This is a genomic window from Lentzea miocenica, assembly GCF_033949945.1.
GTDB classification, from domain to species: domain Bacteria; phylum Actinomycetota; class Actinomycetes; order Mycobacteriales; family Pseudonocardiaceae; genus Lentzea; species Lentzea miocenica.
Map to the genome: position 1 here is coordinate 57,672 of NZ_JAXAVW010000034.1, position 57,671 is coordinate 115,342.

The 57,671-nt window shown below is 70.0% G+C and carries 20 protein-coding genes (2 of these 20 cut by a window edge); 10 read left to right on the forward strand and 10 right to left on the reverse strand.

Features of this window, described 5'->3' with window-relative positions; genetic code table 11:
- The 5 genes from SK803_RS34695 to SK803_RS34715 all read right to left on the reverse strand — a co-directional run.
- Nucleotides 1-672: the 5' portion of an ABC transporter ATP-binding protein gene (locus tag SK803_RS34695; RefSeq protein WP_319970412.1), read on the reverse strand. 1,113 nt of this gene lie to the left of the window's left edge; 672 of the gene's 1,785 nt are visible here — the first part of the coding sequence; the start codon lies at nucleotides 670-672; its stop codon lies off the left edge, out of view.
- Entirely contained in the window at nucleotides 665-2,512 is a 1,848-nt protein-coding gene (locus tag SK803_RS34700) for an ABC transporter ATP-binding protein (protein ID WP_319970413.1), read from the reverse strand. Before SK803_RS34700 ends, SK803_RS34695 begins: the two co-directional genes overlap by 8 nt.
- Before the next feature lie 14 nt (nucleotides 2,513-2,526).
- On the reverse strand, nucleotides 2,527-3,537 hold the full coding sequence (gntD, locus tag SK803_RS34705; RefSeq protein ID WP_319970414.1) for a guanitoxin biosynthesis L-enduracididine beta-hydroxylase GntD: 1,011 nt from the start codon (nucleotides 3,535-3,537) through the stop codon (nucleotides 2,527-2,529).
- A 12-nt stretch (nucleotides 3,538-3,549) separates the two neighbouring features.
- Nucleotides 3,550-15,486 carry a non-ribosomal peptide synthetase gene (locus tag SK803_RS34710; RefSeq protein ID WP_319970440.1) on the reverse strand — a complete coding sequence of 3,979 codons (11,937 nt, stop codon included), beginning with the start codon at nucleotides 15,484-15,486 and terminating at the stop codon, nucleotides 3,550-3,552.
- A 229-nt stretch (nucleotides 15,487-15,715) separates the two neighbouring features.
- A complete protein-coding gene (locus tag SK803_RS34715; protein WP_319970415.1) occupies nucleotides 15,716-42,211 on the reverse strand; it encodes a non-ribosomal peptide synthase/polyketide synthase in 26,496 nt (8,831 codons plus the stop codon).
- 724 nt (nucleotides 42,212-42,935) lie between these two features.
- Between SK803_RS34715 and SK803_RS34720 the strand changes: the two genes are divergently transcribed.
- Nucleotides 42,936-44,441 carry an ArnT family glycosyltransferase gene (locus tag SK803_RS34720; RefSeq protein ID WP_319970416.1) on the forward strand — a complete coding sequence of 502 codons (1,506 nt, stop codon included), beginning with the start codon at nucleotides 42,936-42,938 and terminating at the stop codon, nucleotides 44,439-44,441.
- Between the two features lie 93 nt (nucleotides 44,442-44,534).
- Here the strand turns inward: SK803_RS34720 and SK803_RS34725 are convergent, their stop codons facing one another.
- Nucleotides 44,535-45,122: a M15 family metallopeptidase gene (locus tag SK803_RS34725; RefSeq protein WP_319970417.1), complete on the reverse strand. Its 588-nt coding sequence runs from the start codon at nucleotides 45,120-45,122 to the stop codon at nucleotides 44,535-44,537.
- A 188-nt stretch (nucleotides 45,123-45,310) separates the two neighbouring features.
- Between SK803_RS34725 and SK803_RS34730 the strand changes: the two genes are divergently transcribed.
- Complete coding sequence (locus SK803_RS34730; protein ID WP_319970418.1) at nucleotides 45,311-47,137, forward strand: sigma-70 family RNA polymerase sigma factor; 1,827 nt, start codon at nucleotides 45,311-45,313, stop codon at nucleotides 47,135-47,137.
- 1 nt (nucleotide 47,138) lies between these two features.
- On the opposite strand, the gene SK803_RS34735 is transcribed toward SK803_RS34730, so the two are convergent.
- The gene (locus tag SK803_RS34735) at nucleotides 47,139-48,020 is read right to left on the reverse strand and encodes a LysR substrate-binding domain-containing protein (RefSeq protein WP_319970419.1); all 882 of its coding nucleotides are present in this window, start codon (nucleotides 48,018-48,020) and stop codon (nucleotides 47,139-47,141) included.
- Nucleotides 48,021-48,098: 78 nt separating this feature from the next.
- Between SK803_RS34735 and SK803_RS34740 the strand changes: the two genes are divergently transcribed.
- The 5 genes from SK803_RS34740 to SK803_RS34760 are packed head-to-tail and all read left to right on the forward strand — an operon-like array spanning nucleotide 48,099 to nucleotide 52,355.
- Nucleotides 48,099-49,307 (forward strand): acetyl-CoA C-acetyltransferase, encoded by a 1,209-nt coding sequence (locus SK803_RS34740; protein ID WP_319970420.1) that lies wholly within the window; start codon nucleotides 48,099-48,101, stop codon nucleotides 49,305-49,307.
- A complete protein-coding gene (pcaD, locus tag SK803_RS34745) occupies nucleotides 49,307-50,071 on the forward strand; it encodes a 3-oxoadipate enol-lactonase (protein ID WP_319970421.1) in 765 nt (254 codons plus the stop codon). The genes SK803_RS34740 and pcaD overlap by 1 nt, the downstream gene beginning before the upstream one ends.
- Nucleotides 50,068-50,844: a CoA transferase subunit A gene (locus SK803_RS34750; protein ID WP_319970422.1), complete on the forward strand. Its 777-nt coding sequence runs from the start codon at nucleotides 50,068-50,070 to the stop codon at nucleotides 50,842-50,844. Before pcaD ends, SK803_RS34750 begins: the two co-directional genes overlap by 4 nt.
- Nucleotide 50,845: 1 nt before the next feature.
- Entirely contained in the window at nucleotides 50,846-51,493 is a 648-nt protein-coding gene (locus tag SK803_RS34755; RefSeq protein WP_319970423.1) for a CoA transferase subunit B, read from the forward strand.
- 46 nt (nucleotides 51,494-51,539) lie between these two features.
- Nucleotides 51,540-52,355 carry a lipoyl protein ligase domain-containing protein gene (locus SK803_RS34760; protein ID WP_319970424.1) on the forward strand — a complete coding sequence of 272 codons (816 nt, stop codon included), beginning with the start codon at nucleotides 51,540-51,542 and terminating at the stop codon, nucleotides 52,353-52,355.
- An 86-nt stretch (nucleotides 52,356-52,441) separates the two neighbouring features.
- Here the strand turns inward: SK803_RS34760 and SK803_RS34765 are convergent, their stop codons facing one another.
- Together SK803_RS34765 and SK803_RS34770 are read right to left on the reverse strand one after the other, a co-directional pair.
- On the reverse strand, nucleotides 52,442-53,086 hold the full coding sequence (locus SK803_RS34765) for a response regulator transcription factor (RefSeq protein ID WP_319970425.1): 645 nt from the start codon (nucleotides 53,084-53,086) through the stop codon (nucleotides 52,442-52,444).
- Nucleotides 53,083-54,237, reverse strand: coding sequence for a sensor histidine kinase (locus SK803_RS34770; protein ID WP_319970426.1), 1,155 nt, complete (start codon nucleotides 54,235-54,237; stop codon nucleotides 53,083-53,085). Before SK803_RS34770 ends, SK803_RS34765 begins: the two co-directional genes overlap by 4 nt.
- A 161-nt stretch (nucleotides 54,238-54,398) precedes the next feature.
- On the opposite strand from SK803_RS34770, the gene SK803_RS34775 reads away from it, so the two are divergent.
- Together SK803_RS34775 and SK803_RS34780 are read left to right on the forward strand one after the other, a co-directional pair.
- A complete protein-coding gene (locus tag SK803_RS34775; RefSeq protein WP_319970427.1) occupies nucleotides 54,399-54,830 on the forward strand; it encodes a hypothetical protein in 432 nt (143 codons plus the stop codon).
- Between the two features lie 5 nt (nucleotides 54,831-54,835).
- Complete coding sequence (locus SK803_RS34780; protein ID WP_319970428.1) at nucleotides 54,836-56,257, forward strand: phytoene desaturase family protein; 1,422 nt, start codon at nucleotides 54,836-54,838, stop codon at nucleotides 56,255-56,257.
- 196 nt (nucleotides 56,258-56,453) lie between these two features.
- On the opposite strand, the gene SK803_RS34785 is transcribed toward SK803_RS34780, so the two are convergent.
- Nucleotides 56,454-57,008 carry a CGNR zinc finger domain-containing protein gene (locus SK803_RS34785; RefSeq protein WP_319970429.1) on the reverse strand — a complete coding sequence of 185 codons (555 nt, stop codon included), beginning with the start codon at nucleotides 57,006-57,008 and terminating at the stop codon, nucleotides 56,454-56,456.
- A gap of 83 nt (nucleotides 57,009-57,091) precedes the next feature.
- On the opposite strand from SK803_RS34785, the gene SK803_RS34790 reads away from it, so the two are divergent.
- Nucleotides 57,092-57,671 carry the 5' portion of an EamA family transporter gene (locus SK803_RS34790; RefSeq protein ID WP_319970430.1) on the forward strand. Its footprint extends 365 nt past the window's final position, so only the first 580 of its 945 coding nucleotides appear in the window; its start codon is at nucleotides 57,092-57,094; its stop codon lies beyond the right edge, outside the window.

Sequence of the window (57,671 nt, forward strand, 5' to 3'; positions counted from 1 at the left end):
GCGGATCAGCTCGCGGGTGAGGCCGAAGACGCGCAGTTCCTTGCCGGCACCGGCGGTCGTGCCGATGTCGAACAGGTGGCGGCGCAGCCGTTCGGGTTCGCCGGTGTCCTCCTGGGCGTCGGCGGCGAGGTCGTTGGCCCGGCTGGTGATCCACAGCGAGATGAACGCCAGCAGTGCCAACGAGATCAGCGCCGGGTGGACGTCGGCGAGCAGCAGCGCCGTGGCGCCGAAGCCGACGAACGCGCTGATCAGTCCGGCCGTGGCGTTGGTCATCTCGGCGAGGCTCTCGCGCTCCTCGCGCAACAGCTGGATCTGGTCGAGGTACTTGGGGTGCTCGTGCGGGGCGAGGCTGTCGATCCCGCCGAGCAGCCGCATGAGCGTCCGGTCGGACAACGCCTGGGTGCGTTCGAGGACCGCGAACACGCAGTGGGCGTTGTAGTACTGGCCGACGACGAGGAGCCCGGTGGCGGCGGCGATGCCGAGCCCCGCGGTGAGTGCGAGGTTCAGATCGCCCACACGGGCGGCGTCGACGAGAACTCCGGCGCTGTAGGCGATCAGGGGGCCGGTGAGTGCGAGCGCGATCTCGGTGAGGATCTGGAACACCGCGTACCAACGCGCCGCGCGGAACCCGAAGCTGATGGTGGTGACGAAGGCCCGCCAGGTGTCACGCATCGCTGCCCTCCGCGGGCTGGAAACGCTCCGCCTGCAGGCGGAACAGGTGGGCGTAGCGGCCGTCGAGGTCCATCAGCTCGTCGTGGCCACCGGCCTCGATGACACGGCCGTCGGACACGACCACGATCCGGTCGGCGCGCCGCACGGTGGAGAAGCGGTGCGAGATGAGGATCGTGGTGAGCCCCTTGGTCAAGTCCAGGAACCGTTCGTACAGCTCGGCTTCCGCGCGCACGTCCAGTGCCGCCGCCGGCTCGTCGAGCACGAGGACCTTGGCTCCCGCCTCGACGGCGAACATCGCGCGGGCCAGTGCGACGCGCTGCCACTGCCCGCCCGACAGATCGACGCCGTCGGTGTAGGCCTGCGACAGGACGGTGTCCCAGCCGTTCGGCAACGACTCGATCAGGTCGCCGATCCCGGCCCGTTCGGCGGCGCGGCGCAGCATGTCCTCGTCGCCCGCGTGCTCGGGAGCGCCGAGGCCGATGTTGTCGCGCACCGGCAGGTGGTAGCGGGTGAAGTCCTGGAACAGCACGGCCACCCGCCTGCGCCACGCCTCGGGATCGAGCGAGGCGAGGTCGGCGCCGTCGACGGTGATCTTGCCGCCGACGGGCTCGTAGAACCCGGCGAGCAACTTCACCAGCGAGGTCTTGCCCGCGCCGTTGTCACCGACGATCGCCAGCGACTGCCCGGCGGGGATGACGAGATCCAGTCCGGTCAGGACTTCCCGCTCCGAACCCGGATATCGGAACGCCACGCCCTCGTAGCGGATCTCCTGCGCGGGGACGTCCGCGCCGACCGGAAGGCCGGACTCCGGAGGTGAGCTGTCCGCGAGGCGCTTCTCCAGGGAGAGCACCTTGGGCACGGTGACGGCGGCGTGCGACAGGTACAGGTGCTCGTCGCCGACGGCGTACTCGTTCGCGTTGGCCAGGGCCTCCACGAACACGGCCAGAGCGGCAAGCGTCAGGTCGCCCTGCACCGCGGCATAAGCCAGCAAGCCGTAGGACAGCACGTTGATCACCAGGATCGCGGACGCGGAGCCGAGCACCATGCCGGGCCGGGGACGGCGGGCCCGGCGGATCGGGCCGACACCGGCCTGCCACAACGTGTCGAACCGCGTGACGAGCCAGTCGAGGATCCCCCAGAGCCTGACTTCCTTGGCAGACGGTGGATCCAGCGCCAGGTCCCGGACGTACTCGGCCTGGCGCAGCTGCGCGCTCTGCCCGAACCCCTCCTCGCCGACCCGCAGGTAGTCCCGCTGCATCCGGTAGACGATGATCGGCCAGACCACCAGCCACAGCAGGCCGAGCCACCAGTGGAACCAGGTGAGCACGGCCGCCGAGCCGATGGCGCGCAGCCACGACGTGAGCACTTCCGGCAGGGCCTCGACGGTCTGGCCCGGCCGGTGCGCGCTCATGCCGAGACCCCGCACGATGCGGACCTCGTCGATCACGTCGGGTGCCTCGAGGTGCGCGATGCCCCTTGGCCGGGCCAGCGCGCCGAGCACGACCTCCTGCAGGTACCGGTCGACGTCGCGGCCGAGCGTCGACACGGCGGCCCGCAGCAGCGGGGACGTCAGTCGCTCGACCAGGATCGCGATCGCGACGACGACCAGCAGCGTGCCCACCCGGCCGGCGGCGGCCGAGTCCGCGCCGTCGCGCGCGGCGCCGGGAATGGCGCCGATGAGCAGACCGGTGAGGACGGCGATGCCGATGGGCAGCACAGCGCTCACCGCCACCCCGCCCGCCAGGAGCGCCGTGCGCGGCCGGCTGACCCGCGGCAGGACTCTGAGGACGGCGAGGATGCCCTTGGCGGTGGGCGGGAGGCTGTGGAGCGGGTTGGGCATGGGTTCCGTATCCGTCAGATGAGACGTGCGGTCGCCGAGGCGCGCCGCTCGTGGGACTTCCGCAGGTCCGTGGTGATGCTGACCCGCTTGAGCCAGCGGTCGGTGCCGTCGTAGCGGGCCTGGAACGCCTGCCGTCCGTGCGCGAGGCGGTGGTTGTTGATGACGAGGATGTCGCCCGGCTCCAGTGCGACGTCCAAACAGGACGCTTCCAGGAGTTCGTTGACCGCGTTCATGGCCTCGCGCGCGGCGGGATCGCGAGGGGTCTCCATGAAGTACGGGTCGAGACGCATGTACGGGTGCTTGCGCGACCCGTAGAGCACGGCGACGCGGTTGTCGTCGGCCTTCATCTCGTCGATCTCGGAGAACTCGGCGTCGACGCCCTTGGTGACGTTGTGCTTCGCCAGGTGCGAGTCGTCCGGCCGGATCAGGAAGTTCGGCTCGTGCAGGAGCTCGAGGTGCTCGGCGTCGAGCGACGTCAGATCCGGCTCCGAGACGATCGTGGCGATCTTGTCGGGGTTGCGCAGGCACTCCAGCAGCAGGTAGTCCGCGCGCCACGGGTGGAACGCGTCCTCGGTGTGCAGCGTGAGCGTGTCGGTGCTGCCGATCCCCATCTGCTCGGTCTCGAAACCCTTGATGGGGAAGATGTCGTGCACCAGCCGGGCGTCCTGCTGGGTCTTCCAGCCGAACGGCTCACCGAGCAGCGAACCGTGCAGCAGGATCAGGATCTCTTCGGCGAACTCGGGCGTCGGCGTCGGCCGGCCGCGCCAGTGCTGCGGCGTCGGGCCGATGCGCGCGTCGTCGAGGGCGTGACCGCGGATCACGCAGTAGCCCAGCTGGTCCTCGAGCGCGAAGTCGCGCAGGAAACGGCGCTGGCCCACGGGTAACTCGGCGGCGAGCAGCGGCAGGTCGCGCAGCAGCTGCTCGTCCTCCGGACCCGTGTACTCCTTGGCGATGCGCAGTGTCAGGTTCTCTACCTCAGCGGCCTCTTCAGCCGACAGGTGGTAGATCCTTTTGGGCGTGGACAAGGATTGCTCCCCTCAATTCCTGTTCAGGTCTTCGATCAGGCACTCCACGGCCCGCCGGAAGCGGGTGGCGACCCGCCGCACGGTCTCGGTCCGGTGGAGGTTCGTGCTGTGGTGCCACTCGACGAGGAGCTCTCCCTCGCCGGTGCGCTCGATCTCCAGGTGCAGCGCGTACGGGCGCAAGCCCCCACTTGTGCTGTCGCCGCACAGATCACCCGGTAGTTCGTCGACGATGAGGCCTGCCTCGTCGTCGCTCACGGCGTCTAGTGCCGCGGCCGCCAGCCTTTGCCCCGTATTTCGGTGGTCAGATGGCCGCATCGGGGCCTGCTGAGCGCCGGAAGACGCGGCGAAGGCTGACGGCCGCGGCGCTGGCTCACCCGTGAAGTTGACGTTGATCTGCCGGTCGGGCGCTGCGCGCAGGCGGCGCACCTCCGGGTCGTCGGCTGCGAGGTGACGCAGTGCGCCGTAGCCGACCCCGTTGCGTGGCACGGAGTTCAGGCTTTCGCTTGCCGCGGCGATGACCCCGGCGCCGTCGCTCAGGTCGTCGTGCTGGAGCACCACCGGGTAGACCGAGGTGAACCAGCCGACCGTGCGGGACAGGTCGGTGCCCGGCGCCAGGCTTTCCCGGCCGTGGTGTTCGAGGTCGACGACGACCGTGCCGGTGCCCGCCCACTCCCCCAGCGTCTGGTGCAGCGCGGCCAGGATCAGCTCGACGACCTGGGCGACAGGCAGTCCCCCGGTGCCGACGGCGACCTCGACGACGGCGGCGGAGTCCTCGGTGTTGGCACCGGTGGCGTCGACCGGCAGCGTGAAGGGCGTCTCGGCCCTGTCGAGCCAGTACGGCAGCTCGTCGCGGACCTCGGCGCCGTCCGCGAAGGCCACGACGGACTCGGCCCACTGCCGGAAGGACGTGGTCTTCGGCGCCAGCGGTTCGCCGCGATAGGCCGCGTCGAGGTCCTCCAGCAGGATGTTCCACGACACGCCGTCGACGACCAGGTGGTGCACGACGAGCCCGAGCCACGCGGGTTCGTCGCCGCGCTCGAAGAGGACCGCGGCCAGGAGCGGACCGTCGGCGAGGTCCAGCGAGCGTTGCAGCGCGTCCATGTGCTCCTGGACATCGCCTTGCACGACCGTGAACGCGGCCGCCTCGCCCGGCTCGACGACGTGCTGGTGCCAGCCGTCGGGTCCGTGCCGCAGGCGGGTGCGCAGGGCGTCGTGGTGGGTCACCAGGGTGTCGAGCGCCGCGGCGAGCTTCTCCGCGTCGACGTCCGGTGCCAGTTCGAAGAGCCCCGACCAGTTCCAGTGGTTCCGGTCGTCGATGGTGGCGTTGGTGAACCACCGCTGGATGGGCGTCAGCGGCACCGGTCCGGTGACCGGGCCCTCTTCGGCGACCACGGGAGCGGTGGTCACGGCGGCCAGCTCTGCGATCGTCTGGTGGGTGAACAGGTCGGCCACCGCGAGGCCGAGGCCCGCGGCACGAGCGCGTGCCACCACCTGGAGGACGGCGATCGAGTCGCCGCCCAGGTCGAAGAAGTTGTCGTGCAGACCGACACGATCGGCGCGCAACAGCTTCGCCCAGATCGCGGCCAGCGCCTGTTCCGCGCCGGTGCGCGGGGCGACGTACGCGTCCGTCTCGGGTGCCGCCGGTTCGGGCAGGGCGCGGCGGTCGAGCTTGCCGTTGGACGTCAGCGGAAGCGCGTCGAGGGCGACGAACGCCGATGGCACCAGGTAGTCCGGCAGCCGCTCGCGCAGGAACGCGCGCAGCTCGCCGGGGTCGGCATCGGTGACGACATAAGCGACAAGGCGCTTTCCCGTTCCCGACGCCGTGGCCACGACGGCGGCGGCCCGCACGTTCTCGTGGCTCGCCAGCAGTGCCTCGACCTCGCCGGGCTCGACCCGGAAGCCCCGGATCTTGACCTGGTCGTCGGCTCGGCCGAGGAACTCCAGCGTGCCGTCGGCCCGCCAGCGTGCGCGGTCACCGGTGCGGTACAGGCGTTCCCCGTTTCCGGTGGGATCGGGGACGAACCGTTCGGCGGTGAGGTCCGCACGGCCGACATAGCCGCGGGCAACGCCGGGTCCGCCGACGAACAGCTCGCCCGCCACACCTGGTGGCAGCACCTGCAACCACTGGTCGAGCACGTACGCCCGCATCCCCGCGAACGGCCTGCCGATCGGCACCTGCGCGCCGATGGCGTCGAGCGGGTGAATGGTGCACGTCATGGTGGTCTCGGTGGGCCCGTAGGCGTTCACGATTCGCAGGTCCGGCCGGCGTTCGCGGGCGGTGCGGGCGTGCTGGGCCTGCAGGGCGTCGCCGCCCACGACCAGCAGCCGCAGGCCGTCGAGCACGTCCGGCGAGGTCTCGACCAGCTGGTGGAACAGGCCGGTGGTGAGCAGCGACGCCGTGATGTCGTTCTCGCGCAGGAACTTCCCGACGTCCATCCGTTCGGCCAGGTCCGCTGGGCCGACCACGAGGGTGGCTCCGTTGAGCAACGCCAGCCAGATCTCGAAGGCGCCGGTGTCGAAGCCGATGCCCGCGAGGTGCGACACGACGTCACCGGGCTCGACGCGCACAGCGGGATCGGTGCACACCCTGGCCACGCCCTCGTGGGTCAGCGACACACCCTTGGGCACACCCGTCGAGCCCGACGTGAACAGCACGTACAGCTCGCTGCCCGGACCACCGGCTACGGGCAGAGGACCTCGGCCTTCGATCTCAGGCAGTTCGAGGAGGCGCACGGCGGGAGCGCCGAGGGTGGTGGATGACGGGACATCCGCAGCGGGCGACAACGTGTCCGCGTCGGGCACGCCGGGAATGTCGAGGGGCCACCCGCCCGCCGTGACGACGAGCCCGATCTCCGCCGCGTCGATCATCTGGGCGAGGCGAGCCGTGCCCTGGGCGGGATCCAGCGGGACGTAGCTGCCGCCCGCGCCGATCACCCCGAGCATGGCGATGATCAGCTCGGGGCCGCGGTCCAGATGCAGCCCGACACGGGTGCCCGTCCCGACACCGTTGCCGCGCAGCCACTCCGCGACCCCCGAGGCTCGGCGATCGAGCTGGGCGTAGGTGAGTTCGGTGCCGCCGCGCAGCGCCGGCTGGTCCGGGTGGGCCGCGACCTGGTGTCCGAACAGCGCCGCGAGGTGAGCCGACGGCATCTCGCGAGCCTCGGACGAACTCCACGCGAGCACCTCGGCACGCTGACCGGCGTCCAGCAGTGCGATGTCCCGCACGGGTGTGCCGGGCGTGGCGGCGACGGTGGTGAGAATCCGTTCGAGCTGGTCCAGCAACGCCTCGACGGTGGCGTCGTCGAACGCACCGGCGGAGTACTCGCACAGCAGGGCGAGCTGACCGTCGACGTCGACGACGAGCTTCAGCGGATAACGGCCCTGTTCCAGCAACGCGGGTGAGTCGAACTCGTCCGCGTCGTCGCCGTCGTCGAACCCGCCGGGCAGGTTCTGGACCGCGACGATGCTCTCGAACAGCCTCGGCACACCGGCCACCCGCTGGATCTCGACCAACGGCGAGTGCTCGAACCGTTGCACGGCGACCTGACCGTCCTGGACGGTCCGCAGCCACCGGTCGAACGGCGTGCGGTCGCCGGGGACCTTGACCCGCACGGGCAACGTGTTGATGAACAGGCCGACGATCGACTCGACGCCGGGCAGCTCCGCCGGGCGCCCCGACACGGTGAGCCCGAAGACGACGTCGTCCTCACCGCTGTGCGACGCCAGCAACAACGCCCACGCCGCCTGCACGACGGCGCTGATCGTGACGCGCTCACGCCGTGCCAGCCCCTCCAACGCGAGGGCGACCTCCTCGGGCAGCTCACGGTGCCGCCGGCCCTGCTCCCAGTGCAACCGGGTGGTGCGGTCGGCCGGCAGGGCCGTGGGCGAGGTGAAGCCGTCGAGGTACTCACGCCAGAAGTCGTCAGCGGCAGGCTGGTCCTGGAGCCAGGCGATGTAGTCGCGGTACGGGCGCACCGGCGGCAGGGACTTGCGCTGGTAGGCCGCGATCACCTCGTCCCAGACGAGCGGGATGCTCCAGCCGTCGAGGTAGAGGTGGTGGAACGTGAACACGACCCACTGGCGGTCGCCCCGGTCCGCCACGTACACCCGCAGCAACGGCGCGACGGTGACGTCGAACCCGCGCCGCTGGTCGGCGTCGAGCAGTTCGTCGAGCGCGGCGCCAGGATCGGCCACGGTCGTCCAGTCGAGCACCTCGAACGGCACGTCGACCTCGCCGATCACGACCTGCAACGGCTCGTCGACGCCCTCCCACACGAACGCGCTGCGCAACGCGGGATGGCGCCCCACGACGATGTTCCAGGCTTCCCGCAGGGCAGCCACGTCGAGCGGCCCGCGCAACTCACGCACGTCCTGCGCCCAGTACACCGCGGTGTCCGCGGGCGCCTCCAGGACGTGGAAGAGCATGCCCTGCTGCATGGGCGACAACGGATAGGCGTCGACCACGCCCGGAATACGTGCCCGGAGCGGTTCCAGGTCTGCCAACGGCTTCGCGACGACGGTGGAGCCGGCCGCCACACCTGTGTGAGCAGCGACCTGCTGGACGGTCTGGTGCTTGAACAGGTCCGCGATGCTCAGCTCCAGGCCCGCATCCCGGGCCCTGGCCACGATCTGGAGGCTGACGATCGAGTCGCCGCCCAGTTCGAAGTAGTTGTCGTGGACGCCGACACGTTCGACGCCGAGCACCTCGGACCACACTGCGGCGAGCGCGCGCTCCACGTCCGTGCCGGGCGCCTCGTAACTCGTGGAGTCCGGCGCGTCCGGCAACGGCAGCGCGCGCTTGTCGAGCTTTCCGTTGGTGTTCAACGGCAACTCGTCCAGCAGCATGATCGCCGACGGCACCAGGAACTCCGGCAGACGCTCGCCGAGGAAGCGGCGAAGGTCCGCCGGATCGGCGGTGCTGACGACGTAGGCGACAAGACGCTTGCCCTGCTGCAACTCACGAACGACCACAGCGGCGTTGGCAACGTCCGGGTGACCGACGAGCACGTGCTCGACCTCGCCCGGCTCGACCCGGAACCCGCGGATCTTGACCTGGTCATCGGTCCGGCCGACGAAATCAGCCACGCCGTCCGCACCCCACCGCACCAGGTCGCCAGTGCGGTACATCCGGGCGCCCGGCACGTACGGGTCCGGCACAAACCGTTCCGCAGCCAGGTCAGCGCGGCCCGCGTAGCCACGCGCCAAGCCGATGCCCGCGATGTACAGCTCTCCTGGCACGCCGACCGGTGTCGGCTGGAGCCAGCGGTCCAGCACGTAGAAGCGCAGTCCCCGCAAGGCAGTGCCGATGGGCACGGTGGACGGACCGAGCCGTCCGGTGTGCATGTCGTGGAACGACGCGTACACCGTGCTTTCCGTCGGCCCGTACATGTTGTAGATGCCCACGGCCGGGTTGGCGTCGAGCACCTTGCGGGCCTGGACGGGTGACATTCCCTCGCCACCGGCCAGGACCAGCCGATGCCCCGAGAACACACCGGGATCGGTGTCCGCCAGCTGGTGGAACAGGCCGGTGGTCATGAACGACAACGTGACGCCCTGCTCGGTGAAGAGCTTGGCAACGTCCAGTCGCTCAGCGAGATCCGCGGAAGCGACCACGAGGGTGGCTCCGGTGAGCAACGCCGTCCAGATCTCCCACGTCGACGCGTCGAACGACACCGCCGCCATGTGCGCCACGACATCTCCGGGCCGGGCGGCCACCGCGGGGTCGAGCACGATCCGCACGACGCCTGCCTCGGTGACCTCGACGCCCTTGGGCACGCCGGTCGAGCCGGACGTGAACATCGTGTAGACCAGACGCCCTGGCATGGCAACGAGTTCCGGCCACTCAACGGAACCGTTGAGCAACTCCGCAAGTTCGATCACGCCGAGATGCGGCGCCTCCAGGGCGTAGTCACCGCGGGACACGACCAGCTCGACCCCGGCAGCCGACTGCACATCGCGCAGCCGGCCGTGCGGGAGCGCGGGATCAAGCGGCACATACGTTCCACCCGCCTGCACCACACCCAGGATCGCGACCACGAGGTCGGCCGACCGCTCGAACCACAACCCGACCCGAGTCTCGTCCCGGACGCCGGCCGCACGCAGGCCGGACGCGACCCTCGCCACTCGCTCGCCCAGCTCGGAGTAGGTGAATTCGTGGCCGCCGTCACGGATCGCCACCTGGTCGCCGAACTCGTCGACAGCGAGGCGGAACCGCTCCGCCAACCCGACGAAGGGCTCGTCCACGACAGGACCCATGCCCCACCCGGTCACCGGCGCCGGCGTCACCTCGCGCACGACGGCGGCAGGCCGGCGAGCGACAGCGGTGAGCACCTCGGCGAGCTGGCCGAGCAGCCGCTCCACAGTGGACACGTCGAAGGCGCCGGTCGAGAAGTTGGCCTCGACCTTCAGCGTCGCCTCGAGGTCGACGGCGAGGATCATCGGGTAGTGCATCTGCTCGACCGAGTCGGTCGAGGCGAACAACTCGTCGGGGTCTTCCTCACCCTCCTCGGGCATCGCGCCCTGCGGGTAGTTGCCGAACACGAGCATGCTGTCGAACAGGCCGCCCGTGGTGACGCGCTGGATGTCGGCGAGCGGCGTGTGCTCGTGCCGCTGCACCGCGACCTGGTTCTCCTGCAGTTCGCCGAGCCAGTCGGCGAACGTCCGTTCCCAGGCCACCCGCACCCGCACGGGCAGGGTGTTGATGAACAGGCCGACGATCGACTCCACGCCGGGCAGGTCGGCCGGGCGGCCGGAGACGGTCAGGCCGAACACGACGTCGTCCTCGCCCGAGTAGGCGGACAACAGCACCGCCCATGCCGCCTGCACGACGGTCGACAGGGTGACCCGCCGGTCGCGCGCCAGCGAGACGAGTGCCGCCGTGACGTCGCGGGGCAGGGCCAGTTCGAGCCGGCCCTGGGCCCAGTGCTCGCGCACCGCGCGGTCCACCGGCAGCGGCGTCGGCGAGTCGAACCCGGCCAGGTACTCGCGCCAGAACGACTCGGCCTCGCCACGATCACGCTGGCCCAGCCACGCGATGAAGTCCCGGTAGGGCCGCACCGGCGGCAGGGACTCACCCCGGTAGGCGGCGGTGACCTCGTCCCACAGCAGCGGGATGCTCCAGCCGTCGGCGTAGAGGTGGTGGAACGCCAGCAGGATCCAGTGGCGGTCGCGTCCACGAGCGACGTGGACGCGCAGCAACGGCGGGCTGGTGAGATCGCAACCACGAGCGCGGTCCGACGCCAGCAGGTCGTCGATGGCAACCTCGGGATCAACGACGGAAGTCCAGTCGTGCACCTCGAACGGCACGGCGACGTCACCGACGACGACCTGGAGCGGCTCGCGCACGCCGTCCCACACAAAACCGGTGCGCAACGCGGGATGCCGGTCGAGAACGAGCTGCCAGGCCGCACGCAGGGCGTCGACGTCGAGCTCACCGGTCAGTTCGCGGACGTCCTGGGTCCAGTAGACACCGCTGTCCGGCGACTCGACGGCGTGGAAGAGCATGCCTTGTTGCAACGGCGACAGCGGGTAGGCGTCGGCCAGTCCGGGCGTACGCGCGACCAGACTGTCCAATGAGGACTGGCTGAGCGACGCCAGTGGAACGTCGGACGGCGTGAGGCCGTGCGCGCCCGACCGGCAGTGGTCGACGATCTCGGCCAGCGCCTGCACATAAGCCGCGGCGAGCCGTTCGACCGTCGAACGCTGGTGGAGGTTGGTGCTGTACTGCCACTCCACGGCCAGCGTCCCGTCAGCGGCCTGGGCCACCTCGACGCCGAGCACATGCGAGCGCAGTCCGCCATCGCCCTCGGCGGGACCGCACAGGTCCTCGGAGAGCTCCCGGGCGAACAGGCCGACGGCCTCGTCCTCGACGGCGTCGACACCACCGAGGTAGTTGAAGACGACCGGGCGTTCCGGGGCGTTGCGGAGCTGTTCGTCCCGCTCTCGCAGCACGGTGTAGCCGACACCGCGGCGTGGCACGGCACGCAGCTGTTCCTTGACCGCCTTGATGACGCCGGCGATGTCACCGAGGTCGGCGTGGTGCAGCCCGACGGGGTGGATGGCGGTGAACCAGCCGACGGTGCGGCTGAGGTCGATGCCGTCGGAGATCGGTTCGCGGCCGTGGCTCTCCAGGTCGATGGCGGCGGCGCTGGTGCCGGTCCACCGTCCGAGCACCTGGAGCAGTGCGGCGAGGAGCAGTTCGTGGCCCTGGGTGCGGTAGGCGCGGTGCGCCAGGGTCAGCAGCGCCGAGGTGTGTTCCGCGTCGAGGGCGACGCGCACGGACTCGGTCGAGTCCTCGGTGTTGGGGCCGTTGAGCTCGGTGGGCACGGCCGTAGCCGTCCGCACGACCTCGCGCCACCAGGGCAGCTCGTCCCGCGGGTCGAACGCCTCCAGCGCGGCGGCCCACTCCTGGTACGAGGTGGTCTTCGGCGCGAGGACACCGGCGGCGTACGCGGTGTCGAGGTCCTCCAGCAGGACGTTCCAGGAGACCGCGTCCACGACGTAGTGGTGCACGGTGAGTCCGAACCACGCGGGCCGGTCACCGCGGTCGACGTACACGGCACGCAGCAACGGCCCGTCCGCGAGGCTCAACGACGTCTGCGCGGTGGTCATGGCCGCGGTGACGGCCTCGTCCAGCGCGGGGCCGTCGAGGTCCGTCTTCAGCACCGTCACCAGATCGGCGGTCTCGGCCGGCGCGTTCTCCTGGGTGTCGCCGTGCACCCGCAGCCTCAGGGCGTCGTGGTGGGCGACGACGGTGCCGAGCGCGGTCCGCATCGTGCTCGCGTCGGTTCCCGGTGCCAGCTCGAACACGCCCGACCAGTTGAAGTGGTCGGGTTGGGGCAGGTTCTCCCGGAGGAACCAGCGCTGGATCGGCGTGAAGGCCACCGGTCCGCTGACCGTGCCCTGGTCGACCGTGCTGGGCGCGGCCGGGGCGACGTGGGAGGCGAGCTCGTGGACGGTCTGGTGCGTGAAGAGATCGGCGATCTCCAGCCGCAGTCCTGCGGCGCGGGAGCGCGCGACGATCTGAAGGCTGACGATCGAGTCGCCGCCCAGTTCGAAGAAGTTGTCGTGCACGCCGATCCGCTCGACGCCGAGCACCTGCGACCACACCGCGGCCAGCGTGTGCTCGGCCTCCGTGGCAGGCGGCTCGTACGCGGTCGTGGTCTCGGGGGCACCGGGGTCGGGCAGCGCTCGCTTGTCGAGCTTTCCGTTGGTGTTAAACGGCAACTCGTCGAGCTGCACGATCGCCGACGGCACCAGGAACTCCGGCAGGCGTTCGCCGAGGAAGCGGCGGAGCTCTGCCGTGTCGGCGGTGCTCACGACGTAAGCGATCAAGCGCTTGTCGTTCACGATCACGGCGGCGTTGGCGACGTCCGGATGGCCGACGAGCACGTGCTCGACCTCGCCCGGCTCCACCCGGAACCCGCGAATCTTGACCTGGTCGTCAGTCCTGCCGACGAAGTCGACCGCGCCGTCCGCACCCCACCGCACCAGGTCACCGGTGCGGTACATCCGGGCACCAGGAACGTACGGGTCGGCGACGAACCGTTCCGCCGCCAGGTCAGCCCGGCCCGCGTAACCACGGGCCAAGCCGGTACCGCCGATGTACAGCTCCCCCGGCACCCCGACGGGCGTCGGCTGGAGCCAGCGGTCCAGCACGTAGAAACGCAAGCCCCGCAACGCGGTGCCGATAGGAACCGACGAAGGACCGAGTCGCCCGGTGTGCATGTCGTGGAACGACGCGTACACAGTGGACTCGGTCGGGCCGTACATGTTGTAGATCGCCACGGCGGGGTTGGCGTCGAGCACCTTGCGGGCTTGGAGGGGCGACATCGCCTCGCCGCCGGCCAGCACCAGCCGATGCCCGGCGAACACAGCAGGATCGGTGTCGGCCAGCTGGTGGAACAAACCGGTGGTCATGAACGACAACGTCACGCCGTACTCGGCGTAGAGCTTGGCAACGTCCAGTCGCTCAGCCAAATTCGCGGGCGCCACGGCAAGGGTGGCGCCACTCAGCAACGCCGTCCAGATCTCCCACGTCGACGCGTCGAACGACACGGCGGCCATGTGCGCGACCACGTCACCGGGCTGCGCGGCCACGGCGGGGTCGAGCACGACGCGCACGACACCTTCTTCGGTGACCTCCACGCCCTTGGGCACACCGGTCGAGCCCGACGTGAACATCGTGTAGACCAGACGTTCGGGCATGGCAACGAGTTCAGGCCACTCGGCGGGCGCGGTCAGCAACTCCGCGAACTCGACGACCCGCGGGCCGTCCAGGGCGTAGTCGCCACGGGACACGACCAGCTCGACCCCGGCGGCCGCCTGTACATCGCGAAGGCGGCCGTGCGGCAACGCGGGATCAAGCGGCACATAAGTTCCACCCGCCTGCACCACAGCCATGATCGCGACCACGAGGTCGGCCGACCGCTCGAACCACAACCCGACCCGAGTCTCGTCCCGGACACCGGCCGCACGCAGCCCGGACGCGACACGCGCCGCCCGTTCGCCCAGCTCGGCATAGGTCAGCTCGTGACCACCGCCGCGGATCGCCACCTGGTCGGCGAAGTTCTGCACAGCCAGGCGGAACCGCTCCGCCAACCCCACATGAGCCTCGTCCACCACGGCACCGGCACCCCACCCGGTCGCCGGCGTCGGCGTCACCTCGCGCACGAGCCGGTCAGGACCGGCGACCGCACTGGCCAGCACCGCCTGCAGCTGGTCGAGCAGCCGGTCGACCGTGGCCTCGTCGAACGCCCCGGTGGAGAACTCGGCCTCGATCTTGAGCGTGTCCTCCAGGTCGATCGCGAACGCGATCGGGTAGTTGACCTGCTCGATGGAGTCCAGCGCGCCGAAGCGGTCCTCGTCGTCGCTTTCCTCTTCCTCCTCGGTCATCAGGGCCTGCGGGTAGTTGCCGAACACCACGATGCTGTCGAAGACGCCGCTGCCCCGCGGCAGGTCCGACCACCGCTTGATGTCCGACAGCGCGGTGAACTCGTAGCGCTGCACCGCGACCTGGTTCTCCTGCAGTTCACCCAGCCAGTCGGCGAACGTGCGGTCCCACGACACCCGCACGCGCACGGGCAGCGTGTTGATGAAGACGCCCACCATCGACTCGACGCCGGGCAGGTCGGCAGGACGCCCGGACACGGTGAGGCCGTAGACGACCTCGTCGTCGCCCGAGTAGGCGGACAGCAGAAGCGCCCACGCCGCTTGGATCACCGTCGACGGCGTGACGCGCCTGCGCCGGGCGAGGTCCATGATCCCGGTGGTCAAATCCTCCGGCAGCTCGGCGCGGCGGCGTCCCTGGGCCCAGTGGTCGCGGACCGAGCGGTCGACGGGCAACGCCGTCGGTGCGTCGAGCCCGGCCAGGTAGTCGCGCCAGAACGACTCGGCCTCGGCGCGGTCGCGCTTGCCCAGCCAGGCGATGAAGTCCCGGTACGGCCGCACGGGTTCGAGGTCGGCCGTCGTGCCGCGGCACAGGGCGTCGTAGGTGGCGCCGACCTCTTCCAGCACGACGGGCACGCTCCAGCCGTCGCACAGCCCCGAGTACAGGGCCCACACCATGCGGTGGTGGCCGGTGCCGTCGGTGATGAGGTGCACGCGCATGAGCGGTGGCTTGGTGAGGTCGAAGCCCTGGGCGCGGTCGCGGGCGAGCAGCTCGCCGAGCGCGGCCTGCTGGTCCGTCACGGCGGTCCAGTCGTGCACCTCGAAGGGCACCTGGACGTCGCTCATGACGACCTGCAGCGGCTCGGGCACGCCCTCCCACACGAAGCCGGTGCGCAGCACGGCGTGGCGGGCGACCACCTGCTCCCAGGCGCGTCGCATGGCGTCGAGGTCGAGCACTCCGTCGAATTCGTAGAGGCCCTGCGCCCAGTAGACACCCTTGTCCGATTGCGCCTCCAGGACATGGAAAAGCATGCCCTGCTGCACAGGCGCCAACGGATACATGTCTTCGATCACAAATCCCCGCCCCTCTCCCTGGCAGAATTTTTACACAACGGTCATCCGCAGGGACAAGGAATAAACGAAACTGTCATAGAACATTCGCATGAGGATCATTCGCAATGATCATCACCAATAAAAAGGGCATGGCGAAATAGAGCGTGCCAACTTCGTGCAATTCACTGGGCCAGATGCGGAAACCCGGTGCGCTACTTGCCCCCCTTGTTCCGCCCGATCACCCGCCCATCTGCTTGAGCACCGCGGCAAGACTCGCTTGATCGATGTTGGCCAGCGGGAAGTCGGACGGAGTGACCCCGCCAGCACCCGACTGGCAGTGCTCGACCAGCTCGCGCAACACGGTCACGTAGCGCGCCGCCAGCCGTTCGACCGTCGCCTTCCCGTGCACATTGGTGCTGAAGTACCACTCGACCAGCAGGCGGCCGTCCGCGGTTTGCTCGGCTTCGACCTGCAAAAGGTGCGATCGGTTCCCCTGTTCGTTCTCCGTCGGGCCGCACAGGTCAGCGGACAGTTCCTTGCGGATCAGCCCGACCGCCTCGTCACCCGCCGCGTCGAACGCACCTAGATAGTTGAACAACACAGTTCGCGCGGGTGCGTTGACCAAACGGTCGTCGCGTTCCAGATAACGGAGAATCCCGTACCCGACACCGCGGCGCGGCACGGTGCGCAGCTGTTCCTTGACCGCCTTGATCAGCTCTCCGCTGTCGTGGAGGCGGTGGTGACGCAGGCGCACCGGGAAGATCGACGTGAACCACCCGACGGTGCGGGACAGGTCGACGCCGTCGGCGATGGCCTCGCGGCCGTGGCTCTCGAGGTCGATCGTCACGTCGCCGGTGCCCGCCCACTCGCCCAAGGTCTTGAGCAGGGCGGCCAGCAACAGGTCGTTGATCTGGGTGCGGTAGGCCTTGTGGGCCTCGCCCAGCAGCACCTCGGTCGACTTCGCGTCGAGCCACGTGCGCACGGTGTCGGCCGACGCCTCGGTGTTGGCACCGCGGCCGTCGACGGGCAACGCCGTGACCCGTTCGGTCTGCGCGGCCCAGTGGTCGAGTTCGACTGCTGGGTTGTCGTTGTGCAGCACCTCGGCCCACTGCCGGAACGACGTCGTCTTCGGCCCGAGCGGTCCCCCGCGGTAGGCCGTGTCGAGGTCTTCCAGCAGCACGTTCCACGCCACGCCGTCCATGACGAAGTGGTGCGCGGTGAGACCCAGCCAGGCAGGGGCGGCGCCGCGGTCGAAGTACAACGCGGCCACGAGCGGACCGTCCGCCAGGCGCAACGACGTCTGAGCCTCGGTCATGTGCGCGATGACCTCGTCGTCGTCGCGGGCGGTGACGACCCGCAGGACCGGCTTCAGCTCACCGTCGTTGTCCTGCACCCAGGTGTCCCCGTCCTGGCGGAACCTGATGCGCAGGGCGTCGTGGTGGGCGACGACGGCGTCGAGTGCCCGCGCGAGCCGGTCCGGGTCGATGCCGGACGCCAGCTCGAACACGCCCGACCAGTTCCAGTGGTCGCGGTCGGGGATGTCCTGCTCCACGAACCAGTGCTGGATCGGCGTGAGCGGGACGGGACCGGTGACGACACCCTGTTCGGCCAGCACGGCCTTGGGGGTGTCGCGCACGACGGGTGCGAGTTCGGCGATGGTCTGGTGGGCGAACACGTCCGCCACGTCCACGCCCCATCCCGCGGCGCGGACGCGAGCGACGATCTGCAGGCTCAGGATCGAGTCGCCGCCCAGCTCGAAGAAGTTGTCGTGCACGCCGACGCGTTCGAGACCCAGCACCTGCGACCACACGGCCGCCAGCGTGTCCTCAATGGACGTCCGAGGTGCTTCGAAAACCTCGGCCGTCGTCTCGGGCTCCGGGTCGGGCAGGCCCTTGCGGTCGACCTTGCCGTTCGGCGTGAGCGGCAGCTTCTCCAAGGCCACGAACACCGACGGCACGAGGTAGTCCGGCACTCGTTCGCGCAACCAGGTCCGCAGGACCTTCGTGCTGAACTCGCCTTCCGCGACAACGTAGGCGATGAGGCGCTTGCCGCCGTGCGGGCCGCCATCCCGAGCGACCACAACGACATCACGCACGCCGGGGTGGTCGCCGATGACGATCTCGACCTCGCCGGGTTCGACCCGGTATCCACGGATCTTGACCTGCTCGTCGACCCTGCCGAGGAACTCGATGGTCCCGTCCGCACGCCACCGCGCCCGGTCGCCCGTGCGGTACAACCGGCCACCGGCCGCACCGAAGACGTCCGGCACGAACCGTTCCGCAGTCAGGTCGGGCCGGTTCACGTAACCACGTGCCACACCCGGACCACCGACGAGCAGCTCGCCAGGGACACCGACGGGCGCCGGCCGCATCGCGTCGTCGACGATGACGGCGCGGGCGCCGGCGAGCGGCGTGCCGATGGGTACCACGGCCTGCGGGTGATCGTCCGCGACCGGGTGGAAGATCGAGTCGATCGCCGCCTCGGTCACACCGAACACGTTGCCCGGCACCGCGTTCGGCGCTACCTCGGCCACCGCGGTCTTCAAAGCATCGTGCGTCCACATGTCCGTGCCCGAGATCACCAGCCGCAGCGACTTGATCGACCCGGCAGTTCGGCAATGCGCTGCCAGATCGCGCAGGAGCATGCCCGGCACGATCTCGGCGATCGCCACGCCGTCATCAGAAAGCGTGCGGTGCAACGACTCCACGGACACGTGTTCGTCGTGCGGCAGGAACACAACGCTCTGCCCGAACGCCAACGCCCGAGTCATGTCCCCGATGGACACGTCGAAACCTGGGCCGGACATCGACAACACCGGCCCAGGCCCGCCCAGCTCGGCGAGCCCGTCGCGCCATCCCGCCACGTACGACGACAGCGCGCCATGGGTCACGGCCACACCCTTCGGCCGCCCGGTCGAACCCGACGTGTAGGCGATGTACGCCAACGCGTTCGGGTCGATCCGCATGGGCGACGGGTCACGAACCGTGTCGTCCAGCACGAGCACGTCGCCGCTGAACGCGGCCAGCTCGCCCGCGAGTGCCTCGGTCGTGACCGCGGCGACCGCACCGGCATCGGCCAGCAGGAACGCCAGGCGTTCGGCAGGAAGTCCCGGGTTGATCGGCACGTACACGCCACCGGAGCGCAGCACACCCTGGAAGGCCACCGCCAGTTCGATCCCGCGCGGCACCAGCACCGCCACCGGTGACTCCACCGTCACACCGGCCAGGTGGAGGCGTGCCGCCAAGCCGGAGGAACGAGCCTCCAGTTCGGCGAACGTCACACGCTGATCGCCGCACTTCGCGGCCACTGCCGCGGTGTGCGCCCAGCCGTGGATCAGCTCGGGCACCGGCGGTTCGACCACCGGCGCCGGGGTCTCGCCCTGCGCCACCAGCTCGGCGGCCTGTTCCGGACGCTGCAACGGCAGGTCGGCGACAGCGAGTTCCGGCTCGTGCGCGACAGCGGTGAGCACGACGACCAGCTGGTCGAGAACGCGTTCGACGGTGGCGGTGTCGAACGCCGCCGTGGAGAACTCGGCCTCGATCTTGAGCGTGTCCTCCAGGTCGACCGCGAAGGTGAGCGGGTAGTTGCCCTGCTCCACCGACTCGACGGCGTCGGCCCAGTCCTCGCCGGTGTCGGCGGGTGCCTCCTCCTGCGGGTAGTTGCCGAACACGACGATGCTGTCGAACAACCCGCGGCCGTGCGGCACGGCGGACCACCGCTGCACGTCGACCAGCGGGGTGAACTCGAACCGTTGCAGCTGGACCTGGTTGTCCCGCAGCTCGTGCAACCACGCGGCGAACGGCACGCCCACCGGCACCGCGGCTCGGACCGGCAGCGTGTTGATGAACAACCCGACCATCGACTCGACCCCGGTCAGTTCGGCCGGACGACCCGACACCGTCAGGCCGAACACCACGTCGTCCTCGCCCGAACTCGCGGAGAGGACCTTGGCCCACGCCGCCTGCACGACCGTCGACAACGTGACCCGCTCACGCCGGGCCAGCTCCACGAGCCTGCTCGTGACGTCCTCGTCGAGGTTCGTGCGCCGCCGTTCCTGGGAGTAGTGGCTCGCGGCCAGGCGGTCCACCGGCAGTGCCGTGGGTGCCTCGAAGCCGTCCAGGTAGGTGCGCCAGAACCCTTCGGTGGCAGCGAGATCGCGCTGGTCGAGCCAGGCGATGTAGTCGCGGTACGGCCGCGCCGGCGGCAGCGACTGCCGTTGGTAGGCGACGGACACCTCGTCCATCACGACCGGCAGGCTCCACCCGTCGCACAGCCCCTGGTACAGGCCCCACACCAGCCAGTTCTGCCCGTTGCCGCGATCGACGAGGTACAGGCGCGTCAACGGCGGCCGGGCCAGGTCGAACCCGAGCGCACGGTCCTCCGCCAGCAGGTCCTGCAACCGAACCTGTTGTGCCGCCTCGTCAAGACTCGACCAGTCCTGCTGCTCAAGCGGCACATCGACGTCGGCCAGCACGATCTGCACGGGCTCGCTGACGCCCTCCCACACGAACCCGCTCCGGAGCGCGGCGTGCCGGGCGATCACCTGACGCCAGGCACCGGCCAGCCGGTCGGCGTCGATCGGACCGGCCAGGTCGTAGACGCCCTGACCCCAGTAGAGCCCGTCCCCTTCCTGCGGGGCACCGACGACACCGAACAACATGCCCGACTGCACCGGCGCCAGCCGGTAAACGTCCACAAGCGACGGACAGCGCCCCGCCAGCCCGTCGACCTCGTCCTGGGTGAGGGAGGCCAACGGGAAGTCCGACGGCGTGAACCCACCAGCGGTCGACCGGCAATGCTCGACGAGTTCGCGCAACGCCTCGACATACCGAGCCGCAACCCGTTCGACCGTGGCGGTGTCGTGGTTGTTGGTGGAGTGGAACCACTCGATCGACAACCGGCCGTCAGCGGTCTGTTGCACCTCAAGCTGCACCAGGTGTGAGCGGGTTCCGCCTTCGCCCTCAGTCGGCCCCGCCAGGTCGCCGTCCAGCTCACGGCGGATCAGCCCGGCCGAGTCGCCGGCGCCGTCGTACGCCCCGAGGTAGTTGAACAACACCGGCCGATCCGGCGCGCCGGGGAGATCGTCCCGCAGCAGGCCGTAGCCCACGCCACGGCGCGGCACCTCCCGCAGCTGTTCCTTCACCGACTTGATCGCCGCCGCCGGATCACGTTCGTTGCTCAGCCGGACCGGGAAGATCGACGTGAACCACCCGACGGTGCGCGACAGGTCCGCGCCCTCACGGCCGTGGCTCTCCATGTCGATGGTGACGTGGTCACTACCGGCCCACTCCCCCAGCGCCCGCGCCAACGCCGCCAGCAGCAGGTCGTTGCCTTGCGTGCGGTACGCCCTGTGCGCGTCGCCGAGCAGCGTCGCGGTCGTGTCCGCATCCAGCCACGACTGCACGATCGCCTCGGACGCATCCGTGTTCGGGCCGTTGCCGTCGGCCGGAAGCGTGACCACATCCGCGGTTGCCGCAACCCAATGCTCACGTTCAGCGCTGGCGTCGTCGTCCTGCAGCTGCAACGCCCACTGCTGGAACGACGTCGTCTTAGGCGCGAGCTTTCCGCCGTTGTAGGCGGTGTCGAGGTCCTCCAGCAACACGTTCCACGACACCCCGTCCATCACCAGGTGATGCACGGTCAAACCAAGCCACGCCGGCTCATCACCGCGATCGAAGAACACGGCAGCAAGGAGCGGACCATCAGCCAAACACAACGACCTCTGCGCCGCGGTCATCTCCGCAACCACGTCCCCCGTGGCAACGCGCAAGAACCCACCACCGTCAACCGGCGCGTTGTACTGACTGTCCGGTGTGAACCGGATCCGCAGCGCGTCGTGATGCGCCACAACGACATCCAGTGCCCGGCTCATTCGGCCCGGATCCGCACCCGGCGCCAGCTCGAACACGCCCGACCAGTTCCAGTGGTCCCGGTCCGGGATGTCCTGCGCCAGGAACCACCGCTGAATCGGCGTCAGCGGAACCGGCCCGGTGACGACACTCTGCTCGGCCAGCGTCGCCGCCGGAGCGTCCCGCACCACCGACGCCAACTCTGCCACCGACTGATGGGCGAACACGTCGGCCACGTCGACGCCGAGTCCGGCGGCGCGAGCCCGAGCCACGATCTGCAAGCTCAGGATCGAGTCGCCACCGAGTTCGAAGAAGTTGTCGTGCACCCCAACGCGTTCGACACCCAGCACACCACCCCACACCGCCGCGAGAATCTCCTCGGCGGCAGTCCGGGGCGCGACATGAGCCTCACCGACCGTTTCGGGCTCCGGGTCGGGCAGACATCGCCGGTCGACCTTCCCGTTCGGCGTCAGCGGCAGCCGTTCCAGCGCCACGAACACGGACGGCACCAGGTAATCCGGCACCCGCTCGCGCAACCACGCCCGCAGGACCGTCGAGCTGAACTCGCCTTCCGCAACGACGTACGCGACGAGCCGCTTGCCGCCGTGCGGCCCGCCATCCCGAGCCACCACAACGACATCACGCACGCCGGGGTGGTCACCGATGACGACCTCGACCTCACCGGGCTCCACCCGATAACCACGGATCTTGACCTGCTCGTCGACACGACCCAGGAACTCGATGGTCCCGTCCGCACGCCACCGCGCCCGGTCACCGGTGCGATACAACCGACCACCGGCGGAGCCGAAGACGTCGGGCACGAACCGTTCAGCGGTGAGGTCCGGACGTCCCACATAACCTTGGGCCACACCGGAACCACCGACCAGCAACTCACCCGGCACACCCACCGGCACCGGCCGCAACGACCCGTCCACCACGAACGCCTGCGCACCCACGAGCGGGGTACCGATCGGCACCACGGCGGCAGGATGATCCTCGCCCACCGGGTGGAAGATCGAGTCGATCGCCGCCTCGGTCACACCGAACACGTTGCCCGGCACCGCGTTCGGCGCCACCTCAGCCACCGCAGACGTCAACGCATCATGCGTCCACATGTCCGTACCCGAGATCACCAGACGCAGACTCTCCACCGGCCCGGCAGAGCGGCAGTGCGCCGCCAGGTCACGCAGAAGCATGCCCGGCACGATCTCCGCGATCGCCACGTCATGCGTGCGCAGCGTGTGGTGCAACGACTCCACCGACACGTGCTCGTCGTGCGGCAGGAACACCACGCGTTGGCCAAACGCCAGAGCACGCGTCATGTCCCCAATCGACACGTCGAACCCAGGACCCGACATCGACAACACCGGACCAGGCCCGCCCAGTTCAGCGAGCCCGTCGCGCCATCCCGCCACGTATGACGAGAGCGCGCCATGGGTCACGGCCACACCCTTCGGCCGCCCGGTCGAGCCCGACGTGTAGGCGACGTACGCCAACGCACTGGGGTCGATGCGCACCGGCACGGCGTCGAGAACCGTGTCGTCCAGCACCAGGACCTCGACAAACCCAGCCAACTCGGCAACCAGCGCCGCCGTCGTGACGGCAACTGTCGCACCGACGTCAGCCAGCAGGAACGCGAGACGTTCGGCGGGCAGACCGGGGTTGATCGGCACGTACACGCCACCAGCGCGCAACACACCCTGGAAAGCGACAGCCAGCTCGATCCCGCGCGGCACCAGCACCGCGACCGGCGATCCCACCGTCACACCGGCCTGCTGAAGCCGAGCAGCCAGGGAGTCGGCGCGGACACCCAACTCCGCGAACGTGAGCCGCTCGTCGCCGCAGATCACCGCAACCTCGGACGAGGACCACCCGGCGATCAGATCAGGCACCGGCCGCTCCACCGCCGGCAGGACAGTGCTGCCCCACGCCACGATCTCGGCGGCCTGGGCCGGGCGGTGCAGCGGAAGGTCCTGGACCGCGAGGTCCGGCCGCTCGGCCACCGCGGTCAGCACGACCACCAACTGGTCGAGGATCCGTTCGACCGTGACCGCGTCGAACGCCGCCGTCGAGAACTCGGCCTCGATCTTGAGCGTGGCCTCCAGGTCGACCGCGAAGGTCAGCGGGTAGTTGCCCTGCTCCACCGACTCGGTGGCCTGCAACCAGTCCTCACCCAGGTCTTCCGGCAGTTCCTCCTGCGGATAGTTGCCGAACACCACGATGCTGTCGAACAACGCACGGCCATGCGGCACGGCCGACCACCGCTGCACGTCGACCAGCGGCGTCCACTCGAACCGTTGCACCGCGACCTGGTTGTCCCGCAACGAGTGCAGCCACGACGTGAACGGCACGTCCGCGGGCACCACGGTCCGCACCGGCAGCGTGTTGATGAACAACCCGACCATCGACTCCACGCCGGCCAACTCAGCCGGACGACCCGAGACGGTCAGGCCGAACACCACGTCGTCCTCACCCGAGGTCTCCGCGAGCACCTTGGCCCACGCGGCCTGCACGACCGTCGACAACGTCACGCGCTCACGCCGAGCCAACTCCACCAGCTTGGCCGTCACGTCGTCGTCGAGGTGAGTGCGCCGACGGTCCTGCTCGTAGTGGCTCGCTGCCAACCGATCCACCGGCAACGGCGTCGGTGCCTCGAACCCGTCCAGGTTCCCTCGCCAGAACTCCTCTGACTCGGCCGGGTCACGCCCGTCCAGCCACGCGATGAAGTCCCGATAGGGCCGGATGGGTTCGAGGGCGCTGCCTTGGTAGGCTGCGGACACCTCGTCCATCACCACGGGCAGACTCCACCCGTCGCACAAACCCTGGTACAGCCCCCAAATCAGCCAGTTGCGCCCGTTGCCCCGATCGATGACGTACAGGCGCGTCAACGGCGGCCGGGCCAGGTCGAACCCGAGCGCACGATCCTCCGCCAGCAACTCCCGCAGCCGAACCTGTTGCGCGGCATCGTCAAGACCCGACCAGTCCCGCTGCTCAAGTGGCACGTCGACGTCACCGAGCACGATCTGAACCGGCTCGGACACGCCCTCCCACACGAAGCCACTGCGCAGGGACGCGTGCCGGGCGATCACCGCACGCCACGCCGCCGCGAACCGTTCCGCGTCGATCGGGCCCGCCAGGTCGTAGACGCTCTGCGCCCAGTAGAGGCCGTCGACAGGAGAACCCACGACGCCGAACAACATGCCCGACTGCACCGGCGACAACCGATAGACGTCCGCCAACGGATAGCACACCGCAAGCCCGTCGACCTCGCCCTGCGTCAACGACGCCAGCGGGAAGTCCGACGGCGTCGAACCGGAAGCCCCGGACTGGCAATGCGCCACCAACTCGCGCAACACCTCGACGTACCGAGCCGCAACCCGTTCGACCGTGACGGTGTCGTGGCGGTTGGTGGAGTGGAACCACTCGATGGACAGCCGACCGTCGGCAGCCTGTTGCACCTCCAGCTGCAACAGGTGCGACCGCGTCCCGCCCTCGCCTTCGCTCGGACCGGCAAGGTCACCGTCCAGCTCGCGACGGATCAACCCTGCCGAGTCACCGGCGTCGTCGTACGCCCCGAGGTAGTTGAACAACACCGGCCTGTCCTGCGCAGCGGCGAGATCGTCTCGCAGCAGGCCGTAGCCCACTCCACGGCGCGGAACTGCCCGCAGCTCCTCCTTCACCGCCTTGATCGCCGCACCGGGATCGTCGTGGTGACTCAACCGCACCGGATAGATCGACGTGAACCACCCGACCGTGCGCGACAGGTCCGCACCTTCACGGCCGTGGCTCTCCAAGTCGATGGTGACGTGATCACTACCGGCCCACTCCCCCAACGTCCGGGCCAGAGCGGTCAGCAGCAGATCGTGGCCCTGCGTGCGGTATGCCTTGTGCACCTCGCCGAGCAACGCCGCAGTCGTCCCGGCGTCCAGCCACGACTGCACGACGGCCTCGGACGCAGCGGAGTTCTGGCCATCGCCATCGGCCGGAAGCGCAGCCACATCGGCGGTCGCCGCGACCCAATGCTCACGTTCGCCACTGGCATCGTCGTCCTGCAGCTGCAACGCCCACTGCTGGAACGACGTCGTCTTCGGCGCGAGCGACCCGCCTTCGTAGACCGTGGCCAGATCCTCCAGCAACACGTTCCACGACACGCCATCCATCACCAGGTGATGCACGGTCAAACCAAGCCACGCAGACTCATCACCACGATCAAAGAACACGGCAGCAAGAAGTGGGCCATCGGCCAGCCGCAACGACTTCTGCGCCGCCGTCATCTCCGCGACCACGTCGCCCGAGGCGATGCGAAGGAATCCGCCACTCTCGACCGGCGCGTTGTACTGACCGTCCGGCGTGAACCGGATCCGCAGCGCATCGTGGTGAGCGACAAGGGCATCGAGTGCCCGGCTCAGCCGATCAGGGTCCGTGCCGGGCGCCAGTTCGAACATGCCCGACCAGTTCCAGTGGTCCCGGTCCGGGATGTCCTGCGCCAGGAACCACCGCTGGATCGGCGTGAACGGCACCGGCCCGGTGACCACACCCTGCTCCGCCAACGCGACCGCAGGCGCGCCCCGCACAGCGAGAGCGAGTTCGGCGACGGTCTGGTGGGCGAACACGTCCGCCACCTCGACACCCAGACCTGCCTCGCGAACACGCGCCACGATCCGCAAGCTCAGGATCGAGTCGCCACCGAGCTCGAAGAAGTTGTCGTGCACGCCAACACGTTCGACGCCCAGCACCTGCGACCAGACCGCCGCCAGCGTCTCCTCGGCCGACGTTCGAGGTGCCTCGTAGGCTTCCGCGGTCTCCGGTTCGGGGTCGGGCAGTCCGCGCCGGTCGACCTTTCCGTTCGGCGTCAGCGGCAGCCGGTCCAGCGCGACGAACACCGACGGCACCAGGTAGTCCGGCACGCGGTCGCGCAACCACGCCCGCAGGACCGAACCGCTGAACTCGCCCTCCGCAACAACGTACGCAATCAGCCGCTTACCGCCATGAGGCCCGCCATCACGCGCCACCACAACGACATCACGCACATCCGGGTGGTCACCGATGACGACCTCAACCTCACCAGGCTCAACCCGATGACCACGGATCTTCACCTGTTCATCGACCCGGCCCAGGAACTCGATCGTGCCGTCCGCACGCCACCGCGCCCGGTCACCGGTGCGATACAACCGACCACCGGCCGAGCCGAACACGTCGGGCACGAACCGTTCCGCGGTCAGGTCCGGCCGGCCCACATAGCCCTGGGCCACACCCGAACCACCGACCAGCAGCTCACCGGGAACACCCACCGGCGCCGGCCGCATCGCGGAATCGACGACGACGGCACGAGCGCCAGCCAGTGGAGTACCGATCGGCACGACCGCGGCCGGATGATCGTCACCGACCGGGTGGAAGATCGAGTCGATCGCCGCCTCGGTCACACCGAACACGTTGCCCGGCACCGCGTTCGGCGCCACCTCGGCCACCGCAGACGTCAACGCGTCATGCGTCCACATGTCCGTACCCGAGATCACCAGACGCAGACTCTCCACCGGACCCGCGACACGGCTGTACGCCGCCAAGTCACGCAACAACATGCCGGGAACGATCTCCGCGACCTCGACCTCGTGATCGACCAAGGTCTCGTGCAACGACTCCACGGTCACGTGCTCGTCGTGCGGCAGGAACACCACACGCTGGCCGAACGCCAGAGCACGCGTCATGTCCCCGATCGAAACGTCGAAACCGGGACCCGACATCGACAGGACCGTGCCCGGACCGCCCAACGCGGCCAGCCCGTCACGCCACCCGGCCACGTACGACGACAACGCGGCATGGGTCACCGCAACGCCCTTCGGCCGGCCGGTCGATCCGGACGTGTACGCGATGTAAGCCAAGGCTGCGGGGTCGACCGGCGGCAACGGCTCTCCGGAAACCTCGGACACGTCGTTCACCAGCAGCACTTCACCGGTGAACCCCGGCAGAGCCGACGTCGTCACCACGGCGACCACAGCTGCATCGGCCAGCAGGAACTCCAGCCGTTCGGCAGGAAGCCCCGGGTTGACCGGCACGTACACGCCGCCAGCCCGCAACACACCCTGGAACGCCACCGCCAGCTCGATCCCGCGCGGCAGCAGCACAGCGACCGGCGACCCCACCGTCACACCGGCCCGGCGCAGTCGCCCGGCCAGAGCATCGGCCCGAGCACCCAACTCGGCGAACGTCAGCTGCTCATCCCCGCACACCACGGCGACGTCGGACGAGACCCATCCGGCGATCAGGTCCGGCACCGGAAGCTCGACGGGCGGCGCCGGCGTGGCACCCCACGCCACCAGTTCCGCCGCCTGCTCGGGACGCTGCACCGGCACGTCCGCGACCGCCAGCTCTGGCCGCTCCGCCACCGCGGTGAGCACCACCGTCAGCTGGTCGAGGATCCGCTCCACCGTGACCGCGTCGAACGCGGCCGTCGAGAACTCGGCCTCGACGCGCAGCGTGCGTTCCAGGTCGACAGCGAAGGTGAGCGGGTAGTTGCCCTGTTCCACCGAGTCGGCGGCCTGCAAGCCGCCCAGGTCTTCCGGCAGCTCTTCCTGCGGGTAGTTGCCGAACACCACGATGGAGTCGAACAACGCGCGACCGTGCGGCACGGCCGACCAGCGCTGCACATCCACCAACGGCGTGTACTCGAACCGTTGCACCGCAACCTGGTTGTCCTGCAACGAGTGCAACCAGGCGGCGAACGGCATGTCCGTCGGCACCACGGTCCGCACCGGCAAGGTGTTGATGAACAACCCGACCATCGACTCGACGCCGGCCAGCTCCGCCGGACGACCCGACACAGTCAGTCCGAACATCACGTCGTCGTCACCCGAGTACGTCGACAGCAGCAGTGCCCACGCCGCCTGCACGACCGTCGACAACGTCACGCGCTCGCGGCGGGCCAGCTCGGCCAGCTTGCCCGTGACGGTCTCGTCCAGGCGCATCCGGCGCCGGTCCTGGTCGTAGTGGCTGTTCGCCAGCCGATCGACCGGAAGTGCCGTGGGAGCCTCGAAACCGCCCAGGTAGGCGCGCCAGAACCCTTCGGACTCAGCCGAGTCACGCCGGCCGAGCCAGGCGATGAAGTCCCGGTAGGACCGCACAGGCTCCAGCGACCGGCCCTGGTAGGTGGCGGACACCTCGTCCATCACGACCGGCAGACTCCACCCGTCGCACAAACCCTGGTACAGGCCCCACACCAGCCACAACCGGCCTTCGCCGCGATCCACCAGGTACAGCCGCGTCAACGGCGGCACGGCGAGATCGAAGCCCAGCGCGCGGTCCTCGTCCAGGAGCAGTCGCAGCCGTTCCTGCTGGGCACCGTCGTCGAGGTGAGACCAGTCCCGTTGCTCGAGCGGAACGTCAACGTCCGCGAGCACGACCTGCACCGGTTCGCTGACGCCCTCCCACACGAACCCGCTGCGCAACGCCGCATGCCGGGCGATCACCGTTCGCCAGGCGTCAGCCAGCCGCCGAGCGTCCAGCGGACCGGTCAGGTCGTAGACCCCCTGGCCCCAGTAGAGCCCGTCGACAGGAGAACCAGCGACACCGAACAACATGCCCGACTGCACCGGCGCCAACCGGTGCACGTCCACCAGCGGATAGCGCTCGGCGAGCCGGTCGACCTCCGGCTGGGCCAGCGACGCCAGCGGGAAGTCCGACGGCGTGAACCCGGACGCCCCGGACCGGCAATGCGCCACCAGCTGACGCAACGCCTCGACATAGCGCATGGCGACACGTTCGACGGTCGCGGTGGCGTGCCGGTGGTGGCTGAACAGCCACTCGATCCGCAGGCGTCCATCGGCGTCCTGCTGGGCCTCGATCTGCAGGACGTGCGACCGCGTCCCGCCGGGTCCCTCACTCGGGCCGGCCAGCTCGGCGGGCAGCTCCCGGCGGATCAGCCCGACCGAGTCGACGGCGTCGAAGGCACCGAGGTAGTTGAACAGCACGGGACGGTCCGGCGCATCGGCCAGATCACCCTGCAACCAGCGCAACGCGCCGTAGCCGACACCGCGGCGTGGAACGGCCCGCAGCTCCTCCTTGACGGCCTTGATCGCCGCTGCCGGGTCGCCGGCGTGCGTGAGGCGTACCGGGAAGATCGACGTGAAGTACCCGACCGTGCGCGACAGGTCCACCCCGTCGGCCACCGCCTCACGGCCGTGGCTCTCCAGGTCCACCGTCACGTGTCCGGTACCGGCCCACTCCCCCAACGCCTGGGCGAGAGCGGCCAGCAGCAGGTCGTTGCCCTGGGTGCGGTAGGCGCGGTGGGCGTCGCCCATCAGCGCGGCGGTGGTGTCGGCGTCCAGCCACGACCGCACGACACCGGCCGAGTCCTCGGTGTTGGGCCCCTCGCGGTCCTGCGGCAGTTCCACCACGTCCGCGGTCTGGGCCAGCCAGGTCTCGCGCTCCGCCCGTGCGTCCAGGTCCTGCAACACCTCGGCCCATTGCTGGAACGACGTCGTCTTCGGCCCGAGTTCCCCGCCCGCGTAGGCGGTGTCGAGGTCCTCCAGCAACACGTTCCACGACACCCCGTCCATCACCAGGTGATGCACGGTCAAACCAAGCCACGCCGGCTCATCACCGCGATCGAAGAACACAGCGGCGAGAAGCGGACCGTCAGCCAGACGCAACGACTTCTGCGCCGCGGACATCTCCTCGACCACGTCCCCCGCGGCAACGCGCAGGAACCCGCCACCGTCAACCGGCGCGTTGAACTGGCTGTCCGGCGTGAACCTGATACGCAGCGCATCGTGATGAGCCACAACGACATCGAGCGCCCGGCCCAGGCGAACAGGATCGGTGCCGGCGGCCAGTTCGAACATGCCCGACCAGTTCCAGTGGTCCCGGTCCGGGATGTCCTGCGCCAGGAACCAGCGCTGAATCGGCGTCAGCGGAACCGGTCCGGTCACCACACCCTGTTCAGCCAAGGTCACCGCAGGCGTGTCCCGCACGACGCCCGCCAGCGCGGCAACCGTCTGGTGAGCGAACACGTCCGCCACGTCGACGCCCAGACCGGCCGCGCGGACGCGCGCGACGATCTGCAGGCTCAGGATCGAGTCGCCACCGAGTTCGAAGAAGTTGTCGTGCACGCCAACGCGTTCGACACCCAGCACGCCACTCCACACCGCCGCGAGAATCTCCTCGGCCGCGGTCCGGGGCGCGACATAAGCCTCACCGACCGTCTCGGGCTCCGGGTCGGGCAGACCTCGCCGGTCGACCTTTCCGTTCGGCGTCAGCGGCAACCTCTCCAAGGCCACGAACACCGACGGCACAAGGTAATCCGGCACCCGCTCGCGCGACCACGAACGCAACACCGAACCGCTGAACTCACCTTCCGCGACCACGTAGGCCACCAGGCGCTTGCCACCGTGCGGGCCACCATCCCGAGCCACCACAACAACATCACGCACGCCGGGGTGGTCACCGATGACGACCTCGACCTCACCAGGCTCGACCCGATAACCACGGATCTTCACCTGCTCGTCGACCCGGCCCAGGAACTCGATGGTCCCGTCCGCACGCCACCGCGCCCGGTCACCGGTGCGATACAACCGACCGCCGGCACCGAACACATCTGGGATGAACCGTGCCGCGGTGAGGTCAGGACGTCCGAGGTAGCCGCGCGCCACACCGGCGCCACCGACCAGCAGCTCGCCGGGAACACCGACCGGCACCGGTCGCATCGCGGAATCGACGACGACAGCACGGGCACCGGCAAGCGGAGTACCAATGGGCACCACGGCCTGCGGGTGATCACCCGTGACCGCGTGGAAGATCGAGTCGATCGCCGCCTCGGTCACACCGAACACGTTGCCCGGCACCGCGTTCGGCGCCACCTCAGCCACCGCAGACGTCAACGCGTCGTGCGTCCACATGTCCGTACCCGAGATCACCAGACGCAGACTCTCCACCGGGCCGGCGGTCCGGCAGTGTGCCGCCAGATCACGCAGGAGCATGCCCGGCACGATCTCCGCGATCTCGATCTGGTGCCCCAACAACGTGGCGTGCAGCGACTCCACCGAGACGTGCTCGTCATGCGGCAGGAAGACCACCGTCTGCCCGAACGCCAGAGCACGCGTCATGTCCCCGATGGACACGTCGAACCCAGGACCCGACATGGACAACACCGTGCCCGGACCACCCAGCGCGGCCAGACCATCGCGCCACCCGGCCACATACGACGACAGCGCGGCGTGGGTCACCGCCACGCCCTTCGGGCGACCCGTCGATCCGGAGGTGTAGGCGATGTACGCCAAGGCGGCGGGCTCGACCGGCACGAGCGGCACGCCGGGGCCTGCGGACATGCCACCGAGGACCGCAGCCGCGTCGTCCACCACCAGCAATTCCCCGGCGAACCCGGCCAGCTCCTCAGCCGGCGCCGAAGTCGTCACCACGGCGACCACACCGGCATCAGCCAGCAGGTACCCCAGGCGTTCGGCAGGAAGCCCCGGGTTGATCGGCACGTACACGCCACCGGAGCGCAGCACACTTTGGAACGCCACCGCCAGCTCAATCCCACGTGGCATCAGCACGGCAACCGGTGATTCCACCGTCACACCGGCCTGCTGAAGGCGAGCAGCCAACGCATCGGCGCGGGCGTCCAGCTCAGCGAACGTCAAGCGCTCATCACCGCACACCACGGCAACGGCATCGGTCGCGGCCCAGCCGTGGATCAGCTCAGGCACGGACGCCTCAACGGCCGGAACGGGAGTCTCGCCCCACGCCACGAGTTCCGCGGCCTGTTCCGGGCGCTGCAACGGCACGTCCACGACCGCAAGCTCCGGCCGCAGCGCCACCGCGGTCAGCACGACGACCAGCTGGTCGAGGATCCGTTCGACCGTGACCGCGTCGAACGCGGCCGTCGAGAACTCCGCCTCGATGCGCAGCGTGCGTTCCAGGTCGACCGCGAACGTGAGCGGGTAGTTGCCCTGCTCCACCGAGTCGACGCCCGCGTATCCCTCGGGGGTCGCGGCCGGGTCTTCCGGCAGGTCCTGGTGCGGGTAGTTGCCGAACACCACGATGGAGTCGAACAGCGCGCGCCCGCCCGGAACAGCGGACCAGCGCTGCACGTCCACCAGTGGCGTGTACTCGAACCGTTGCACGGCAACCTGGTTGTCCTGCAACTCGCGCAGCCACGACGTGAACGGCACGTCCGCGGGCACGACAGCCCGCACCGGCAGCGTGTTGATGAACAACCCGACCATCGACTCCACCCCGGCCAGATCGGCCGGACGACCCGACACGGTCAGCCCGAACACCACGTCGTCCTCACCCGAGGTCTCCGCGAGCACCTTGGCCCACGCGGCCTGCACGACCGTCGACAACGTGACCCGTTCGCGCCGAGCCAGCTCGACGAGCCTGGTCGTCACGCTCTCGTCCAGGCGCGTGCGCCGCCGGTCCTGCGTGTAGTGGCTCGTCGCCAACCGATCCACCGGCAACGGCGTCGGCGCTTCGAACCCGTCCAGGTTCCTGCGCCAGAACTCCTCGGACTCGTCCGGATCACGCCCGTCCAACCAGGCGATGAACTCGCGGTACGACCGCGCCGGAGCAAGGGATTCGCCGTCGTACGCGGCGAACACCTCGTCCATCACCACGGGCAGACTCCACCCGTCGCACAAACCCTGGTACAGGCCCCACACCAGCCACAGCCGGCCTTCGCCCCGGTCCACCAGGTACAGCCGCATCAACGGCGGCGCCGCCAGATCGAAGCCCAGCGCACGATCGTCAGCCAGCAACTCCCGCAGCCGAACCTGCTGCGCGTCACCGTCCACATCGGACCAGTCGTGGATCGTCAGCGGCACGTCGACATCAGCCAGCACGACCTGAACCGGCTCACCGACGCCCTCCCACACGAACCCGCTGCGCAACGCGGCATGCCGGGCGACCACCGACCGCCAGGCACCGGCCAGCCGGTCGGCGTCGATCGGGCCGGCCAGGTCGTAAATGCTCTGGCCCCAGTAGAGGCCGTCGACGGGAGAACCCACGACACCGAACAGCATGCCCGACTGCACCGGCGACAACCGGTACACGTCGGCCAGCGGATAGCGCACCGCAAGCCCGTCGACCTCGCCCTGCGTCAGCGACGCCAACGGGAAGTCGGACGGCGTGGAACCGGACACCCCGGACTGGCAATGCGCCACCAATTCGCGCAACGCGCCGACATACCGTTCCGCGACCCGCTCCACGGTGCCGGCCTCGTGCAGGTTCGTGCTGTGCAGCCATTCGATCCGCAGACGGCCGTCGTCTGCCCGGACGACCTCCAGCTGCAGCGGATATGCCCTGGTCCCGCCGGGCCCCTGCATCGGACCGGCCAGTTCGGCCGGAAGCTCCCGGCGGATCAGGCCGACCGAGTCGACGGCCTCGAACGCACCGAGGTAGTTGAACAGCACCGGGCGTTCCGGCGCATCAGCCAACTGACCCCGCGACCACCGCAACACTCCATAGCCGACACCGCGGCGCGGCACCGACCGCAGCTCCTCCTTGACCGCCTTCACCGTCGCACCGACATCGGCGTACCGGCTCAACCGCACCGGGAAGATCGACGTGAACCACCCGACCGTGCGCGACAGATCCAGGCCTTCGCGGCCGTGGCTCTCCAGGTCGACCGTGACGTGGTCAGTCCCTGCCCACTCGCCCAGGACGTTCGCCAGGGCCGCGAGCAACAGGTCGTTGGCCTGCGTCCGATATGCCTTGTGCGCCTCGCCGAACAACGCGGCGGTGGTGTCGGCGTCCAGCCAGGTGCGCACCACGGCGCCGGACGCCTCGGTGTTGGGCCCGTCGCCGTCGACCGGCAGCGCGACCACGTCCGACGTCGCCGCGACCCAGTGGTCCCGTTCGCCACCGGCCTCCAGCTCCAGCAGGTGCTCTGCCCACTGCTGGAACGAGGTCGTCTTGGGCGCCAACGCCGCGGAGCGGTACGCGGTGTCGAGGTCCTCCAGCAGGACGTTCCACGACACCCCGTCCATCACCAGGTGATGCACGGTCAGACCAAGCCTCGCGGGCTCGGCACCACGATCGAAGAAGACCGCCGCCACCAGCGGACCATCGGCCAGCCGCAACGACTTCTGCGCCGCCGTCATCTCCGCGACCACGTCGTCGTCGCCGTCGACCACCCGCAGCACCCGGCCGGCCTCGATCGGCGCGTTGTGCTGGCCGTCCGGACCGAACCGGATCCGCAGCGCGTCGTGGTGCGCGACGAGGACGTCGAGCGCCTGACCCAGCCGGATCGGGTCGGTACCGGAGGCGAGCTCGAACACCCCCGACCAGTTCCAGTGATCGCGGTCGGGAACGTCCTGGGCCACGAACCAGTGCTGGATCGGTGTCAACGGCACCGGACCGGTGACCACACCCTGCTCGGCCAACGAGACCACAGGGGTGTCGCGCACGGCGAGAGCCAGCTCGGCGATGGTCTGATGGGCGAACACGTCCGCCACGTCGACGCCCAGATCCGCGGCACGAACGCGGGCCACGATCTGCAGGCTGAGAATCGAGTCCCCGCCCAGCTCGAAGAAGTTGTCGTGCACACCGACGCGCTCGACACCCAGCACGCCACTCCACACCGCCGCCAGCGTTTCCTCAACGGCGGTCCGGGGCGCGACACAGGTCTCGCCGGTCGTCTCCGGCTCCGGATCGGGCAGCCCGCGGCGGTCGACCTTGCCGTTCGGCGTGAGAGGCAACCGATCAAGACCCACGAACACCGACGGCACCAGGTAATCCGGCACCCGCTCGCGCAACCACGCCCGCAGCACCGAACCGCTGAACTCACCTTCCGCAACGACGTACGCGACGAGCCGCTTGCCGCCGTGCGGACCACCATCCCGAGCCACCACAACAACATCACGCACATCGGGGTGATCGCCGATGACGACCTCCACCTCACCGGGCTCCACCCGGTAGCCGCGGATCTTGACCTGCTCGTCGACCCGCCCGAGGAACTCGATCGTGCCGTCCGCACGCCACCGCGCCCGGTCACCGGTGCGATACAACCGACCACCGGCCGAGCCGAACACGTCGGGCACGAACCGTTCCGCGGTCAGGTCCGGCCGGCCCACATAGCCCTGGGCCACACCCGAACCACCGACCAGCAGCTCACCGGGAACACCCACCGGCGCCGGCCGCATCGCGGAATCGACGACGACGGCACGAGCGCCAGCCAGTGGAGTACCGATCGGCACGACCGCGGCCGGATGATCGTCACCGACCGGGTGGAAGATCGAGTCGATCGCCGCCTCGGTCACACCGAACACGTTGCCCGGCACCGCGTTCGGCGCCACCTCGGCCACCGCAGACGTCAACGCGTCGTGCGTCCACATGTCCGTGCCCGAGATCACCAGGCGCAGCGACTTGATCGGCCCGGCCTCCCGGCAATGCGCGGCCAGATCGCGCAACAACATGCCCGGCACGATCTCCGCGACCTCGACCTCGTGATCGACCAAGGTCTCGTGCAGCGCCTCCACCGTCACGTGCTCGTCGTGCGGCAGGAACACCACCGTCCGACCGAACGCCAACGCACGGGTCATGTCCCCGATGGACACGTCGAACCCAGGACCCGACATGGACAACACCGTGCCCGGTCCACCCAGGTCGGCGAGCCCTTGTCGCCATCCCGCCACGTACGACGACAACGCCGCGTGCGTCACCGCGACGCCCTTGGGCCGCCCCGTCGAGCCGGAGGTGTAAGCGATGTACGCCAGCGATTCCGGCAACACCGTCACAGGCTCGGCGTGACCGGCGGAGTCGTCGAGGACGATCACCTCCGGTGCGAGACCGGCCAGAGCATCGGTGGTGACGACGGCGACCGCGCCCGCGTCCGCCAGCAGGAACTCCAGGCGTTCGGCCGGAAGTCCGGGGTTGATCGGCACGTACACGCCACCAGCGCGCAACACACCCTGGAAGGCAACAGCCAGCTCGATCCCGCGCGGCACCAGCACCGCCACCCGCGACCCCACCGTCACGCCGGCCTGCTGAAGCCGACCCGCCAGCGCGTCGGCCCGAATGCCCAGCTCGGCGAACGTGAGCCGGTCACCGCCGCAGACCGCCGCGAGTTCGGACGAGGCCCACCCCGCGATCAGGTCCGGCACCGGCCGTTCGGTGGCGGGTTCGGGAGTCTCCCCCAACGCCACCAGCGCCGCCGCCTGCTCCGGCCGCTGCAACGGCACGTCCCGGACCATCAGGTCCGGCTGCTCTGCCATCGCGGTGAGCACGACCACCAGCTGGTCGAGGACGCGTTCCACGGTGGCCGCGTCGAACGCGGCGGTGGAGAACTCGGCCTCGACCTTGAGCGTGGTGTCCACGTCGACCGCGAAGGTGAGCGGGTAGTTGCCCTGCTCCACCGAGTCGAGCAGCGGCGACAGCTCGAAGTCGGCGACCTGGGTCTGCGCGCCGGGGTAGTTGCGCAGCACGACGATGCTGTCGAACAGCGCGCGGCCGCCGGGCACCGACGACCAGCGCTGCACGTCGACCAGCGGGGTGTACTCGAACCGTTGCAGCGCGGCCTGGTTGTCCCGCAGCTCGCGCAGCCACGTCGTGAGCGGCACGTCCGCGGGCACCACGGCCCGCACCGGCAAAGTGTTGATGAACAGGCCCACGGTCGACTCGACGCCGGCCAGCTCGGGCGGGCGGCCCGACACGGTCAGGCCGAAGACCACCTCGTCCTCACCGGAGGTCGCCGACAGCACCTTCGCCCACGCGGCCTGCACCACCGCCGACAACGTCACACGCTCCCGGCGGGCCAGGTCGACGATCTTGGCCGTGGCGGGCGCGTCCAGCGCGGTCCGCCGCCGTTCCTGCGCGTGGTGACTGGCCGCCAGCCGATCCACCGGCAACGGCGTCGGCGCCTCGAAACCGTCCAGACAGGACTGCCAGAACTCCTTGGACTCGTCCGGATCACGTCCGTCCAGCCAGGCGATGAACTCGCGGTACGACCGCACCGGTGCCAAAGCCTTGCCGTCGTACGCGGCGAGCACCTCGTCCATCACGACGGGCAGACTCCACCCATCGCACAAACCCTGGTACAGCCCCCAAACCAGCCAGTGCTGCCCGCAACCCCGATCGACGAGGTACAGGCGCGTCAACGGCGGCGCCGCGAGATCGAAGCCCAGCGCACGGTCCTCCGCCAGCAACTCCCGCAACCGGGCGTGCTGGGTGTCCCCGTCGAGGCTGGACCAGTCGCGCAGCTGCAGCGGAACCTCGACATCGGCCAGCACGACCTGCACCGGTTCGCTGACGCCCTCCCAGACGAACCCGCTGCGCAACGCCGCCTGGCGGGCGATCACCGACCGCCACGCGCCGGCCAGCCGGTCCGCGTCCACGGTGCCGGTGAGTTCGTAAACCCCTTGGCCCCAATAGAGTCCGTCACCCTCGGCAGGGGCGCCGACGACCCCGAACAGCATGCCCGACTGCACCGGCGCCAACCGGTACACGTCCGCCAGCGCCGGGAACCGCGCCGCGAGCCGGTCGACCTCGTTCTGCGCCAACGACGCCAACGGGAAGTCCGACGGCGTGAGACCGGAGGCCCCGGACCGGCAGTGCGCGACCAGCGCCTCCAGCTCCTGCCGGTAGGTCTCGGCCAGCCGCTCGACGGTCGCCGCCGCGTGCAGGCCGGCGCTGTAGTGCCACTCGATCTGCAACTCGCCGTCGGCGGTACGGGTCACTTCAAGATTCAGCAGGTGGGACCGGGTGCCACGGCCGGCCGTCGCGGCGCCCCGCAAGGTCGCGGGCAGCTCGCGGCGCAGCAGATCCCCGGTGCCCGCAGCGGATCCCAGGTAGTTGAACAGCACCGGACGGTCCGGCGCGTCGGCCAGTTCTCCGTGCAGCCAACGCAGCGCGCCATAACCCACACCACGGCGCGGGACGGCCCGCAGCTGTTCCTTGACCGCCTTCACCGTCGCGCCGAGGTCTTCGTGCCGGCTCAACCGCACCGGGAAGATCGACGTGAACCAGCCGACCGTGCGCGACAGGTCGACCCCGTCGGCGATCGCCTCGCGACCGTGGCTCTCCAGGTCGATGGTCAGCTCATCGGTGCCCGCCCACGGACCCAGCGTCCGCACCAGCGCCGCCAGCAGCAGGTCGTTGCCCTGCGTGCGATACGCCTTGTGCGCGTCGCCCAGCAACGCGGCGGCCGTCCCGGCGTCGAGCCACGTCGTGTGAATCCTCGCGGAGCGCTCGTCGTTGGGCCCGTCGCCGTCGAGCGGCAGCACGACCACGTCTGCCGTGGCCGCGGCCCAGTGCTCCCGTTCGCCGCTGGGGTCGAACTCCTCGAGCTGCTCGGCCCACCGCTGGAACGAGGTCGTCTTCGGCGCCAATGCTTCCGAGCGATACGCGGTGCCGAGATCCTCCAGCAAGACGTTCCACGACACCCCGTCCATCACCAGGTGGTGGACGACCAGGCCCAGCAACGCGGGCTGGTCGCCGCGGTCGAAGAAGACAGCCGCGACCAGCGGACCATCGGCCAGCCGCAACGACCTCTGCGCCGCGGTCATGTGCCCGACCACGTCGTCGTCCTCGACCACCCGCAGCAGGTCGGTGGCCTCGATCCCGGCGTTGTACTGGCCATCCGGCGAGAACCGGATGCGCAGCGCGTCGTGATGGCCCACCAGGACACCGAGTGCTCCGGCGAGCCGGTCGGGGTCGGTGCCCGGTGCCAGCTCGAACACGCCCGACCAGTTCCAGTGATCGCGGTCGGCGATGTCCTGAGCCAAGAACCAGTGCTGGATCGGCGTCAACGGCACAGGACCGGTGACGACCCCCTGCTCCGCCAACGTCACCACAGGCGTCTCGCGCACGACGGCCGCGAGCTCGGCGACGGTCTGGTGGGACAGCACGTCGGCCACGTCGACGCCGAGACCGGCCGCGCGGACGCGAGCGACGATCTGCAGGCTCAGGATCGAGTCGCCACCGAGTTCGAAGAAGTTGTCGTGCACACCGACACGTTCGATCTTCAGCACCTGTGACCACACCGTCGCCAGCACGTCCTCAACGGACGTTCGGGGCGCCTCATAGGCTTCGGCCGCCTCGGGCTCGGGGTCGGGCAGGCCCCGGCGGTCGACCTTGCCGTTGGGCGTCAGCGGCAGCCGGTCCAGTGCCACGAACACCGACGGCACCAGGTAGTCCGGCACCCGCTCGCGCAACCACGCCCTCAACACCGACCCGCTGAACTCGCCTTCCGCAACGACGTACGCGACCAGGCGCTTGCCACCGTGCGGACCACCATCACGAGCCACCACAACAACATCACGCACATCGGGGTGATCGCCGATGACGACCTCGACCTCACCAGGCTCGACCCGATAACCACGGATCTTGACCTGCTCGTCGACCCGGCCGAGGAACTCCAGCTCACCGTCGGCCCGCCACCGCGCCCGGTCACCGGTGCGGTACAACCGCCCGCCGGATCCGCCGAACACGTCGGGCAGGAACCGCTCCGACGTCAGATCCGGACGCCCCACATATCCCCGCGCCAGACCCGAACCACCGACCAGCAGCTCACCCTCGACGCCCACCGGCACCGGCCGCAGCAGGCCGTCCACGACGAAGGCGTCGACTCCCGCCAGCGGCCCGCCGATCGGGACCACCTCGCCCCCGTGCCCCTGCCGGTCCGCGACCGGGTGGAAGATCGAGTCGATCGCGGCCTCGGTCACGCCGAAGACGTTGCCCGGCACGGCATTCGGTGCCACCTCGGCAACCGATGACACGAGCGCGTCGTACGTCCACATGTCGGTGCCCGAGATGACCAGGCGCAGCGACTCGACCGGACCCGCCTCACGGCAATGGGCGGCGAGATCTCGCAGGAGCATGCCGGGCACGATCTCGGCGACCTCGACCTCGTGGTCGGCCAGCGTCCGGTGCAGAGAATCGACCGACACGACCTCGTCGTGCGGCAGGAACACCACCGTCTGACCGAACGCCAGCGCACGTGTCATGTCACCGATGGAGACGTCGAACCCAGGGCCCGACATCGACAGCACGGTGCCGGCCCCGCCCAGCGGTTCGAGCGCCTCGCGCCAGCCGGCCACGTACGACGACAACGCGGCATGCGTCACCGCGACGCCCTTGGGCCGGCCCGTGGAGCCCGACGTGTAAGCCACGTACGCCAGCGCGTTCGGATCGATGCGCACCGGCAACGCCTCGGCCGCCGGGGACGCGCCGTCCAGCACCAGCACCTCGCCGTCGAACCCGGCCAGCTCACCGGCCAGGGCCGCCGTCGTGACCGCAACGGTCGCACCGACGTCGGCCAGCAAGAACGCCAGACGTTCGGCCGGAAGCCCAGGATTGACCGGCACGTACACGCCACCGCTGCGCAGCACGCCCTGGAAGGCCACCGCCAACTCGAGCCCTCGTGGCACCAGCACCGCCACCGCGGACTCCACGGTCACCCCGGCCTGCTGGAGCCGGGCGGCGAGCGCGTCGGCCCGCTCCCCCAGCTCACCGAAGGAGAGCCGGTCCTGGCCGCACCCGACCGCGGGCGACTCGGGGCTGGTCGCGATGTAGCTCGCGATGAGGTCGGGCACGCTCGCGGTGCTGCTCCGCGCGATCCCCGTTCCCCAGCTCCGGACCACCCGAGAGTCCACAGTGGACATCGGAACCGGACCGTCCACCGGGCCGTGGGCGAGCCGGTCGAGCAGGTCCAGGAACCGTTCCTCGTGCAGTGCCAGTTCGGCGCCGGCGGCCACGCCGTCCTCGACGTCGACGTCGAGCCACGCCTGGTCACCGCGAGACCAGCCGTAGGTCGTGACGGTGAGGTCGCGGATGGGGCCGACCGCCAGGTTGCGCGGAACATCGGCGAGCACGGCGGCGCCGAAGCGCAGCGGCCGGTTGAAGTCGACCACGTTGAGCGTGGGGCCGAACCAGGCGCCGTTGCCGGCGACCCCGAGCTTCCGCGCCAGATCTTCGCCCCGGTACCGCGACCGGGCGGCGTTCTCGGCCAGCCGTGCGGTGGTGGCGCTGGTCAACTGCCGCACCGTCGCGCCGTCCGGCACGTGCAGGACCACCGGCGCGACGTTGGCCAGCAAGCCGGGGGTCGCGCGGGCCAGCGGACTGCGCCGGGCCGCCGTGGGAAGGCTGAACACCACGTCGTCGCGATCCACCAGCTGCCGCTGGTAGGCGGCGAACGCCGAGACGAGGAAGTGCGGGACGCGCATGCCCAGCTCGGCGCAGCGTTCGAGGACGGCGCCGCGCAACGTCCCGTCGACGGCGACCGTGCGCCGCCGTGAGGACCGCTGCCGTTCGGGACGGCGTTCGTCCTGGCGGCCCAGCACCGCGTCCGCGACCGAGTCGAGCCAGTACCGCTCGTCGGCGATCCGGTCGTCGGACTGCTGGTAAGCCTCGTCCTCGGCCACAACGTCGGCCCAGGAACCGAAGTAGCGGGGCCGGTGCGCGCCGGAGTAGACCTCCGCGACGCGTTGCGTGAGCAGGTTGAACGAGAAGATGTCCGAGATGAGGTGGTGCGACCGTTGGTACCACCAGTGCTCTTCGTCGGCGACGCGCAGCAACGCCCAGCGCCACAGCGGCGCCACCCGGTGATCGATCGGCCGGGCCCCGTCGGCGTGCATCCACGCCGCGGCCGCACCCGCCGGATCGTCCTCCGCGCGGAGATCCACCACCGGCATGACCTCAGCGGGCAGTTCGTCGGCGAACGCCTGCCACGGCGCACCGTCCGCCTGCTCGCCGAAGAACAGCCGATGTGCGTCGGTTTCCCGGGCCACGACACGGGCGCTGGACCGCAGGAGTTCCTCGTCGACGGGCCCGTGCAGCACCACGTACTGGGCAGGGTTGAACTCCGGAGTCCCGCCGAGCAACTCGGCCGACAGCCACATGTGCAACTGCGCCGCTGTCAGCGAGTACCGGACGTTAGGCTCACGCCGCTCAACCACTGAACCACTCCTTCTGACCGGTGACCCCCCGTCACAGCACGAGTGGGTTGGCATGCCGCTGCCGGGACGTGCGAAATCCGTCCCGCTACAGCGGAACAGTGAGGCTGCTCAAGGCGCAGATACAGCCGATGAAGGAGCACCTCAGAAGTGGGTGATGAACGGTCGGCAATGTGCAACGACCAGGACACCCCCGTGCCGTCCGCCAACTCGTCCAATTCACGTTGCGACTCGCGAATCAGATAGTTGGCGAAAGCAACCAACCCAAAGAAACCCCCCGTGCCGCCGAAGCGACTGACGCAGGTTAGCCAAATTCGCAACCGGCACGAATCCGCCGAACAGTCCAATTGAAAATCATGCAATTTTTGGAAAACCGCGTGCGTAACTAACCGCAGCCGTACAATGCGCGGTCACTTGCCGCACGCGGACAAACACGCGCAGTGATCAACTCTGGCCCCTCACACCAGCGGCGATACCCCAACCAGCGCGCCACCCCAGTCCGGATGCCGCAATTTCGCAATTCTGTTCACCGTTCAACATTCCGATCCCCCGACGGTGCGACCAAGAATGTGCTACGGCCCGCCCGCCCACGGCTGACGTCTCAATTGGATTCAATCGACCGGACATCAATTCCGCATTTGCCGCGTGAATGCTGCCGATCGGAGCACCGGATCGAGCTGATCTTGTCGATAACATGCCGTTCCGACCGGAAGAGGGAGCGATGCCGGTGTTGACGGCTGAAAGCGTGGCAACGCGGACCGGCAGGGCGGTGCCGCTGGCGCGACGCCCGGTGGCGGTGGTCGCGGCGCTCTACGCGGGCCTGCTGTTCCTGCTGGCCGGGAACTACGGGCTCACCGCCGACGAGCTGTACTTCCGGATGCTCGGCGACGAGCCGCGCTGGGGTTACTTCGACCAGCCACCGCTCACCCCGCTGCTCGCGAAGGCGGGCGCGGTGCTGTTCGGCGACACGGTGTGGGGCATCCGGCTGCCGGCCCTGCTGTGCGGCGTGGCGGTCGTCGTGCTCGCCGCGCTGATCGCCGCGGAACTGGGCGGCGGCCAACGAGCGCAGGTGCTCGCGGCGGCCGCGGTGGGCACGTCGGTGAGCGTGCTCGTCATGTCGCACTTCCTGCTGACCAACAGCCCCGACCTGGTCGCCTGGAGCGCGGTGGCGCTGTTCGCGCTACGGGCGTTGCTGCGCGGAGACGGCCGGTGGTGGCTGGCCGCCGGTGCGACGTGCGGGGTGGCGACCTACGCCAAGTACGTCATCCTCCTGCTGCCGCTGACGCTGCTGGTGGCGTTGCTGCTGGTGGGTCCACGCCAGGAACTGCGCAGCAGGTGGCTGTGGGCCGGTGCCGGGCTGACGCTGCTGATCGCCGCGCCGAACCTGATCTACCAGGTGGCGAACGGCTGGCCGCAGCTCGTCATGGCGCAGTCGCTGGCCGAGGGCACCTGGTCGGACGGCGTGCTGTTCGCCCTGGACGTGGCGATCCTGGTCGGGCCGGCGGTGGCACCGATCCTGGTGGCGGGTCTGGTAGTCCTGCTGCGCCGCCCTGGCTGGCGTCCGGCACGGGCACTGGCGGTGGCCTACCTCGTCGGCACGGTCCTGGTGCTCGCCCTCGCGCCCAGCGGCATCGACTACACGGAGGGCTACCTGGTGCCGCTGGTCGCCGCGGGCTGCGTGGTCGCGGACGAATGGCTCTCCAGGGGCCGGGCCCGGTGGCCCGCGGCGGTGTCGGTGCTGTCGGTGTTCGCGGTGCTGCAGGTGGTGCTGATCTTGCCGGTGTGGCCGGAGCGCATGGTCGCGCAGTACACGCTGACCAGCCTGACGGCGGAGACCGTCGGCTGGCCGCAGCTGGCCGGGCAGGTCGCCGACGCCTACGCCGCGCTCCCCGCCGACGAGCGGTCGCGTGCCGTGGTGCTGACGCAGAACTTCGGCGAAGCGGGTGCGCTGCACTGGATGCGCGACGACCACCCGCTGCCCCAGATCTACAGCGGACACAACGAGCTGTACTTCCGGGGACCGCCGCCCGAGAGCGCGGACGTGGTGATCACGGTGGCCGTTGACGAGGACCGGCTGGCCCGGGACTTCCGCGAGTGCACCGCGGTGGCGCGCATCGACAACGGGCACGGACTGGACACCAGGGAACAGGGCAGGGCCGTCTCGGTGTGCCGCGGTCCGCGGGCGCCATGGGCCGAGCTGTGGCCCCGTTACCGCGTGGTCGGCCCTTACTAACCGCCCCCGGCTGGCTCCGCCGGCGTCTGCAAGTACCACCAACCCTTGATCGAACCGCCGCCAACTACACCCAACTTGCCGCCGAACCGGCGGTCAGCCGGTGCCGTTGCTGATCGGCTGGGGGCACTGGCCGCCGCGGGTCGTCAGCAGCTCGAAGTGCCACATCTCGTTGGCGTACGCCTGGCACAGGCCGTAGTCCGCCCCGTGCTGGATGAGCCAGTCGGCGGCATTGGTCGGCCCGATGTCGATCGCCTCGCCGGTCACGTGCTTCGACTTCTCCGGCGGGAGCACCCACCGCAGGGCCTCCCTCTCGCTGCCGTACCGGACGATCGCCTCGTCCAGCAGGCGCTGCTGGTACGCCTTGCTGCGCCAGCCCGACGTCACCTTCAGTTCCACCCCACGCACTCGGGCGTCGGCAGCGGCGTCCCGCACCGCCGCGAGCAGGGTCGGGTCGAGGTTCGCGATGGCGGCGTGCCCGGTGTCGTTCAACGAGATGCTCTCGTTCTCCGGGATGCTGCCGTCCCCGGAGACGCGGGTCGGCGTGCTCAGTGCCGGGGCCTCACCTGGCCTGCCACCGCCGGGCGCGGGCTCCGTCGCGCACGCCGCCGTCGCGAGGACGAGCACAGCGGCGAAGGCCGTCCGGAGTCCTCTGCCGCCGCGGTTTCCACGAGTCGCTGCCATGCCGTCGACATTGCCGGAGTGATGTCCCCGGCCCACGCGCGGAATGTGCGCGTTGTGCAACGGGACGTCGACAGACGCGGTGACAGTAGGGTGGCGCACTCGAAAGTCGGCGAGGTTTTTCTGTTATCGCCGGGTGCCGGGGACATCTCCTGGGCAGAGATGATCCTGGACCGGCAAGTGAGGTGGGCATGGCGGTAGCCGAGGAACCCGGCGTCGCGACGGTGGTGGCCGCGCGCGATGGCGACCAGCGCGCGTTGGACGACCTGGTGGCCGGGTATCTGCCTCTCGTCTACAACATCGTGGGACACGTGCTCGGCGGTCATGCCGACACCGACGACGTGGTGCAGGAGACCATGCTCCGGGCGGTGCACGGGCTGTCCGGGCTGCGTGATCCCGCCGGGTTCCGGTCGTGGCTCGTCGTGATCGCGATGAACCAGATCCGGCTGCGGCACCGGGAACGTCAACGGGTGCCGATCTCCGGTCCGGTGCCGGAGGACGTCGCCGATCCCGGTGCGGACTTCGTCGACCTCACGATCATGCGGCTGCAGCTGTCCGGGCAGCGCCGTGAGGTCGTCGCGGCCACCCGGTGGCTCAGCCCGGACGAGCGCGAGTTGCTGTCGCTGTGGTGGCTGGAGGCGGCTGGACGGCTGACTCGCACCGAGGTCGCCAACGCGCTCGACCTGACCCCGCAGCACACCGCTGTGCGAGTGCAACGGGTCAAGGCGCAGCTTGACGCCGCGCGCATCGTCGTGCGGACGTTGGAGCGCACGCCGCGCTGTCCTGAGCTGGCCGAGGTCCTCTCGGACTGGGACGGTGACCCCAGTCCGTTGTGGCGCAAGCGGATCGCCCGGCACAGCCGCGGCTGCGTCCGGTGCGAACGGTCCGGGCACGACCTCGCGTCCGTCGAGGGACTCATCGCCCGGCTGCCGCTGGTGCCGCTGCCCGCCGCGTTCGGGTTCGACCAGCCCGTGCTCGTCGGCTCGCAGGCGACCGTCTCGCACGTCGCCGCGAACCCCGTGGCCTCCGGCAAGCTCAGCCTGTTCCTGCAAGGCACGCTGGTGAAACCGCTCGCGGCCGCCGCAGCCGCGGTGCTGGCCGCGGGCATCGTGGTCGCCGTGCTGCCCTCGCCCGAGGAACCGGTCGCGCGCGCGACCACGACCACCACCCAGAGCGCACCCACCACCACACCGCCTCCCTCCACTCCTTCGTCGGTCCCGACCACGACCCAACCCCCGTCGGCAACGTCGGCAGCCGCGCCCCCGCCACCGGTGACCCCCGTTGCGGCATCAGCGAAGAAGGGCGTCAGCACCTGGAACTTCAACGGTGTCGGCAAGGCGCTCACCGACGTCCGGGCGGAGTGGTACTACAACTGGGCCGTGCACCCCGACGGCATCGCCACGCCGCCGAACGTCGAGTTCGTGCCGATGATCTGGGGCACGAAGTTCACCGACGACGCCACGCTCGCCCGCGCGAAGGCGAACGGCAAGGTGCTGCTCGGGTTCAACGAACCGGACTTCCCGGACCAGGCGAACATGACGCCGGAACAGGCGCTCGACCTGTGGCCGAAGCTCGCGGCCACCGGGCTGCGGCTCGGCAGCCCCGCCGTCGCGCACAGCGGCGACAAGGCGGGCGGCTGGCTCGACCGGTTCATGACCGGTGCGGCACAACGCGGTCTGCGCGTCGACTTCATCGCGGTGCACTGGTACGGCTCGGACTTCAGCGAAGCCGCCGTCGGCCACCTGAAGAACTACCTCGACGCGGTCCACCGGCGATACGGCAAACCGATGTGGCTCACCGAATACTCGCTCATCGACTTCTCCAGCGGTTCGGCGCGCTACCCGACGCAGGCGCAGCTCGCGGCGTTCGCCCGCGGCTCCAGCGCGATGATGGAAAGCCTCCCGTACGTCGAGCGCTACGCCTGGTTCGCGCTGCCCGCAGACAAGCCCGGCACCGGGCTCTACGCCCCCGGCGGCACCCCGAACGAAGCGGGTGCGGCGTACCGCGACGCCGGCTGAGTCACCGCGCCAGCTCGCCGAGCACCGCGAGAGCCCTTGCCAGGACAGGAGAGTCGTCGTCCGCGCGCACCGCGGTCGCGAGATCGATGCCGTGGTTGCCGGTCAGCGGGCGGTAGGTCGTGCCGGTCACGCCGAGTTCGGCGACCGGTTCCGGCACCACCGCCACGCCGAGTCCGGACGCGACGAACGTGACCAGGGTCGAGGTCTCCGAGACCTCGTGCCGGATCCGCGGTGCGAAACCGGCCTCGTGACAGAGCTTCGAGACGATCTCGTACATCACGGAACGGCCGCGTGAGGCGTGCACGATCAGGTCTTCCTCTTGCAGGTCCTTGATCGTCAACCTCTGACGCGAAGCGAGCCGATGGCCGTCGGGCAGCGCCACGATGAGACGGTCGCGGCGGACCGTGTTCACCCGCACCGACGGGTGGTCGACCGGCGGCCGCAGCAGGGCGAGGTCGATCCGGCGCGCGAGCAGGGACTCGACCTGGTCCGGTGCCAGCATCTCACCGCGGAACGCGAAGTCGACCTCCGGCAGCTCCTCGCGCAGGGTGCGGGCGAGCGCGGGCAGCAGGCTGTACGTGGCGGAGCCGACGCAGCCGACCACCAGACGGCCCTGCAGTCCGGCGGCCACCCGCCGCGCCTCCGCTCCGGCGTCGTCCACGGCGGCCAGCACGTCCCTGGCGCGTTCGAGGTAGACCGTGCCGGCCCTGGTGAGCTCGACCTTGCGGGTGGTGCGGTGCAGCAGCGTCACGCCGAGTTCGGCCTCCAGCTGCTGGATCTGCTGGGACAGCGGCGGTTGGGCCATGTGCAGGCGTTCGGCGGCGCGGCCGAAGTGCCTCTCCTCGGCGACCGCGACGAAGTAGCGCAGATGGCGAAGCTCCACCTATTCATACTTGCAGAGTCTCAGTGAACGCGAAATGAGTATTTCTCGATATGGGCCGGAGCGCCTAGCGTCGAGGCCATGACCGACGTCGTGATCTGCGAGCCCGTCCGCACCCCGGTCGGGAGGTTCGGCGGTGCGCTGGCCTCGCTGAGCGCCACCGACCTCGCCGCCGCCGTGCTGACCGAACTGGTCCGCCGCACCGGGCTGCGCGAGGGCGACGTGGACGACGTCGTTCTCGGCCAGTGCTATCCCAACGGCGAATCTCCCGCGATCGGCCGGATCGCCGCACTCGACGCGGGTCTGGGCACGGGCGTGCCGGGCGTCCAGGTCGATCGCCGCTGCGGGTCGGGGCTGCAGGCCGTGCTGTACGCGGCGGGCCAGGTCGCGACCGGTGCCGCCCGAGTCGTCGTCGCCGGTGGCGCCGAGTCGATGTCGCAGGTCGAGCACTACGCGCTCGGGCTGCGCACCGGCGTGCGCGGCGGCAACATCAACCTGATGGACCGGCTGGTGCGAGCCCGTGAGACGGCCGGTGGCAGGTTCCACCCGGTGCCCGGCGGCATGCTGGAGACCGCGGAGAACCTGCGCCGCGAGTACGGCATCTCGCGTGAGGAGCAGGACGAACTCGCGCTGCGATCCCAGCAGCGGTGGGCCGCCGCTCAGGACGCCGGCCGGTTCGCCGACGAACTCGTGCCGGTGACGGTGCCGGGACGCAAGGGTGATGTGGTCGTGGACCGCGACGAGCATCCCCGGCCGGAGACGACGCTGGAGGACCTGGCGGCGCTGCGGCCGGTGCGGCGGAAGATCGACGCGGAGTCCACGGTCACCGCGGGCAACGCCAGCGGGCAGAACGACGGTGCCGCGATGTGCGTGGTCACCACCCGCGCCGAAGCCGGGAAACTCGGACTGCGGCCCGTGCTCGCCCTCAGGTCGTGGGCCGTCGCCGGCGTCGGACCCGAGGTGATGGGCATCGGACCGGTGCCCGCCACCGCCACCGCGCTGGACCGGGCCGGGCTCACCCTCGACGACGTCGACGTCATCGAACTCAACGAGGCGTTCGCCTCCCAGGTGCTCGCGTGCCTGCGCGAGTGGAAGGTCGACGCCGAGGACGAGCGGCTCAACCCCAACGGTTCCGGCATCTCGCTCGGGCACCCGGTGGGCGCGACCGGAGCACGGATCCTCGCGACGCTCGCGCACGAGATGCGCCGCCGCGGCAGCCGCTACGGCCTGGAGACGATGTGCATCGGCGGCGGCCAGGGTCTCGCCGCCGTCTTCGAGTCGGTGCGCTGATGAGCGTCGCGGAGGTCCACCACGTCGTCACCGGCAGGCAGGACGGCCCGGTCGTGGTGCTGTCCAACTCGCTCGGGTCGACGCTGGAGATGTGGGACGCCAACGTCGCCGCGCTCGAGGAGCACTTCCGGGTGGTCCGGTACGACACCCGCGGGCACGGCCGCTCCCCCGTCGTGCCCGGCCCGCACACCATCGACGCTCTCGCCGGCGATCTCGTCGTGCTGCTCAACCGGTTGAACGTGGAGAAAGCACACCTGGTCGGGCTCTCGCTCGGCGGCATGACCGCGCTGCGGCTGGCCGCGCGCAACCCCGAACGCGTCGACCGGCTCGCGGTCCTGTGCACCAGCGCCCAGCTCGGACCGGCGGCGAACTGGACCGGCCGCGCCGCCCTGGTCCGTGCACAGGGCACGGCCGCCGTCGCCGAAGCCGTGGTGCAGCGCTGGTTCACCCCGGCGCACCAGGACCGCGCGCGGTGGGAAGCGATGGTGGCCGCCACCCCGGCCGAGGGATACGCGGGCTGCTGTGAGGCGATCGCCGCCATGGACCTGCGCGCGGACCTGGCCAGGATCACCGCACCGACGCTGGCGATCGCCGGAGCGGACGACCCGGCGACGCCGCCGCACCACCTCGAACAGATCGTCGCCTCCATCCGCGACGCCACGCTGCTCGTCGTCCCCGGAGCCGCGCACCTCGCCAACGCGGAACAGCCCGGCGTCGTCACGGCGGCGCTCGTCGACCACCTCACGAAGGAGAGCAGTTCATGAGCCTGGACAAGGTGGTCGGCAGCCCGGCCGAGGCGGTGGCCGGCATCCGGTCCGGCGCGAGCATCGCCGTCGGCGGGTTCGGGCTCGCGGGCATCCCGTGGTTCCTGATCGAGGCGTTGCTGGAGCAGGGCGCCGACGACCTCTCGATCGTGTCCAACAACTGCGGCGTGGACGGCGCCGGACTCGGGCTGCTGCTCGAACACCGCCGGATCAGCCGGGTCGTCGCGTCCTACGTCGGTGAGAACAAGGAGTTCGCCCGGCAGTACCTCGCGGGCGAGCTGACGGTCGAGCTCACTCCACAAGGGACACTCGCGGAACGGCTGCGGGCCGGCGGTTCCGGCATCGGCGCCTTCTTCACCCCCACCGGCGTCGGCACGCTGGTGTCCGAAGGCGGCCTGCCGTGGCGGTACAACGCCGACGGCACCGTCGCGCTCGTCTCGCCGGCCAAGGAAGTCCGCACGTTCCACGGCGAGGAGATGGTGCTGGAGGAGTCGATCGTCACCGACGTCGCCCTCGTCCGCGCCGCGATCGCCGACCGCGCGGGCAACTGCGTCTTCCACGCCGCCGCCCGCAACTTCAACCCGGCCGCCGCGATGGCGGGCCGGTTCACCGTGGTCGAGGCGGAACGCGTCGTCGAGGTCGGCGAGATCGACCCGGACCACGTGCACCTGCCCGGCGTGTTCGTGCAGAGCGTCGTCGAGCTCACCCCGGAACAGGCGTCCCGCAAGGACATCGAGAAGCGCACCACCCGCGCCCGCCAGGAGGCGAACTGACATGGCCTGGACCCGCGACCAGATGGCCGCCCGCGCCGCGCTCGAACTGCGCGACGGCGAGTACGTCAACCTCGGCATCGGCCTGCCCACGCTCATCCCCGACCACCTGCCGCCGCACTCGACGGTGACGCTGCACGCGGAGAACGGCATCCTCGGCGTCGGCCCGTTCCCCTACGACGACGAGGTGGACCCCGACCTCATCAACGCCGGCAAGCAGACCGTCAGCGTGCTGCCGGGAGCGTCGTTCTTCGACTCCCCCACCAGCTTCGCGATGATCCGCGGCGGCCACATCGACACCGCGATCCTCGGCGGCATGCAGGTCTCCGCGCACGGCGATCTCGCCAACTGGATGGTGCCCGGCGCCATGGTCAAGGGCATGGGCGGCGCCATGGACCTCGTCAGCGGCGCCGGACGCGTCGTCGTCCTCATGGAACACACCACCCGCAACGGCGACCCGAAACTGGTCGACGCCTGCACCCTGCCGCTGACCGGACGCCGGGTCGTCTCGCGCGTCATCACCGATCTGGCCGTGCTCGACGTCGCCGGCGGGACGTTCTCACTCGTCGAACTGGCACCGGGCACGTCGGCCGAGGAGGTCGCGGAGAAGACCGGAGCCCCGGTGGTGGATCGGCGGCCGGCGTCCGTGTGACGTGAGCGGTTCCGCGCCGAATCGGGTCATGGCCGACAATCACGGCGTGCCAACTGCGAACAACCTCACCCGGCTACTGGTGTCCGGAAGCACCGCGTGTGCGGTCACCGAGCTGGTGATCCCGGCACTGCTGCTGCGCACGCCCAACGCGCCGTGGTCACAGCTCGTCAGCATCTACGTGCCCCACGGCCCGACGGTCGCCTTCAGCGGTAGAGACCTCCGCTCTCCCGGCATCACCAAGGCCACCCGGGTTGCTCGCTCAGCGGGATTCGAGACGGTGGTCCGGTCGCCGGGCGGCCGGATGGTCGCCTACGACAGCGGCGCCGTCGTGATCGACCACCTCGACAGCACCACCGACATCCGGCACGCGGGCAGCGCGACCTTCGCCGCGAACGCCGAGAGCCACGTGCGGGTGCTGCGCGAACTGGGCGACGTCGACGCCCGCGTAGGCGAGGTGGACGGCGAGTACTGCCCCGGCGAGTTCAGCATCAACGTCGGCGGCACCGCGAAGGTCGTGGGCTCGGCGCAACGCGTCACCGCCACCGGTTCCCTGTTCAGCACGGTCGTCCAGGTCGTCGTCTCGGACCAGGTGCGCGCCGTGATCGAGGACGTGTCCGAGGCGCTCGGCTACGACCTGCGGCACAGCTCCATCGCGGGCCTGGCCGACTACGCGCCGGGGTTGACCGCCGACGAGGTCGCCACGTCGTTCAAAGCGGACTACCGCAGGCGGCTCGACCTCACCGACGGCCAGGTGCCGGCCGAGGTGGTCGCGCACGCGTCGACCGTCACGCCGAACGGGGACGGCACGTCGCCCTTCCACGTCGACGACTGGACGCGGGCGAACCCGATGCCGCGCAGTTGAACGACCGCTCAGGCCCTGGCGAGTAGGCGAGGACAGCCAGGCGCGCACGGTTGTTCGCACGCACGAGCCCATGCCGCGCAGTTGACCTACCGCTCCAGCCCCGCCGAATACCCGAGCACCGCCAGCCGCACACGGTTGTCCGCCCCCGTCTTCGTCATCAGCGCGGCAACGTGCGTCTTCACCGTCGTCACCCCCACGTGCAACCGCTCGGCGATGTCCTGGTTGCCGAGCCCCTCGGCCACGAGCGCGAGCACGTCGAGCTCACGCGGTGTCAGACCCCGCAGCGCACCCGACGGCACCGGCCCACGCTCCTCCCGGACGACCCTGCTCACCAGGCGCCGCAACACACCGGCGCTGAAGGGCTGCTCTCCGGCGGCCGCCCGCCGGATCGCCGCCAGCAGTTCCTCCGGGGCGGAGTCCTTCACGAGGAACCCGTGCGCACCCGCGGCGAGCGCGGGGTACAGGTGGTCGTCGTCGTCAAAGGTGGTGAGTGCGACGACGCGCGCTTCGGGACGGCCGGCGAGGATCTTCCTGGTCGCCGCGATGCCGTCGACGACGGGCATGCGCAGGTCCATCAGGATCACGTCGGGGCCGCACCGCGCCGCCTCGCGCACCGCCTCGGCGCCGTCCGCCGCCTCGCCGACGATGTGCACGTCCGGCGCGGACTCGCAGAGCATCCGCAGGCCGGCGCGCACGAGTTGCTGGTCGTCGGCGATGAGGAGGCGGATCATGCCGGCTGCTCCTGCCGTGGCAGGGAGGCGCGCACGGACCAGCCGTGGCCGGTCGGGCCCGCGTGGAACGATCCGCCGAGCCGCTCGACCCGCTCCGCCATGCCCGTGATGCCGTGTCCGTCCGGCGCGGGGCGAGGCGGCGTGGCTCCTGCGTCACTGACCTCGATGTCGAGGCCGGCGGTCGACTCGCGAACGCGGAGCAGCACGGCGGCGCCCGGTTCGGCGTGACGCATCACGTTGGTCAGCGACTCCTGGACGATCCGCAGCACCACGAGTCGCCGCGACGCGTCCAGGTGTTCAGCGGATTCGCTGATGTCCGTGCGCACCGCGAAGCCCGCGCGTTCGCAGCTCGCGGCGGCCTGGCGCACCGCCGTGGTGAGGCAGTCAGGACTCGTGCCGACCGCGGAGGGGACCGAGGGATCGCGGAGCACGGTCACCAGCTCCCTCAGGTCCCGCAGCGCGGCGGAACCGGTGGCGTGCACGTCGTCGAGCACCTCCCGGAGTTGCTCAGGCCCGGTCGCGGCGTGGCGGGCGACGGCCGAGCGCAGCACCATCGAGGAGACGTGGTGGGCGACGAGGTCGTGCAGCTCGCGGGCAACGGCGACCCGGTCGGCCTCCCGCGCGGCCGAGATCTCCGCGTCCCGCACGCGCAGGATCAGCGCCTTCTCCTCGCTTTGCCGTGCGGTGAGCTCCCGCATCGACCTCAGGTGCCGTCCGGCGAGCACGGGAACGCCGACGACCAGCGCCACCCTCAACGCCACGAGCACGGGCTGGTCGTCCTGTGCCACCAGGTAGATCGTGTCCACCGCTAGGGCCGTCGCGCAGCCGATCAGCAGCTGCGGCAGCCACGGCCGTCGCATCGCGAGCTCGCCCAGCGACAGCGCGGCGCAGGCCTGTGCCGCGCCGACACCGGGAGCCGCCATCAGGAACGCGGTCAGCACCAGCAGGTGCTGCGCCAGTGAGACCGGGAGAGGCGAGAGGCGGCCCACGACGAACAGCAGCGAGGACGTCAACGGCACGATCCACGCCGACAAGCTCATGTCCGGCGCCGGCACCGCGAGCCACAGCGTCGAGGCGACCACCAGTGCCAGCGGCGCGAACCTGGGCGCCCATCGCGCCACCACCGGCCACGCGCTGTTCCACGAAGTCACGACCACGATGGTAGGTCGGTCACGTGCCCGCCACCTCCTACCGCGGTAGGAGGCGACTCCTACCGCGGGCCGCGGAAACGGCCCCCGCGCAGGAGGTGCCGACGTACGGTGATCGCGACGATGGGTTCCGTGCCGACCAAGCGCTGGAACGGAGCCGCCCGATGATCTGGAGCAAAGCCCCCTCGAAAACGATCCTCGTCATCAGGCTGCTGATGGCGGCGATCTTCGCCCTCTACGGATGCGTCAAGCTGTTCGGTGGTCAGTTCTACTACGGCGACTGGGACAACCTGTCCAAGTCGACGGTGGACGGCACCTCCCTGGTGTGGCTGTTCTACGGCTACTCGCCCTTCTACGGCCGGATCACCGGCCTGTTCGAACTGATCCCGGCAGTCATGTTGTTGTTCCGCCGCACCACTTTCCTGGGAGCGGCCGCTCTGTTCGTGGTCGGGCTCAACATCACGCTGATGGACTTCGCGTTCGACTACCCCTCGGTCAAGTACCTGGCCGCGCTGTACACCGTCCTTTGTGGAGTGCTCGTTCTGCAGGACCGCGGCAAACTGCGGGACATCCTCGCCGATTCGGCGAAGAGTTGAGTCCAGTGCCCAAAGCGGTGGTCGTGGGCTCCGGTCCGAACGGGCTGGCGGCGGCGGTCCGGCTGGCCCAGAACGGCGTCGAGGTGACCGTGCTCGAAGCCGCCGACAGGCTCGGTGGTGGCGCGAGAACGACCGAGAAGCTCGTCGAGGGAACCCTGCACGACGAGTGCTCGGCCGTGCATCCGACCGCCGTGCTCTCGCCGTACCTGCGAACGCTGGACCTGGAGCGGTACGGGTTGCGCTGGCGGCATCCCGAGGTGATGCTCGCCCACCCGCTGGACGACGGCGCGTGCGCGGTGTTGCGCGGTTCGGCGGAGGAGACAGCGGCAGGCCTTCCGGCGGGCGACGGTGAGCGGTGGTCGCGAGTCTTCGGCCCTCTCGCCGCGCACATCGACACCGCCGCAAGCGATCTGCTGGGACCGTTGCCGCGCCGGCCGTCCCACCCGGTGCACCTCGCCCGGTTCGGATTGCGCGCGGTGCCGCCCGCCGCGCTGATGCGGAAGCTGTGGCGTTCCCCGGCCACGCAGAGCCTGTTCCTCGGCGCCGCCGCTCACGTCATGCACGACCTGCGCGCGCCGATGACCTCCTCGGTCGCGGCCATGCTGATCGCGGCAGGCCACCGGTTCGGCTGGCCGGTCGCGGAAGGCGGCTCCCAGGCGATCACCGACGCCCTGATCGCGCTGCTGCACGACCTCGGCGGCAGGACCGTGACGGGCAAGCGGGTCGGCTCCACTTCGGACCTGCCGGAGGCGGACGTCGTCCTGCTCGACACCTCCCCCGGCTCGGCGGCGCGCATTCTCGAGGGCAGGCTGCCGAAGCGGGTGCACCGGGCCTACCACCGCTGGCGCCACGGGCCGGCGGCGTTCAAGGTCGACTTCGCCGTGCGCGGCGACGTGCCGTGGCGCACCGCGGACTGTGCCGCGGCGGGAACCGTGCATCTGGGCGGCGACCCGGACGAGATGCTTCGCACCGCCCGTGACGTTCACCAGGGCCGCATGCCAGATGCGCCGTTCGTCCTCGTCGGACAGCAGTATCTCGCCGACCCGGTCCGATCCGCGGGCGATGTCCATCCTTTGTGGACGTACGCGCACGTCCCGCAGGGTTACGACGGCGACGCCACCACCGCGATCATCGGCCAGATCGAACGCTTCGCTCCCGGCTTCGCGGACAGGATCGTGGCCTTCTCCGCCAAGAACCCCGCCGACCTGGCGCGGGGCAACCCGAACTACGTCGGCGGCAACATCCTCACCGGCGCCAACGACCCGTTCCAGCTGGTGTTCCGGCCTCGCCTGACCCCACACCCCTACGACACCGGCGTGCCCGGCGTGTACCTGTGCTCCGCCGCCACACCACCGGGAGCGGGAGTGCACGGCATGAGCGGATACCACGCCGCCAGTCGCGCCCTCCGCCATCTGGAGCGCCGCTAGCCGGGCTTCTCGGGCCACACCGTTTCGTCGTTCCACACCGCACCGCCGAGCACAGCGTGATCGTGCCCGCCGCGCGGACGGCGTCGGGGTGCGCCTGGTCCTGGGGCGATCCGCCGCCGTACAGGTTGAGCAGCAGGGTCAGCATCACGCCGCCGACCACCAGCACTGCCAGGCCGCGGTGCACAACAGTCCCAGCTCAGCCTCGGTCCGCGCGGCGCTCCCGGAACGCGATCATGTTCATCCGGTTGCCGCACCGCACGCTGCAGAACCGCTTGAGGCCGTTGCGGGACAGGTCCAGGACGAGGCCGGTGCAGTCGTCGGCCGCGCAGATCCGCAGGCGGTCCATCTCGTTCATCCGGATCACGTCGATGAGGGCGAGCGCGGCCTCCACCCGGATCCGTTCGGCGAGCGGCGAGTCCGGCTCGGTGGCGTGCATGTGCCAGTCCTGCGTGTCGTGCCGCACGAGGTGCGGCAGTGCCTTGGCGTCGCGCAGCATCTTGTTCACGGCTTCGACGGCCGTGTCGCGATCGAGCGTCCACACGTGCCTGAGCAGGGCGCGCGCGCTGTGGACGTCGCGTAGTTCGGCCTCATCGTGATCGATGCGACCCGTGTAGCCGAAGCCTTCGAGCAGAGCCCTGAGCTGATCGACGGTGGCCAGCTCGTCCTCGCCGGTGCGCGACGCTGACGCATCGGTGTTGCACAGGGCCACGACGAAGCCGAGCGACTCCTCCGTGTCAGGGGCAAAACGCAAATTGACTCCTTACGCAGACCAGCCTACCGTCAGGGTTGTAAGTCAGGTTAGGCCATTACATCGCCTGGAACGGGGAGGCACGCATGCCGTCGAAGACCACCGGCCTGATCGCGGCTGCGGTCTCGTTCATCTCGTTCGGCACGTCCGGGGCGTTCGTCAAGCCGCTCCTGGAAGCGGGCTGGTCGCCGACCGCGGCCGTCACGGCCCGCGCGCTCGCAGCCGGCCTCGTGCTGCTGCCGTTCGTCGTGATGTCGCTGCGCGGCCGGTGGGAGCTGCTCCTGAAGGCGCGCTGGGCCGTGGTGGGCATGGGCATGGTCGGCGTGGCGGTCACCCAGGTCCTCTACTTCGCCGCCATCCAGCGCATCCCGGTGGCGACCGCGCTGCTCATCGAGTTCCTCGCGCCGCTCATCCTGGTCGGGTTCACCTGGGCGGTCAGCCGGCGGACGCCCGCGCCCGTCGTCCTGGTCGGCTCGGTGCTCGCGGTCGGCGGGCTGGTGCTGGTGATCGGGCCCGGCGCGATCCAGGCCGTGGACCCGATCGGCCTGGCGCTCGCTTTCGGTGCCGCCATCGGGTGTTCCGTCTACTTCGTGATCGCCGCGCGTCCCAACGAGGGGCTGCCTCCGGTCGCGCTCGCCGGGGCGGGGATGTTGCTGGCCGCGCCCG

What these genes read in the sequence shown, in the direction of transcription:
- SK803_RS34730 (WP_319970418.1), top strand. Translation starts at nt 45,311, where the DNA reads ATGGCGGTAGCCGAGGAACCCGGCGTCGCGACGGTGGTGGCCGCGCGC.
- SK803_RS34765 (WP_319970425.1), bottom strand. Translation starts at nt 53,086, where the DNA reads ATGATCCGCCTCCTCATCGCCGACGACCAGCAACTCGTGCGCGCCGGC.
- SK803_RS34700 (WP_319970413.1), bottom strand. Translation starts at nt 2,512, where the DNA reads ATGCCCAACCCGCTCCACAGCCTCCCGCCCACCGCCAAGGGCATCCTC.
- SK803_RS34725 (WP_319970417.1), bottom strand. Translation starts at nt 45,122, where the DNA reads ATGGCAGCGACTCGTGGAAACCGCGGCGGCAGAGGACTCCGGACGGCC.
- SK803_RS34775 (WP_319970427.1), top strand. Translation starts at nt 54,399, where the DNA reads ATGATCTGGAGCAAAGCCCCCTCGAAAACGATCCTCGTCATCAGGCTG.
- pcaD (WP_319970421.1), top strand. Translation starts at nt 49,307, where the DNA reads ATGAGCGTCGCGGAGGTCCACCACGTCGTCACCGGCAGGCAGGACGGC.
- SK803_RS34740 (WP_319970420.1), top strand. Translation starts at nt 48,099, where the DNA reads ATGACCGACGTCGTGATCTGCGAGCCCGTCCGCACCCCGGTCGGGAGG.
- SK803_RS34750 (WP_319970422.1), top strand. Translation starts at nt 50,068, where the DNA reads ATGAGCCTGGACAAGGTGGTCGGCAGCCCGGCCGAGGCGGTGGCCGGC.
- SK803_RS34755 (WP_319970423.1), top strand. Translation starts at nt 50,846, where the DNA reads ATGGCCTGGACCCGCGACCAGATGGCCGCCCGCGCCGCGCTCGAACTG.
- SK803_RS34710 (WP_319970440.1), bottom strand. Translation starts at nt 15,486, where the DNA reads ATGTATCCGTTGGCGCCTGTGCAGCAGGGCATGCTTTTCCATGTCCTG.